General features: G+C 67.6%; 58 protein-coding genes. 18 read left to right on the forward strand and 40 right to left on the reverse strand.

Annotated elements, in window-relative coordinates; genetic code table 11:
* The coding region (locus H587_RS18225; protein ID WP_034609239.1) for a DUF3426 domain-containing protein at positions 1-327 on the forward strand (327 nt) is incomplete at its 5' end.
* Positions 328-409: 82 nt separating this feature from the next.
* Here the strand turns inward: H587_RS18225 and H587_RS0110590 are convergent.
* From H587_RS0110590 to H587_RS0110615, 6 genes are all read right to left on the reverse strand, one after another.
* Positions 410-856 (reverse strand): thioredoxin family protein, encoded by a 447-nt coding sequence (locus H587_RS0110590; protein ID WP_245560865.1) that lies wholly within the window; start codon positions 854-856, stop codon positions 410-412.
* Positions 857-977: 121 nt separating this feature from the next.
* Positions 978-1,685 (reverse strand): cytochrome c biogenesis CcdA family protein, encoded by a 708-nt coding sequence (locus H587_RS0110595; protein WP_027176246.1) that lies wholly within the window; start codon positions 1,683-1,685, stop codon positions 978-980.
* An 82-nt stretch (positions 1,686-1,767) separates the two neighbouring features.
* Positions 1,768-2,001, reverse strand: coding sequence for a thioredoxin family protein (locus tag H587_RS0110600; protein WP_027176247.1), 234 nt, complete (start codon positions 1,999-2,001; stop codon positions 1,768-1,770).
* A gap of 22 nt (positions 2,002-2,023) precedes the next feature.
* Entirely contained in the window at positions 2,024-2,647 is a 624-nt protein-coding gene (locus H587_RS18230; RefSeq protein WP_051202671.1) for a tetratricopeptide repeat protein, read from the reverse strand.
* 169 nt (positions 2,648-2,816) lie between these two features.
* Positions 2,817-3,902, reverse strand: coding sequence for a permease (locus H587_RS0110610; RefSeq protein ID WP_027176248.1), 1,086 nt, complete (start codon positions 3,900-3,902; stop codon positions 2,817-2,819).
* 8 nt (positions 3,903-3,910) lie between these two features.
* Positions 3,911-4,228: an ArsR/SmtB family transcription factor gene (locus H587_RS0110615; RefSeq protein WP_027176249.1), complete on the reverse strand. Its 318-nt coding sequence runs from the start codon at positions 4,226-4,228 to the stop codon at positions 3,911-3,913.
* Between the two features lie 123 nt (positions 4,229-4,351).
* Between H587_RS0110615 and radA the strand changes: the two genes are divergently transcribed.
* Entirely contained in the window at positions 4,352-5,668 is a 1,317-nt protein-coding gene (gene radA, locus H587_RS0110620) for a DNA repair protein RadA (protein ID WP_027176250.1), read from the forward strand.
* 61 nt (positions 5,669-5,729) lie between these two features.
* Positions 5,730-6,389, forward strand: coding sequence for a 16S rRNA (guanine(527)-N(7))-methyltransferase RsmG (gene rsmG, locus H587_RS0110625; RefSeq protein ID WP_051202673.1), 660 nt, complete (start codon positions 5,730-5,732; stop codon positions 6,387-6,389).
* On the opposite strand, the gene H587_RS0110630 is transcribed toward rsmG, so the two are convergent.
* From H587_RS0110630 to argS, 7 genes are all read right to left on the reverse strand, one after another.
* A complete protein-coding gene (locus tag H587_RS0110630; RefSeq protein WP_324351877.1) occupies positions 6,350-6,571 on the reverse strand; it encodes a hypothetical protein in 222 nt (73 codons plus the stop codon). The two genes, rsmG and H587_RS0110630, sit on opposite strands and share 40 nt — an antisense overlap.
* A 28-nt stretch (positions 6,572-6,599) precedes the next feature.
* Positions 6,600-7,073, reverse strand: a complete 474-nt coding sequence (locus H587_RS0110635) for a 23S rRNA (pseudouridine(1915)-N(3))-methyltransferase RlmH (RefSeq protein ID WP_027176253.1) — start codon at positions 7,071-7,073, stop codon at positions 6,600-6,602.
* Between the two features lie 2 nt (positions 7,074-7,075).
* Positions 7,076-7,735: a metallophosphoesterase gene (locus H587_RS0110640; protein ID WP_027176254.1), complete on the reverse strand. Its 660-nt coding sequence runs from the start codon at positions 7,733-7,735 to the stop codon at positions 7,076-7,078.
* A gap of 46 nt (positions 7,736-7,781) precedes the next feature.
* Positions 7,782-8,237 carry an Hsp20/alpha crystallin family protein gene (locus H587_RS0110645; protein WP_027176255.1) on the reverse strand — a complete coding sequence of 152 codons (456 nt, stop codon included), beginning with the start codon at positions 8,235-8,237 and terminating at the stop codon, positions 7,782-7,784.
* A 78-nt stretch (positions 8,238-8,315) separates the two neighbouring features.
* Entirely contained in the window at positions 8,316-9,698 is a 1,383-nt protein-coding gene (locus H587_RS19710; RefSeq protein ID WP_169432773.1) for a sensor histidine kinase, read from the reverse strand.
* A gap of 169 nt (positions 9,699-9,867) precedes the next feature.
* A complete protein-coding gene (locus H587_RS19715) occupies positions 9,868-10,644 on the reverse strand; it encodes an SPOR domain-containing protein (RefSeq protein ID WP_027176256.1) in 777 nt (258 codons plus the stop codon).
* 13 nt (positions 10,645-10,657) lie between these two features.
* Positions 10,658-12,301, reverse strand: coding sequence for an arginine--tRNA ligase (gene argS / locus H587_RS0110660; protein ID WP_027176257.1), 1,644 nt, complete (start codon positions 12,299-12,301; stop codon positions 10,658-10,660).
* A 119-nt stretch (positions 12,302-12,420) separates the two neighbouring features.
* Between argS and H587_RS0110665 the strand changes: the two genes are divergently transcribed.
* A complete protein-coding gene (locus H587_RS0110665) occupies positions 12,421-13,605 on the forward strand; it encodes an MFS transporter (protein WP_027176258.1) in 1,185 nt (394 codons plus the stop codon).
* On the opposite strand, the gene H587_RS0110670 is transcribed toward H587_RS0110665, so the two are convergent.
* The 7 genes from H587_RS0110670 to H587_RS0110700 all read right to left on the reverse strand — a co-directional run bounded on the left by H587_RS0110670 (position 13,602) and on the right by H587_RS0110700 (position 20,353).
* A complete protein-coding gene (locus tag H587_RS0110670) occupies positions 13,602-14,435 on the reverse strand; it encodes an FAD binding domain-containing protein (RefSeq protein WP_027176259.1) in 834 nt (277 codons plus the stop codon). The two genes, H587_RS0110665 and H587_RS0110670, sit on opposite strands and share 4 nt — an antisense overlap.
* Complete coding sequence (locus H587_RS0110675) at positions 14,432-14,911, reverse strand: (2Fe-2S)-binding protein (RefSeq protein ID WP_027176260.1); 480 nt, start codon at positions 14,909-14,911, stop codon at positions 14,432-14,434. The genes H587_RS0110670 and H587_RS0110675 overlap by 4 nt, the downstream gene beginning before the upstream one ends.
* On the reverse strand, positions 14,908-17,187 hold the full coding sequence (locus H587_RS0110680; RefSeq protein ID WP_027176261.1) for a xanthine dehydrogenase family protein molybdopterin-binding subunit: 2,280 nt from the start codon (positions 17,185-17,187) through the stop codon (positions 14,908-14,910). The genes H587_RS0110675 and H587_RS0110680 overlap by 4 nt, the downstream gene beginning before the upstream one ends.
* On the reverse strand, positions 17,184-18,221 hold the full coding sequence (locus H587_RS0110685) for a hypothetical protein (protein ID WP_027176262.1): 1,038 nt from the start codon (positions 18,219-18,221) through the stop codon (positions 17,184-17,186). The genes H587_RS0110680 and H587_RS0110685 overlap by 4 nt, the downstream gene beginning before the upstream one ends.
* Before the next feature lies 1 nt (position 18,222).
* Positions 18,223-18,462 carry an acyl carrier protein gene (locus H587_RS18250; protein ID WP_027176263.1) on the reverse strand — a complete coding sequence of 80 codons (240 nt, stop codon included), beginning with the start codon at positions 18,460-18,462 and terminating at the stop codon, positions 18,223-18,225.
* A gap of 15 nt (positions 18,463-18,477) precedes the next feature.
* Positions 18,478-19,980: a benzoate-CoA ligase family protein gene (locus H587_RS0110695; RefSeq protein WP_027176264.1), complete on the reverse strand. Its 1,503-nt coding sequence runs from the start codon at positions 19,978-19,980 to the stop codon at positions 18,478-18,480.
* Between the two features lie 166 nt (positions 19,981-20,146).
* Entirely contained in the window at positions 20,147-20,353 is a 207-nt protein-coding gene (locus tag H587_RS0110700) for a hypothetical protein (RefSeq protein ID WP_027176265.1), read from the reverse strand.
* A gap of 304 nt (positions 20,354-20,657) precedes the next feature.
* On the opposite strand from H587_RS0110700, the gene H587_RS0110705 reads away from it, so the two are divergent.
* Both H587_RS0110705 and H587_RS18255 read left to right on the forward strand, forming a co-directional pair.
* Positions 20,658-21,344 carry a response regulator gene (locus tag H587_RS0110705; RefSeq protein WP_027176266.1) on the forward strand — a complete coding sequence of 229 codons (687 nt, stop codon included), beginning with the start codon at positions 20,658-20,660 and terminating at the stop codon, positions 21,342-21,344.
* Between the two features lie 5 nt (positions 21,345-21,349).
* Entirely contained in the window at positions 21,350-22,714 is a 1,365-nt protein-coding gene (locus H587_RS18255) for a sensor histidine kinase (protein WP_051202676.1), read from the forward strand.
* A gap of 66 nt (positions 22,715-22,780) precedes the next feature.
* Here H587_RS18255 and H587_RS0110715 read toward each other — a convergent pair whose 3' ends face one another.
* The 10 genes from H587_RS0110715 to H587_RS0110760 all read right to left on the reverse strand — a co-directional run bounded on the left by H587_RS0110715 (position 22,781) and on the right by H587_RS0110760 (position 28,717).
* Positions 22,781-23,413 (reverse strand): redox-sensing transcriptional repressor Rex, encoded by a 633-nt coding sequence (locus H587_RS0110715; protein ID WP_027176267.1) that lies wholly within the window; start codon positions 23,411-23,413, stop codon positions 22,781-22,783.
* A 91-nt stretch (positions 23,414-23,504) separates the two neighbouring features.
* Positions 23,505-23,828 carry an ATP synthase F0 subunit C gene (locus H587_RS0110720; protein ID WP_027176268.1) on the reverse strand — a complete coding sequence of 108 codons (324 nt, stop codon included), beginning with the start codon at positions 23,826-23,828 and terminating at the stop codon, positions 23,505-23,507.
* Positions 23,829-23,881: 53 nt separating this feature from the next.
* Entirely contained in the window at positions 23,882-24,571 is a 690-nt protein-coding gene (gene atpB, locus H587_RS0110725) for a F0F1 ATP synthase subunit A (protein ID WP_027176269.1), read from the reverse strand.
* 5 nt (positions 24,572-24,576) lie between these two features.
* Positions 24,577-24,990 (reverse strand): ATP synthase subunit I, encoded by a 414-nt coding sequence (locus H587_RS0110730; RefSeq protein ID WP_051202679.1) that lies wholly within the window; start codon positions 24,988-24,990, stop codon positions 24,577-24,579.
* Positions 24,987-25,247: an AtpZ/AtpI family protein gene (locus H587_RS0110735; RefSeq protein ID WP_034609242.1), complete on the reverse strand. Its 261-nt coding sequence runs from the start codon at positions 25,245-25,247 to the stop codon at positions 24,987-24,989. Before H587_RS0110735 ends, H587_RS0110730 begins: the two co-directional genes overlap by 4 nt.
* 281 nt (positions 25,248-25,528) lie before the next feature.
* Positions 25,529-26,332, reverse strand: a complete 804-nt coding sequence (locus tag H587_RS19720; RefSeq protein ID WP_156904524.1) for a hypothetical protein — start codon at positions 26,330-26,332, stop codon at positions 25,529-25,531.
* Positions 26,329-26,562 carry a hypothetical protein gene (locus H587_RS0110745; RefSeq protein ID WP_027176273.1) on the reverse strand — a complete coding sequence of 78 codons (234 nt, stop codon included), beginning with the start codon at positions 26,560-26,562 and terminating at the stop codon, positions 26,329-26,331. The genes H587_RS19720 and H587_RS0110745 overlap by 4 nt, the downstream gene beginning before the upstream one ends.
* A 116-nt stretch (positions 26,563-26,678) precedes the next feature.
* Positions 26,679-27,278, reverse strand: a complete 600-nt coding sequence (locus H587_RS0110750; protein WP_027176274.1) for a DUF4881 domain-containing protein — start codon at positions 27,276-27,278, stop codon at positions 26,679-26,681.
* 35 nt (positions 27,279-27,313) lie between these two features.
* The gene (locus H587_RS0110755; protein WP_027176275.1) at positions 27,314-28,369 is read right to left on the reverse strand and encodes a sulfite exporter TauE/SafE family protein; all 1,056 of its coding nucleotides are present in this window, start codon (positions 28,367-28,369) and stop codon (positions 27,314-27,316) included.
* Between the two features lie 54 nt (positions 28,370-28,423).
* Positions 28,424-28,717 (reverse strand): DVU0150 family protein, encoded by a 294-nt coding sequence (locus H587_RS0110760; RefSeq protein ID WP_027176276.1) that lies wholly within the window; start codon positions 28,715-28,717, stop codon positions 28,424-28,426.
* Between the two features lie 236 nt (positions 28,718-28,953).
* Between H587_RS0110760 and H587_RS0110765 the strand changes: the two genes are divergently transcribed.
* The 8 genes from H587_RS0110765 to H587_RS0110800 all read left to right on the forward strand — a co-directional run bounded on the left by H587_RS0110765 (position 28,954) and on the right by H587_RS0110800 (position 39,014).
* Positions 28,954-31,488 (forward strand): sigma 54-interacting transcriptional regulator, encoded by a 2,535-nt coding sequence (locus tag H587_RS0110765; protein WP_156904525.1) that lies wholly within the window; start codon positions 28,954-28,956, stop codon positions 31,486-31,488.
* A 210-nt stretch (positions 31,489-31,698) separates the two neighbouring features.
* A complete protein-coding gene (locus H587_RS0110770) occupies positions 31,699-34,137 on the forward strand; it encodes a Lon protease family protein (RefSeq protein WP_027176278.1) in 2,439 nt (812 codons plus the stop codon).
* Positions 34,138-34,139: 2 nt separating this feature from the next.
* A complete protein-coding gene (locus H587_RS0110775; RefSeq protein WP_027176279.1) occupies positions 34,140-34,892 on the forward strand; it encodes a hypothetical protein in 753 nt (250 codons plus the stop codon).
* Positions 34,893-34,965: 73 nt separating this feature from the next.
* Positions 34,966-35,412, forward strand: coding sequence for a LysM peptidoglycan-binding domain-containing protein (locus H587_RS0110780; protein WP_027176280.1), 447 nt, complete (start codon positions 34,966-34,968; stop codon positions 35,410-35,412).
* Positions 35,413-35,559: 147 nt separating this feature from the next.
* A complete protein-coding gene (locus H587_RS18265; protein ID WP_051202681.1) occupies positions 35,560-36,696 on the forward strand; it encodes a potassium channel family protein in 1,137 nt (378 codons plus the stop codon).
* Positions 36,693-37,211 (forward strand): cyclic nucleotide-binding domain-containing protein, encoded by a 519-nt coding sequence (locus H587_RS0110790; protein WP_027176281.1) that lies wholly within the window; start codon positions 36,693-36,695, stop codon positions 37,209-37,211. The genes H587_RS18265 and H587_RS0110790 overlap by 4 nt, the downstream gene beginning before the upstream one ends.
* Positions 37,212-37,281: 70 nt before the next feature.
* A complete protein-coding gene (locus H587_RS0110795; RefSeq protein WP_027176282.1) occupies positions 37,282-38,427 on the forward strand; it encodes a glycosyltransferase family 4 protein in 1,146 nt (381 codons plus the stop codon).
* Positions 38,424-39,014 carry a sugar transferase gene (locus tag H587_RS0110800; RefSeq protein ID WP_027176283.1) on the forward strand — a complete coding sequence of 197 codons (591 nt, stop codon included), beginning with the start codon at positions 38,424-38,426 and terminating at the stop codon, positions 39,012-39,014. The genes H587_RS0110795 and H587_RS0110800 overlap by 4 nt, the downstream gene beginning before the upstream one ends.
* Positions 39,015-39,017: 3 nt before the next feature.
* Here the strand turns inward: H587_RS0110800 and H587_RS0110805 are convergent, their stop codons facing one another.
* Positions 39,018-40,355: a WD40 repeat domain-containing protein gene (locus H587_RS0110805; protein ID WP_027176284.1), complete on the reverse strand. Its 1,338-nt coding sequence runs from the start codon at positions 40,353-40,355 to the stop codon at positions 39,018-39,020.
* 264 nt (positions 40,356-40,619) lie between these two features.
* Here H587_RS0110805 and H587_RS0110810 point away from each other — a divergent pair, with 264 nt between their 5' ends.
* Together H587_RS0110810 and H587_RS19725 are read left to right on the forward strand one after the other, a co-directional pair.
* The gene (locus tag H587_RS0110810) at positions 40,620-40,808 is read left to right on the forward strand and encodes a ferredoxin (protein WP_027176285.1); all 189 of its coding nucleotides are present in this window, start codon (positions 40,620-40,622) and stop codon (positions 40,806-40,808) included.
* Between the two features lie 190 nt (positions 40,809-40,998).
* A complete protein-coding gene (locus tag H587_RS19725) occupies positions 40,999-42,051 on the forward strand; it encodes an SPOR domain-containing protein (protein ID WP_027176286.1) in 1,053 nt (350 codons plus the stop codon).
* Here the strand turns inward: H587_RS19725 and H587_RS0110820 are convergent.
* The 8 genes from H587_RS0110820 to H587_RS0110855 form a co-directional block, all read right to left on the reverse strand.
* On the reverse strand, positions 42,048-42,338 hold the full coding sequence (locus tag H587_RS0110820; RefSeq protein WP_027176287.1) for an integration host factor subunit alpha: 291 nt from the start codon (positions 42,336-42,338) through the stop codon (positions 42,048-42,050). The two genes, H587_RS19725 and H587_RS0110820, sit on opposite strands and share 4 nt — an antisense overlap.
* A gap of 30 nt (positions 42,339-42,368) precedes the next feature.
* Positions 42,369-42,782 (reverse strand): HIT family protein, encoded by a 414-nt coding sequence (locus H587_RS0110825; protein WP_027176288.1) that lies wholly within the window; start codon positions 42,780-42,782, stop codon positions 42,369-42,371.
* A gap of 101 nt (positions 42,783-42,883) precedes the next feature.
* The gene (locus tag H587_RS21260) at positions 42,884-44,779 is read right to left on the reverse strand and encodes a polysaccharide biosynthesis protein (RefSeq protein ID WP_051202682.1); all 1,896 of its coding nucleotides are present in this window, start codon (positions 44,777-44,779) and stop codon (positions 42,884-42,886) included.
* Positions 44,779-45,909 carry a DegT/DnrJ/EryC1/StrS family aminotransferase gene (locus H587_RS0110835; RefSeq protein WP_027176289.1) on the reverse strand — a complete coding sequence of 377 codons (1,131 nt, stop codon included), beginning with the start codon at positions 45,907-45,909 and terminating at the stop codon, positions 44,779-44,781. The genes H587_RS21260 and H587_RS0110835 overlap by 1 nt, the downstream gene beginning before the upstream one ends.
* Positions 45,910-45,990: 81 nt before the next feature.
* Positions 45,991-46,620 carry an acetyltransferase gene (locus H587_RS0110840; protein WP_027176290.1) on the reverse strand — a complete coding sequence of 210 codons (630 nt, stop codon included), beginning with the start codon at positions 46,618-46,620 and terminating at the stop codon, positions 45,991-45,993.
* Positions 46,621-46,623: 3 nt separating this feature from the next.
* Positions 46,624-47,790, reverse strand: coding sequence for a DegT/DnrJ/EryC1/StrS family aminotransferase (locus tag H587_RS0110845; RefSeq protein WP_027176291.1), 1,167 nt, complete (start codon positions 47,788-47,790; stop codon positions 46,624-46,626).
* Positions 47,791-47,794: 4 nt separating this feature from the next.
* Positions 47,795-48,646, reverse strand: coding sequence for a diaminopimelate epimerase (dapF, locus tag H587_RS0110850; protein WP_027176292.1), 852 nt, complete (start codon positions 48,644-48,646; stop codon positions 47,795-47,797).
* A 43-nt stretch (positions 48,647-48,689) separates the two neighbouring features.
* Complete coding sequence (locus H587_RS0110855; RefSeq protein WP_027176293.1) at positions 48,690-49,568, reverse strand: DMT family transporter; 879 nt, start codon at positions 49,566-49,568, stop codon at positions 48,690-48,692.
* 148 nt (positions 49,569-49,716) lie between these two features.
* On the opposite strand from H587_RS0110855, the gene H587_RS20275 reads away from it, so the two are divergent.
* Together H587_RS20275 and H587_RS20280 are read left to right on the forward strand one after the other, a co-directional pair.
* The gene (locus H587_RS20275) at positions 49,717-50,907 is read left to right on the forward strand and encodes an AAA family ATPase (RefSeq protein ID WP_084630630.1); all 1,191 of its coding nucleotides are present in this window, start codon (positions 49,717-49,719) and stop codon (positions 50,905-50,907) included.
* Complete coding sequence (locus tag H587_RS20280) at positions 50,904-51,485, forward strand: DUF4276 family protein (RefSeq protein ID WP_084630632.1); 582 nt, start codon at positions 50,904-50,906, stop codon at positions 51,483-51,485. The genes H587_RS20275 and H587_RS20280 overlap by 4 nt, the downstream gene beginning before the upstream one ends.
* A 9-nt stretch (positions 51,486-51,494) precedes the next feature.
* On the opposite strand, the gene H587_RS0110870 is transcribed toward H587_RS20280, so the two are convergent.
* Positions 51,495-54,359 (reverse strand): DEAD/DEAH box helicase, encoded by a 2,865-nt coding sequence (locus H587_RS0110870; RefSeq protein WP_034609245.1) that lies wholly within the window; start codon positions 54,357-54,359, stop codon positions 51,495-51,497.
* Positions 54,360-54,364: the final 5 nt, after the last annotated feature.

Genomic DNA, 54,364 nt, shown 5'->3' on the forward strand with positions numbered 1-54,364 from the left:
GTGTTCGTCATCGAGGGCAAGGCCGTGAACACCTTCGACTCCCCCAAGGAGCACATCCGCGTGGAGGCGGCCCTCTACGACGCGAACGGCAACGTCCTGGGCAGCAAGCAGATGCTCTGCGGCAACACGCTCTCGCAGCTCCAGCTCCAGGTTCAGACCGAGGAGGAGATCAACACCGGCCTGACCTCCGAGGTGGGCGTGCTCTCCAACAACACCTTCCTCAAGCCGGGCATGGACACGCCGTTCATGATCGTGTTCTTCAACCCGCCCAAGAACATCAAGGAGTTCGGGGTCAAGGTCATCGACGCCCGCGACCCGGCCCAATAGGCATTCCGTCCGATGAAAAGAAGAGCCGGCCCGCCGGAAGTTCCGGCGGCCCGCCTGTTTTTTTTCATCGGAGCCTTCAGGTTCAGCGCACGCCGAGCTTGGCGAACGTGTCCCGGATGCTCTCCTTGTCCAGAAAGCCGACGTGGCGGCCCACCTCCCGCCCCCCGGCGTCGTAGAATATCTGGGTGGGAATGCCCTGGACGCCAAAGCGAGCGCCCTGTTCAGGGTGTTTCCAGACGTCAATGAACAGCACGGCGGCCCGGCCCTCATACTCCACCCTCAGCTCCTCGATGATCGGAGCCATCATCTTGCAGGGGATGCATTCCGTGGCCCCGACGTCCAGCATGGTGACCATGCCCGGCGCGGGGACCGTCGGAACGCCGGCGGCCTGAACGGCGGATCGCGGCGGCGTCTGGGCCGAGGCCGGAGCCTCCGCCCGTTTCCCGAACGCGTATACCCCCACCAGCACCGCGACCAGGAGGACCGCGAAGGCCCCGCCCATGAGACCATTTCCCTTGCCCGTGTTCACTGTGGCGCTCCCTTTCATGTTGGCGTCGTTGGAAAAATCATCATGTGGACGAGTGCCCGGGGTGCGTCATGGCATGACGGGGACCAGACCCCCCGAAAGCCTCCCGCGCACGTCCGACCCTCTATGTCTGAAAAAACGGCCGGATCACGAAATAGATCCCCATGCCCGCCACCAGGGCCCCAGCCGCGCGGCGGAACCAGCGGCCGCCCTCCCGCATGGACGCGTTCTCCAGAAGCCTGCGCGTCGTGGCCGCGGAACTCCCGGCAAGGGCGATGGGCAGGCAGTGGCCGAGGCCGAAGAGCAGGATGAGCAGGACGCCGTCCGCGACTCGCCGCTGCACCGTGATCACGGCCAGGATGGGGGCGATGAAACCGAAGGTGCAGGACCCCGAGAGCACGCCGTAGGCCAAGCCTAGGACGAGGGCTCCGAAGCGTCCGCGCAGTCGGAAGCGGCCCATGAGGCCGCCGCCGAGCCCACATCTGACGACTCCGAGCATGTCCAGGGCCACCCAGATGAGGATGCCGCCCACAAGGACGGTCCACCACGGCCCCACGGCCCCGAGCATCCGGCCCAGCAAGGCGCAGACGAGCCCAACGGCCGCGATGGTCACAAACAGGCCGCAGGTGAACAGCACGGCGTATTGCGCGGCCTGACGGCCCCCGAGAAGGCGATCCTGGCCGCCCACGTAACCCACGATGAGCGGAATGGAGGCCAGGTGGCAGGGACTGAACAGGACGCTCGCCACGCCCCAGAGGAAACAGCCCAGGGCGGCCCACAGCAGGCCGCCGCTCATCCAGCCGTTGACGGCCAGAAAGAAGTCCTGAAGCACGCCGCTCACCTCGCTAGGGAAGTATCCACGCCCCCGGCGTCAGGCCGTCCAGCAGGCACGCGCCCTCCCGGGCCGCATCCAGTCACTTTCCGATCCAGCCCAGAACCTCGTCACGGGAAGGCGCCCGGCCCGTCACCTTGACCACGCCGTCCACGACCACGGCCGGAGTGCTCATGACCCCGTAGCGCATCATCTGCTGGAAGTCGGTGATCTTCTCCACGTCGGCATCGATTCCGGCGGCGGCCACGGCCTCACGGACCACCTTTTCGGCCTCCGCGCATTTGGGACAACCCGGCCCCAGAACCTTGATCTCCATTTTTCCCTCCGATGTTCGCGCCTCAGCGCGCCTTGCGGGTTTCCGCGATCACGTCGACCAGCGGACGGCCGTCCGGGGTTTGGGCCAGGGGATTCACCCGCACCAGCCCTTCCCAGGCCTCCAGGGCCCCGTCGCGGTCCTTGAGATCGTGCAACAGCACCACGCCCTTGTTGAAACGGGCGTTGTCGTGCCCCGGGTCCAGGGCCACAGCCTTGTCGAAGGCCGTCACCGCATCCCGGAACCGGCCGAGATCGCGGTACATGATGCCCAGGTCGGTCCAGACGTCCGGGTTCCTGGGGTCCAGCTTCAGGGCGGCCTCGTAGGCGGGCGCGGCCTTGTTCGGCTGATGGGTGTCGAAGGCCAGGTTGCCCAGCTCGATCCAGGCCGCCAGGTCGTCCGGCTTGGCCGCGACCTGCCGCTCCAGGATCGTGATCCGGGCCCGCTCCGCCTCGTGGCTCTCGTCCTCGGCCCGGGCCGCCGGAGTCTGGGTCTGGGCCGTGGGCGCGCTCCCGGCCTTGTCCGCGCGGTAGGCGTCCACGAACACCGTCCCGGCGTAGAAGCCCACCAGCAGGGCTGCCAAAGCGGTGAGCAGCAGTTCCGGCCACCCGAACCGCTTGGCCTGTTTCGTCTGCGTCGGCTGTTTCATCCTCATGCTCCTCGTCGATGTGCGGAAATGTGCGCGGAACAGACCGCGCCGCCCCGCCCAAGCAAAACCCGTACCCCAGAAAAAACACCATCTTTCCAGCGTGTTGGTCTGAATGACGGGGAGTTGTGCAAAACTTTTTCGTGCAGCATGCGCAAGTTCCCGCACATCCTCAGAGCACGAGGTTGAAGAGCCAGCCCACCAGCAGGACGCCACCGCCGACCACGCCCAGGAAGGCGGCGATGAGCCGGGGCTTGAGCACCTTGCGCAGGATGACCACCTCCGGCAGGGACAGGGCGATCACCGACATCATGAAGGCCAGCACCGTGCCCAGGGCCGCGCCCTTGCCCAGCAGGGCCTCCACCACGGGCACGATGCCCGCCGCGTTGGAATACATGGGGATGCCCACGGCCACGGCGGCCGGAACGCTCCACCAGGCGGCCTTGCCCATGATCCCGGCCATGAAGCCCTCGGGCACGTAGCCGTGGATGCCCGCGCCGACCGCGATGCCCGCCACCACGTAGATCCAGACCCGGCCCAGGATGTCGCGCACGGCCATGAGGCCGTAGGCCACCCGCTGGCGGAAGGTCTTCTCCTCCTCGGCGGGGCCCTCTCCGGCGCGGATCGTCCGCACCCAGTCCTCCACGTGATTCTCCAGCCCGAGCCTGCCGATGACCCAGCCCGCGACCACGGCCACGGCCAGGCCCGTGCCCATGTACAGGGCGGCCACCTTCCAGCCCAGCAGGCCGTAAAGCAGGACCACCGCGATCTCGTTGATCATGGGCGCGGAGATGAGGAAGGAGAAGGTCACGCCCAGGGGCACCCCGGCGGTGACGAAGCCGATGAACAGCGGCACGGCCGAGCAGGAGCAAAAGGGGGTGACGATGCCCAGACAGGCTGCCAGGACGTTGCCCACGGACTCTCGCCGCCCGGCCAAAAGCTTGCGGGTGCGTTCCGGGGTGAAGAAGGAGCGGACGATGCCCACGCCGAAGACCACCAGGGTCAGCAACAGGAGCACCTTGGGCGTGTCGTAGAGGAAGAACTCCACGGACGAGAAGAGACGCGTCCCCGGCTCCACTCCGGGTATCCGGGACGTGAGCCAGGAGGCCGCCCCCTGCAGGTTGCGGTAGACCAGGAACCAGAGCGCCAGCGCCGCCAGGCCCAGCAGCCATTCGACCGGGCTCAGGCCGCTCCTGTCCGCCTTCTTCGTCATCTTGGAGCCCGCGCAGCAGGCCCCGCTCATGGGCAGATCCTTCATCGTCGTCCTCAGGCCAGTTGGGTGATGCGTTCCAGGGCGCCCTGGCGCAGGTGGGCGTCCACGCAGGAAATGAACCCCGGCACGCAGGCCAGGGCCAGCCGATAGAACACGTTCGCGCCTTCCTTGCGCGACTCCACCACCCCGGCCTCGCGCAGCACGGCCAGATGCTTGGACACCGTGGACACGTCCGCGCCCACCAGGGCGGTCAGGTCGCAGACGCATCGTTCGCCCTTGGCCAGGGCGTCCACCATGAGCAGCCGGGCCGGGTGGCCCAGGGCCTTGAACACGGCCGCGCGGGCCTCGTAGCGTTGCATTTCGTCAGGCATGGGGCTCCTCGTTTGTCTATTTGGCAAAATAGCCAAAAATATCCCGTTGTCAAGGCCCGGGTTCTGGGGCATGGTTTTTCCCGCGCATGCCCGCGCCCCAACGTCCCGCGCCCGAGGAACCCGATGAAGACCAAGGAAATATTCCGCTGTTCGGCCTGCGGCGGCCAGTCCCCGCGCTGGCAGGGCCAATGCCCGTCCTGCGGGGAATGGAACACCCTCGCCGCGGTGGAGGTGGCCAAAAAGACCGGCCGCGCCGCCGGGCGTTCCGCCTCCGCCCCCCTGCTCCTGGAGGAGGTCGACGCGATCGACCTCACGGCCCGGGGCACGGGCTTCGCGGCCCTGGACGCCGTGCTCGGCAAGGGGCTCGTTCCCGGCGGGGCCGTGCTCCTGGGCGGCGAGCCGGGCATCGGCAAGTCCACCCTGCTGCTCCAACTGGCCGGACGACAGGCCGCCCTGGGCCGCAAGGCCGTCTATCTCTCCGGCGAGGAGAGTCTGCCCCAGCTCAAGGCCCGCGCCGAGCGCCTGGGTCTGCTCGGCCCCGGCCTCCTGGCCCTCTCCTCCACCCGCACCGAGGACGCCCTGGCCGTGCTGGCCGACCCCGAGCCGCCGGATCTGCTCATCGTGGATTCGGTGCAGACCCTGGCCTCGCCCCAGGCCGACGGCATCCCCGGCAGCGTCTCCCAGGTCCGGGCCGTGTCCGGCGAACTGGTGGAGGCTGTGAAGAAGACCGGCGCGACCCTCGTGCTCGTGGGCCACGTGACCAAGGATGGCCAGATCGCCGGCCCCAAGCTTCTGGAGCACATGGTGGACACCGTGCTCTACCTGGAGGGCGACCGCCAGCTGGCCGCCCGGCTCCTGCGCGTGCTCAAGAACCGCTTCGGCCCCAGCGACGAGCTGGTGGTCTTCACCATGCGCGAACAGGGCCTGGAGATCGTGGACGATCCCTCGACCTTCTTCCTCTCGGCCCGCGACGCCTCCCTGCCCGGCACGGCGGTCGCCCTGGCCGTGGACGGCCAGCGGCCCTTCGCCGTGGAGCTCCAGGCCCTGGCGTCGAAAACCTACCTGGCCATTCCCCGGCGGGTGGCCCTGGGCTTCGACACGAACCGCCTGAACCTGCTCCTGGCCGTGGTCGAGCGGCGGCTGCGGCTCAATCTGGCCCAGTCCGACATCTACGCCAAGACCGGCGCGGGCCTGGCCCTGCGCGACCCGGGCATGGACCTGGCCCTGGTGGCGGCGGTCCTCTCCTCGTTCTACGACCGGCCCCTGCCCGAGGCGGCCGTGTTCTGGGGCGAGGTGGACCTCAACGGCCAGGTGCGCCCGGCCCCGGGCCACGAGGTCCGGCTGCGCCAGGCCCAGCGCCTGGGCTATGAGCCCGTGCATCCCGGAGTCTGCAAGACCCTCGTGGACGTGCAGCGGAAGCTGTTCGGAAGAGGGGAGTAGGAGGGATGCGGGGGCTCCGGCCCCGGCCCCCCGCCAGGGTCCGGCGGACCCTGGACCCGGCATGAAAAGAGAGAAGAAAGTGGGAATAGAAACCGAGGCGGTGCTGGAGGAGGCCGGGAAGCTGGGACTGGTCCTGGATGGGGACCAAGCCGGGAAGCTGGCGGCCTATCTGGAGTTGCTGGAAAAGTGGAACCGGCTCACCAACCTGGTGGGCCCCCGGGAATGGCGCGCCATGTTCGCCACCCTGGTGGTGGACAGCATCCACCTGGCGGGATTCCTGGAAGGGCTGGCGCTGCCCGAGGCCCCGCGATGCCTGGACCTGGGCGCGGGCGCGGGCCTGCCTGGGATTCCGCTGCGAGTGTTGTGGGAACGGGGGGAGTACCATCTGGTGGAGGTGCGCGAGAAGCGCATCACCTTCCTGCGCCTCGCCCTGGGCACGCTCAAGCTGCCAGGAACCTTCGTGTTTGGAGGCAGGGCCGAGGACGCGGCCCAAAAGCTGGGTCCGGCCGACCTCGTGCTGAGCCGGGCCTTCATGCCCTGGACCGAGCTCCTGCCCCTGGCCCGGCCCATGCTCGCCCCGGGCGGCCGGGTGGCGATCCTGGCCAACGAGCCCGCGCCGGAGCTGCCGGAGGCATGGCGGCTGGAAGCGGAGCGGGAGTACGACGTGGCCGGAAAATCGCGCTACTTCTGGTCCGTGCTCCCGGCCAGCAGCTCCATGTAGCCGTCACGGAAGATGAGCTTCGTGGCCAGGGCGTCCGCCTTCTCGGCCACGTCCATGAACTTCTCCAGGAACTCCAGGATGAGCAGGCGCTTGTCCTCGTCGCCGTTCTCGAACTCGAAGGCGAGGTCGCCGGAGTCCATGAAGGACTCGATCTTGTTCAGATACTCCAGGTCCAGCAGCATGTTTCCTTCCTAGTCGTGATGATGGGGCCTAGTCGTGATGGTAGGGCAGGCCCCTGATGATGGTCGCCGCCCGGTAGACCTGCTCCAGGAGCACCACCCGGGCCAACTCGTGGGGCAGGGTCATGCGCCCCAGGCTCCAAAGGAAGCGGGCGCGGGCGCGCAGTTCGTCGGTCAGGCCGTAGGCCCCGCCCACCACGAAGCAGGGTTTCGAGTTCGGGTCTTCGGTCCACTGTCGCAGCTTGCCCGCCAGTTCGCGGGAGGACAGCTCGCTCCCGCGCTCGTCCAGGCAGATCACGAAATCCTTGGGGCCCAGGGCGTCCAGCAAGGCCTTGGCCTCGCGGGCGCTCTTCTCCGCCGGGGGCAGCTTGCCCGGGGCGTCCTTGGCCACGGTCTCCTCCCAGGCCAGCAGGGGCTTGAGCCGGGTCAGGTAGTGGGCGGCCGCGTCGCGGAAAAAGGGCTCCTTGAGACGCCCCACCCAGAGAAAACGCGCGCCGACCGCCACGCTCAGTCCACCGAAAGCAGCCGGGCCGAGAGGCGTCCGTCCTCGTAGTCCAGGCGGACGTAGCCGCCGTGGGCCAACATGCCGGGATTGAGGATCAGGGTCCGGCCGAGGCGGTCCTCGGCGCGGGACTCGTGGATATGCCCGGTAAGGCAGACCTCGGGCTGGGCTCGCTCCAGAAAGCGGCGCACCGCCGGACTGCCCACCGACACGCCCGAGCCCAGGCGGTCGGCCTTGGTGTTCAGCGGCGGGGTATGGATCACGGCCACCACGCGCTCGAAGGCCCGGGCGCGCTCGAAGGTCTGGTCCAGCCAGGCCTCGAGCTGCTCCTCGCCGGCCTCGCTGGGCGTGCCGAAGGGCGTGGGGTTGGAGAAGCCGACCCCCATGAGGCCCAGGCCGGGCGCGAGTTCGCGCGTCTCCAGATGGATGTTGAGGCCCTCGGCCACGAGGTAGTCGTGGGCCGCGGCCGTGTCCATGTTGCCGATCTGGGCCAGGACGCTGGAATTCGCGGCCCGGACGGCCTCGATGACGCGGCGAGCCTCGGCCGCGCCGCCCTTGTTGGTCATGTCGCCGGTGACGATGACGCCCCGGGCCTCCGACAGGCCCGGAATGCGGGGGAGAGCGCTCAGGTCTTCGTGAACGTCTCCGAAAGCGATCCAGTACATGAAGCCCTCTCCTCGGCCCCGAGCCCTCGGAGGGGGCCCGGGAGCGCTACTCGATGGCGATGGTTCGGGTCGTGGTCTTTTCGGCCTTGGGCAGGCTCACGGTGAGCACGCCCTTGTCGAACTTGGCCTTGACCTTCTCCGATTTCACCTCGCGAGGCAAGGGCACGGAGCGCACGAAACTGCCGTAGCTGCGCTCGATGCGGTGGTAGTTCTCCTTCTTCTCCTCGCCCTCGAACTTCTTCTCGCCCTTGATGAACAACACGTTGTTCTCCAGGGAGAGTTCCACGTCCTTGGCCTCCAGGCCGGGCAGCTCGGCCTTGACCGTGATCTCCTTCTCGTCCTCGCTCACGTCCACGGCCGGATAGGCCATGTCGCGCAGGGGCATACCCGGAAAGCCCTCGAAGGGCGATTTCCAGAAGTCCTCCATGAGGTCGAACAGGCTGGCCGGACGGCGGGTGGTCATGGAACGATCCCGCAACTCAGGAAGAAAACGCTTGAACATATGCTCTCCTCCTTTTTGGGGGTATTTTGATGTGAGAGGGAAATAAGGCGGGCTGTTGAAAAGTCAACCGACTCCTGTTTAAAACGAGGAAGGACAGGCCGCTGGAGCGTCGGCCAGACGGGCGGGCTCAATGGGCGTCAGATCGAAGACCAGTTCGAAGCCCGTGCCCCGCTCCCGATCCCAGCGCGGCCGCCCGCCGAGTTGCTCGGACAAGGCCTGCACGAGCACCAGGCCCAGGCTGTCCGACTGTTCCGGATCCAGCCGCGCGGGCAGGCCCACGCCGTCGTCGCGCACGCCGAACACGGCCCGGTCGCCCTCCCGCCGGAAATCCACCCGCAGGGTTCCGCTCCGGTCGCCCGGGAAGGCGTGGCGCAGGGCGTTGGCGATGAGTTCGCCCGCCAGCAGGCCGCACGGCACGGCCTGATCCAGGCCGAGCACCGCGTCGTCCTGGAAGATCTCCAGCCGCACCCGCCCCTCGGGGTCGTGCCGCCGGGACAGGGCCTGGGCCAGTTCGCGAATGTAGGTCCGCAGGCACACGCGGGTCACGTCCCCGGAGCGGGAGAGCACGTCGTGGGCCCGGCCCATGGTCTGCACCCGCTCCAGGCTTTCGGAAAGCATGGTCCGGTCGGCCGCGTTCTCGTAGCGCAGGCCCTGGAGATTGAGCAGGCTCTGCACGAGCTGGAGATTGTTCTTGACCCGGTGATGCACCTCCCGCAGGAGGACGTCCTTCTGGCGCAGGGAGGCGCGCAGGGCCTCCTCGGCCCGGACGTGCAGTTCGCGGCGTTCCATGGCCTCCAGGGCGAAACCCACGTCCAGGGCGATCTCACGCACCAGCGACGCCTCCTGTTCGCGGAAGAAGTCCGGCTCCCCGGAGCAGAAGGCGATGGCCACGGCGGCGCTGTCGCGGACCATGACCGGAACGGCGGCCAGGGAGCGGCAGCCTTGGGCCAGGGCCGCATCGATCCAGGGCGCGGAGGACGCGAGGCGCAGGTCGCGGATGATCCAGGGCTCCCCCGAGGCCACGACCTCGGCCGCCGGGCAGCCGTCCCCAGGCGCAAGCGAGGGGGCCGCCGCGCCGGTTCCCGCCCAGGCCAGGAGCCGCAGCCCGCCCGACTCCCCGGCGGCCTCGGCCACGAAGGCCAGGCGAAAGGCCCCGAACTCCACGGCAATGCGACAGATGTCCTGAAACAGACGTTCGCGATCCTTTTCGCGCACGATGGCCTGATTCACTTGGCTGAGCACCGCGTAGAGCCGGGTCAGCCGCTCCAACTCGCGCTGGTGGGCCATGAGCCTGCCGTATTCCCGCCAGAGCAGGCCCGCCAGGAGCAGGGCCGTGCAGACCACGAAGAACCAGCCCTTCCAGGTCTGCATGCGCGAAAGCATGGCCGGACCGCCCGCCAGCATCTCCACGGCGGCGTCGGAAAAGACGATCCACAAGGCGGCCAGGGCCGCGTAGATCAAGGGAATTTTCCAGACCGCCCGAAACACGGACAAACGATTTCCACCCATAACACGATAATAGCCCGGAAGAAGCGGGCTGTCCATGCGGAGCGGAACATCCGGCGGAACAAAAAGGGCCGCCCCGCGCGCGGCGGAAGCGGCCCCGGAATGGTTCTTGGCGGCCGGGGCCCTAGCGGGCGGGCTTCTTGCTCTTCATGATCGGGCGGCCCAGGCCCACGGAACGGAGCTTCTCGCGCATGTCGTCCGTGCTGCTGGGCGTGCCGCGGTAGATGACCATCACGCGGTACCATGTGCCGCTGCTCTCGTTGGCCGTCTCCAGGGCGGTCTTCAGCCCCGTGCCCTCGATGCGGCGGCGCAACGCCTCGGCCGGGTCGCGGTCCTTGAAGGCCGCGGCCTGGTAGACGTAATCGAAGACCCCCTCGCCGTTCTGATCCCTGGCCGGGGCCTTGGCCTCGGGCTTGGGCTTCTGGGCTTCGGCCTTCTGGACCTTGGCCTTTTCCGAGGCGCGCACGGCTTCCACGGCCTTGGCCTTGGCCTCGGCGTCGGCCTTGGCCTTGGCGTCGGCTTCCGCCTTGGTCTTCTTGTCGTCCTTTGCCGGAGTCTTGGCCTCGGGCTTGGGTTCGGGTTTGGGAGCCTCGGCCTTCTGGCCCTTGGCCGCGCCCGAGGTCTGGGTCAGCTGCTCCATGTAGTGCAGCTCCTCGGGCTTGAGCACCTGGGGCTCCGGGGCCGTGGCGTTGGCCGGGACCGGCACGGGCATGATGCGCGCCAGCTCCGGCACCTCGGCCTCGGGCCGGTAGCCCCGGCCGATGAGGATGCCGAGCACGAAGAACACGGTCAGGGCCACGGCCAGCCCCGCGCCCAGGCCCACCAGCTGCGGCAGGGCGAAGGTATAGGAGTAGGTCTTGGGTTCGCCCTTGCGGGCCGGAACTTTCTTCATCTGGTTCATGCGCGGCGTCTTCCTACATGGATTCCGGCGCCGAGACGCCCAACAGGTCCAACCCGTTCCTCAACACCCGCGCCACGCAGTCCAGGAGCAGGAGACGGGCCCGGCACAACGGCGCCCCGGCGGAAAGCACATGATGCAAGGTATAGTATTTGTGGAGACTTGAAGCAAGTTCCTGGAGATAATAGCTGATCAGGTGCGGGCTGAAGCTCTGGGCCGCCGATTCCACGGTGTCCCTCAGCCGGGACATGAGCCGCATGAGCTCCAGGTCCTCGGCCATGTCCAGCAGTTCCAGCGCCCCGGGGTCGGCCCCGGCCGGGGCCAGATCCTGCTCGGCGGCCTTGCGCATGAGCGAACGGATGCGCGCGTGGGCGTACTGCACGTAGTACACCGGATTGTCCATGCTCTTCTGCTTGACCAGGTCCAGATCGAAGTCCAGCTTGCTGTCGCTCTTGCGCGAAAGGAACATGAAGCGGGCCGCGTCCGCGCCCACCTCGTCGATCACGTCGCGCAGGGTTTCGAACTGTCCGGCGCGGGTGCTCATGGCGATCTGCTCACCGCCGCGCAGGAGGTTCACCAGCTGGACCAGGATCACGGCCAGCTTGCCCTTGTGGCCCAAGGCCTCCACGGCGGCCTGCATGCGCGGCACGTAGCCGTGGTGATCCGCGCCCCAGATGTCCACCACGATGTCGAAGCCCCGGCGGTACTTGTGGTAGTGATAGGCGATGTCCGAGGCGAAATAGGTCAGCTCGCCCGTGGACTTGCGCAGCACGCGGTCCTTGTCGTCGCCGAGCATCGTGGTCTTGAACCAGAAGGCCCCGTCCCGCTCGTAGGCCAGGCCGCGCTCCTTGAGGAAGGCGAAGGCCATGTCCACCAGGCCTTCGGCCAGCAGGCTCTTCTCCGAGAACCAGACGTCGTGGCCCACGCGGAAGTCGTTCAAGTCCTGCTTGATCCCGTCCAGGATGCTGTTCATGCCGTAGTCGTAGCAGAGGTCCACGGCCTCGGCCTCGGGACGGGAAAGGATGTCCGGGTGTTTGGCCAGGACCTCGGCGGCGATGTCCTTGATGTAGTCGCCGCGATAGAAGTCCTCGGGGTCCGGCACGGGCCGCCCCTGGGCCTGTTGCAGACGGACCCAGATGGACTCGCCCAGGATGCGCATCTGGCGGCCCGCGTCGTTGATGTAGTATTCGCGCTCCACCTCGAAGCCGGCCTTGGCCAGGATGCGCGACAGGGAGTCGCCCAGGGCCGCGCCCCGGCCGTGGCCGATGTGCAGCGGGCCCGTGGGGTTGGCCGAGACGTACTCCACCTGGATCTTGCGGCCCTTGCCCAGCTCCGAGACGCCGAAGGCGTCGCCCGCCTCCAAAACCTCCACCAGAACCTTGCGCCAGAAGCTCGGGGCCAGGGTCACGTTGAGGAAGCCGGGACCGGCCACCTCCACGGAGGCCACGTCCGGAACCTGGGCCAGCTCGGCCCGGATCTCCTCGGCCACCTGGCGGGGGTTCTTCTTGGCCTGGGCGGCCAGCATCATGGCCACGTTGGCCGAAAGGTCGCCGAACCTGCGGTCCTTGGGCGGCTCGATCACGGCCTTGTCCGGCCAGCTCCAGCCCTTGCCCTCCAGGATGCCCCGCAGCCGCTCCTCGATGTACTGTTTCGCGTTCATCAAAAGGCTCCTTGCTCGCAAACGGTCCGGGCCGTGTACCATCTTTCGACCCGGCTGGAAATCCCCGCCCCGGAAGCCCGCTTGACCGGGCCTCGGGCATGGTGCATGCCCGAGCCATGATGGACGATTCCCGCCCCCTGCCGCCGCTGTGCACCTACGACTTCGTGGTCCTCTGCCTGGTGACCCTGTTCGGCTTCGCCAACATCGCCATGTTCTACAGCTTCCACGTCTACATGCAGCGCCTGGGCCTGCCCCCGGACTGGCGCGGCCCGCTGCTGGCCCTGGAGCCCATGGCGGCGCTCGTCCTGCGGCCGTTCCTGGGCCCCCGCCTGACGCCCTGGAACTCCACCCGCGCGGCCCTGGCCGGGCTGGCGGCCGTGGCCCTGGCCCTGCTCTCCTATCCCCTGGCCCGGAGCGTCTGGCCCCTGGCCCTGGTGCGGCTCCTGCACGGCGCGGGCTTCGTGGTCCTGGTCTCCTCGGTGACGGTGCTCCTGGCCCACGTCCTGCCCCGGGAGCGCAGCGGCCAGGGTTTCGGGGTCTACACCGTGGCCACGCTCCTGCCCTTCGCCCTGGTGCCTCCGCTGGTGGAGGCGCTTTTGCGCGTCCTGGGCGACGAGGCCCTGGTCTACGCCTGGGCCGCGATCCTCTGCCTGCCCTCGGCCCTGTTCCTTCTGCCCCTGGGACGACGGCTGGCCCGGCAGGCCCCGGCCGCGCCGCCCGCGGCGACGGGCTCCAAGACCCTGGCCGGATTGCGCCTGCCCGGCGTGCCCCGGCTCCTGACCGCCGCGCTCTTCCTCTTCCTGGCCACCACGCCGGTGACTTTCTTCATCAAACGACTGGCCCTGGACGCGGGCCTGGACGATCCCGGCCTGTTCTTCAGCGTGTCCATGGCCGCGACCATCGCCGCGCGTCTGTTCTTCGGCCGACTCTTCGACCGCCTGCCCAAGGGCCCGGTGACGGCCCTGGCCCTGGCCGGGCTGGCCCTCTGCCTCTGGTCCCTGGGCCTGGCCCGGGGCGGGGCCTCCCTGCTGGCCCTGGCCGCGCTCTACGGCCTCTGCCTGGGCGTGGCCATGCCCATGCTGAACGCCTCGCTCTTCCTGGCCACGCCGCCGGACCTGCGCGGGGTGGTCCTGAACCTCTTCCTCTTCGCCATGGACGCGGGCACGGCCCTCGGTCCGCTGCTGGGCGGCCTGCTCCTGGCCCGGGGAGTGTCCCTGGAAGGAGTCTATCAGGTCTGCGGCCTGACGGCGGCCGTGGGCCTGTGCTGGGTTCTGGCCGCGCGGACCAGGGAATCGGCGGGCTAGAGGTCGGCCAGACGCAGGAGCAGGTTCCCGGCCACCTGACGGCGGTACCCGGCCGAGGCGCGGGCGTCGTCGATGGGCCGCACGGCCGCGCGCACGGCCTTGGCGGCGCGCTCCAGGGCCGAGAGCGTCAGGCGGCCGCCGCGCAGCAGTTCCTCTGCCTCGGGGCAGCGCAGCACAGTGGGCGCGGCCGAGCCCACGGCCAGCCGGGCCTCGGCCACCACGCCCTTCTCCAGCCGGGCCAGAACGGCCAGACTGACCACCGCGATGGCCAGGGCCGCGCGGCGGCCCACCTTCTCGAAATGCTGCACCTGAAAATCGGCGGCCAGGGGAACCCGGACCGCGCCGACGATCTCGCCCGGGGCCAGAGCCGTGCGACCGGGGCCGAGCAGGAATCCGGACAGCGGCAGAAGGCGCGTTCCCCCGGCGGAAAGCAGCTCCACCCGGGCCTCCAGCACGGCCAGGGCTGGCAGGCTGTCCCCGGCTGGCGAGGCGGTGCAGAGGTTGCCGCCCAGGGTGCCCATGTTGCGGATGGCCGGGCCGCCCACCTCGGACACGGCCCGAGCCAGGACCGGGGCGTGGCGCAGCACCAGGGGGTGCCCGGCGATCATGGCGTGGGTGGCCAGGGCCCCGATGCGCAGGCTGCGGCCCTGGCGGCGAATGGTCCGCAGTTCCGCCAGCCGTTCCAGCCCGACGAGGGCCTCGGGCCGTTGCCGCCGCGCCCGCAGGCGCACGAGCAGGTCCGTGCCCCCGGCCAGAAGCGGGGCCCCGGGGCAGGCCGCCAGGGCCTCCCAGAGCTCGGGCAGGGTCGCGGGCAGGAGCACCCGGGTCATTTCTTCCTCCGTCCGCCGCGCCGCTCCCTGGCGGCGGCCTGGACCGCGTCCACGATCTTCACGTAGCCCGTGCAGCGGCAGAGGTTGCCGGACAGTCCCCGGCGCACGTCCTCGCGGTCCGGCTCCGGATTTTCGCGCAGCAGGGCCTCGGCGGCCAGGACCATGCCCGGGGTGCAGAACCCGCACTGCACGGCCCCGTGCTCGGCGAAGGCCGCCTGGAGCGGATGCGGCGCGGCCTGGTCGCCCAGGCCCTCGCAGGTGACCACCTCCCGGCCTTCCAACTGGGCCGCCAGAAGCAGGCAGGACAGTTTCAGTTCACCGTCCAGGAGCACGGAGCAGGCCCCGCACTCGCCCGTGCCGCAGCCCTCCTTGACCGAGAGCGCGCCCAGGTCCTCGCGCAGGATATCCACGGCGCGGCGGCCGGGGTCGGTGTCCAGGGCCACGGGGCGGCCGTTGAGCGTGAAACGGATGGTCATGTGTTCTTCCTCGCCCGGCGCAGGGCGGCCAGCACGCGCTCCGGGGTGAGCGGGGCCGCGTCCAGGCGGATTCCGGCGGCCTGCTCCACGGCCGAGGCCACGGCGGGCAGGGGCGCGTCCATGGCCACCTCGCCCACGCCCTTGAGCCCTCCGGGGCCGCTCGATTCATGGGACGGCACGGCCAGGGAGCCGATCTCCGGCAGGTCCAGGGCCGTGGGCACGAGATAGGTGGAGAGGTCCGGGGTGAGCAGACGGCCGTCGCGGGAGGCGCAGTCCTCCATGAGGGCCAGGCCCAGGCCCTGGGCCGCGCCGCCCTGGATCTGCTGTTCGAAGCCCTGGGCCAGGACCACCCCGCCGCCGTCGGTGACCGCGAAATAGTCCGTCACGCGCACCCGGCCGGTGAGCTCGTCCAACTCCACCCGGGCCAGATGGGCCGAATAGGCGAAAAGCAGATGCGGGAAACCCAGCACGAAACCCCGGCTCGAGGCGGAGACTTCGCGGGCCACGGGCATGACGAACTCGGCCACGCATATCCGGTCGTCCCGGGGCAGGAAGCGGGCCATGAAGACCAGGGGCACGGACTTGCCCGCGCCGGGCCAGACCACCCGCCCGGGCTCCAGGGCCAGGCTCGCGGGATCGTCGCAAAGCAGGAACAGAGCCGCGCGGGTCCGCAGCTTGTCGGTCATGGCGGCGCAGGCCTTGAGCAGGGCGTTGCCGAACGTATAGGTGGTCCGCCCGGCCGAAGACGAGCCCGAGGGGTGGCAGCGTTCCGTGTCCGGGAGCACCATGTCCAGCTCCCCGGGTGGCTGGTTCAGGGCCTGGGCCGCCAGGACCGCGTGGCCGCCGACGTTGCCCTGGCCCATGTCGCTCACCGCGCAGTAGACCCGAAAACGGCCCTCCTCGGTGAGCTCCACCTTGGCCGCGGCCATGTCCGGCAGGCCGCCGCCGTAGCCCATGGCGTTGTGCGCCAGGGCCACGGCCACGCCCCTCCGCGTCCGGGCCGGAGCCTGGGCCGCCCACTCCCGGCGGGTGGTCCAGAAGGGATGCCCGCGCAGGGCGGTCAGGCAGGCCCGGGCCTCGGTGGAGCCGGTGAGGCGCACGCCGCAGGCGTTCTCCTCGCCGGGGCCCAGGACGTTCTTCAGCCGCAGTTCCAGGGGGTCCAGGCCCAGCTTGGCGGCCAGGCGGTCCATCATGCGCTCGGCGCAGAAGGTGGCCTGGGCCACGCCGAAGCCGCGCATGGCCCCGGACACGGGATTGTTCGTGTAGACGCAGAAGCCGCGCACGAGCACGTGCGGCACGCGGTAGGGTCCGGCCATGTGCTCCATGCCCAGTTCCAGGACCTCGCCGCCCAGGTGGGCGTAGGCCCCGGTGTCCAGGACCATGCGGCAGCGCAGCGCGCGCAACGTTCCGTCGCGGTCCGCGCCCAGCTCGCAACGCAAAAGAGAGGGATGGCGCTTGTACCCGGCGGTGAAGCTCTCCTCCCGGCTCCAGGCCATGCGCACCGGCCGGCCGTCGGCGTGAAGCGCGGCCAGGGCCAGGAGGCACTGCACCGTGGCGCCGTCCTTGCCGCCGAAGCCGCCGCCCAGGTAAGGCGCGCGAACGCGGACGGACAGCGGGTCCAGGCCCAACGCCTGGGCGACCTCGAAGCGGTCGCGGAACGGGGACTGGGTGGACACGGTCAGGTCCAGCGTGCCGTCGGGCAGGCGGCGGGCCACCCCGCACTCGGTCTCCAGGAAGGCCGGGGCCTGCCGGGGCGTCTCGAAGGTTCCGCGCACCACCACCGGGCAGGCGGCCAGGGCCCGAGCCGCGTCGCCCTTGCGGATCTCGGCGGCCATGAGCACGTTGCCGCCCTCGCGGCCCGCATGCACCCGAGGCGCGCCCGGCCGCATGGCCTCGCGCGGATCGAAGACCGCGGGCAGGGGCTCCAGGTCCGCGCGCAGCAGTCCCAGGGCCCGCTCCAGGGCCTCCCTGGACTCGGCCAGGACCAGGGCCACGGGGTCGCCCGCGTGGCGCACCACGTCCCCGCAGAGCACGGGCTGGTCCTTGTGCACGATGCCCTGAAGGTTCGTTCCAGGCACGTCGGCCGCCGTGAGCACCTGGAGCACCCCGGGCAGGGCCAGGGCCTCTGCCGTGTGCACGGCCAGAACCCGAGCGTGGGCCGCGCCGGGGCGGAAGGCCCCGGCCCAAAGGCAGCCCTCCGGATAGTGGTCGGCGGCGAAGCGCTCCGCGCCGCAGGCCTTGGACAGGGCGTCCACGCGCGGGAAACGTCCGCTCACGCGGCTCCCCCGGCGGGGCGGCGGTAGTCCGCGCGGACCATGTCCACCACGGCCCTGGCGCGGTCGTTGAAGAGCTGAAGGCGGTCGAAGTCCGGCGGCGCGGCGAGCTTCTGCATGAGCAGGCCGTCGGAAACGAACCAGGCCGGGCAGAGCCCGCCCAGGAACCAGCCGCGTCCGCGCAGCAGCTCCACGGCCCACGGGCAGCCCGGATCGGCCAGGTTCACATAGACCTGAACCACGGCCGGATTCCCGGCCTCGACGCTATCCAGCCGCTCAGCCAGGTCGGCGCCCGCCAGCGACAGATGAGCGCGCACCACCCCGGCCCCGGCGAAGTGCTCCACCTTCATGGAGCTGGCGCAGTCCTCCGTGGGTTCCTGGGGCTGTCCGGCCGCGCGGTCCAGGTTCAGGCCCTGGTACAGGACGGCCAACTCCCCGGAGTAGCACGGCGGCGTATGCACCAGGGAATGCCGGTCGCGGTTCACCCGGCCGAAAAAGAGACAGCTGGCCCGGCCCACGGCGCCCTCGCCTGCGTAGGCCGCCTCGGGCATGAGCGAACACTCCAGGCCCGTGGGCAGCGCGCCCACGCGCAGGGAGAACTTCTGGGTCACGACGTGGTGGCAGACCGCCTCGCCGAAGACCGCTTTCACGCGGGGGTCCGGGAGCACGTTGCGGATCTTGAAGTCATAGAGCCGGAACACGATGCGGCCCATGCGGTAGGCCCGCAGGATGAGCGTCTGGCCGATCTCGTAGCAGCCGGGGTTGGGCGAGGAGCTGCGGTAGACGCTGGACGCGCCCAGGATGTCCCCGGAAGGCGTCCGGGCCACCACGCAGAGGATGTGGCCCTTGGCCGTCTCCTCGACGAACCGCTCCGGGATGTAGGGCGTGTCCACGGGATAGGCGTCGCCGTAAATCTCATAGTAGAGCCGCCCGACCCCCAGGGCGTCCTCGGGCCGGAAGTGGTCGATGGCGTATTCCTGGTCCGGCTCCACCGGCGGCAGGGCCGCCAGTCGGGCGAGGGCTTCCTTCCGGTCCATGTCAGCCCGCCTTGCCGTCGAGGAAGGCCGCGAAGTCGTTCAGGGTCCGCAGGCGCATCATTTCCGCGTCGGAGATGGACACCTTGAAGCGGTCTTCCAGCAGGGCGATGAAGGCCGGAAAGTCGATGGAGTCCAGGCCCTGGCGCAGCAAAGGAACGTCCGCCAGCCACTCGTCGCCGTTCGCGGGGGCGATTCCAGCGTCCTTCAGGGCCTGTTGCAAGGCCTTGATGTCGACCGACATGCGATCCTCCTTTCGTCAGTTCGTTTTTCCGGCGGCCTCGGCCCGCAGCCGGAAGCGCTGAATCTTGCCGGTGGGAGTCTTGGGCAGATCCCGGCGGAACTCCACGCGCACCGGGCACATGTAGCCGGGGAGGAGTTTCGCCGCGTGGGCCCGCAGCTCCCGGACCAGGGCCGGCCCCGGCTCGGTCCCGGCGACCGGCACCACGAAGGCGCACGGCCGGTCCAGACCCTCCACCTTGCAGGCAGCCACGGCGCACTCGTGCACGGCCGGGTGCCGTCGCAGGGCGTCCTCCACGCGCATGGGGGCCACCCAGTGGGCCCCGGCCTTGATCATGTCGTCGCTGCGGCCCTGGTGCGAATAATAGCCGTCCGCGTCGCGGACATAGACGTCGCCGGTGTGCAGCCAGCCGTCCGGGAGCATGGTCTCCCGGGTCTTGTCCGGCCGGTTCCAGTAGTACGGCGCGATGCCCGGGCCGCGCACGAGCAGGTCTCCGGCCTGGCCCGGAGGGAGATCCCGGCCATCCTGATCCACTATGCGCGCCTCGTAGCCCGGCACGGGCAGACCCGAGGTGCCCGGCCGCGCGCTCCCCGGCCGATTGGAAAGGAACACGTTGCAGGCCTCGGTGGAGCCGATGCCGTCCACAAGGTCCAGCCCGGCGGCCCGACGCCACTCCTCGAAGAGCGCCGCCGGCAAGGCCTCGCCCGCCGAGAAGCAGACCTTGAGCGAGGAAAGGTCCATGCCCGGCTCCAGGGCCCGGAGCATGAGGTTGTAGAGCGTGGGCACGCAAAAGAAATGCGTGGGCCGGAAGGAGCCTATGGCCTCGAACAGTTCGTAGGGTCCGGGCTTGTCCGGAAAGAGCAGGGCCGTGGCGCCCACGGAGAGGTTGATGAGCAGGGAGCTTTCCAGGCCGTAGGCGAAATAGAGTTTGCTGGCCGAGAAGATGCGGCTGTTCTCGTCCAACCCGAGGATGGGGCGGCCCCAGGTCTCGGCGGGCACGAAGCAGTCGCCCTGGCGGTGGGGGACTCCCTTGGGACGCCCCGTGGAGCCGGAGCTGAAGAGCATGAAGGCCAGGTCGTCGGCGGCCCGGGGCACGGCCTGGAAGCTGTCCGGCAGTCCGGCCAGATCCGGACCGGTGCGGGCGCAGGGGATCAGACGGTCCCCGGCGGCGGAGGCGGCCGGGTGTTCCGGGTCGGCGCAGACAAGCCGCGCGCCGCAGTCCTCCAGGATCGGGACGTACTCCTCGGCGGTCAGGGTCGTGTTCATGGCCGTGGCCACGCCGCCCGCCAGGATCGTGCCCAGGAAGGCCGTGACGAAGGCCGGGGAGTCCTCCAGGGCCAGGGCCACCCGGTCGCCGGGAACGACCCCGCGCGTCGTCAGGAGATGGGCCATGCGCGCCGCATCGCGGGCCAGGCTGCGGTAGGACGGTTCTTTCGCGCCGAAGACATAGGCCGTCTTGTCCGGGCGGACCTCCAGGTTGCGGGCCAGCAGAGCGGCCGCCGCGTTGCCGTCGTGGGTCATGCTTCCCCCTGGGCCTCGGATGTGCTCCGAAGCGCTTCGATTTTTTATCAGGAGGGCCGGAGCAAGTCCATGCCGAAGGCGGAACGACGAAACGGATTCGGCCCCGGGGTTCCCGCAAACCCCGGGGCCGAATCTGGAATTGCAGCCCGGAAGGAGGCCGGGCCGGTCAGCAGTCGTGGAAATCCTTGTTGATGTAGAAACAAAGGTCGAACAGGTTGTTCACCATGTCGTCCACGGGATCGTCCTGACGCATGAGCCCGTAGAGCGATTTGTTGATGATCTTCGAAAAAAGCAGCCCGATGAGCTGTTCATCGTACATGGTCCAGTATTTGCTCCCCGAGGGGAACTTCTTGACGAATCCCTGGTAGTACACGGCACCTCTCCCTGGTTCCAGGCTTCCGATCCATGTGAAGCCGCACGCTGTTGCCCATCTTATCGACCGTTCACCAGGGCACTTTATACGGGTGGGCGCAATTTCCGGGACTCCTCGGCCGTATTGCCTTCCCGGCCGGACGACCGTATCAGGGGGATGGCGCTCCCGCCCCCCATGTCACGAATCGGTGACGGGAAGACGGCGGATCTCACGCGAATGTCACACCGGCGGCTTTATCCGGCCCGTGTTTCGGGATAATGACGTTTGTCAGGCGGCCCTGGCGGCCGCAAGAAGGAGATCGCCCGTGTCGGACGCCACAATCCTCATCATCGAAGACAACGAGGACACACGCGAGCTGTTGAAGTACAACCTCGCCGCCGCCGGCTACAAGACGGTTTCGGCGGCGGACGGCCACGAAGGCCTGGAGTCGGCCCGCGCCACCCTGCCCGACCTCGTTCTCCTGGACCTCATGCTGCCCGGAATGGACGGCCTGGAGGTCTGCCGTCGACTCAAGCAGAATCAGGAAACCGCGCGCATCCCGGTGATCATGCTCACGGCCCGGGGCGAGGAGGTGGACCGCATCGTCGGCCTGGAACTGGGGGCCGACGACTATGTGGTCAAGCCCTTCAGCCCGCGCGAACTGTCCCTGCGCATCAAGGCCGTGCTGCGACGCACCCCGGGCGAGGACGGCGGCTCCGACGAACTCTGGGAGGAGGACGGCCTGCGCGTGGACTTCGGCGCGCACACCGTGGACATCCGCGACGACCGCGTGCCGCTCACGGCCACGGAGTTCAAGCTCCTCTCCGAGCTCATCCGAGGCAGGGGCAAGGTCCAGACCCGCGACCATCTCCTGGACATGGTCTGGGATACCCACTTCGAGGGCTACTCGCGCACCGTGGACACCCACATCCGCCGCCTGCGCCAGAAGCTCGGCGACTTCGCGGACTGGATCGAGACCGTTCGCGGCGTGGGCTATCGCTTCAAGAGCTGACCGCCATGAGCGCCGCCCGGCCCACGCTCGCCCTGCGCCTCGGCGCGGCCCTCTGGACCGCCATGCTGGCCGGGGCGGTCGCCGGAATTCTGCTTCCGCACCCACCACTCCTGCCGTCGGCGATCCTCGTCGCCCTGCTGTTTCCCGCCGCCCTGTTCCTGGCCGGACTGCTCCTGCGCCCCCTGCGCGCCCAGGTCGCGATCCTGGCACGCGGCCTTGACCGTCTCGGAACCGGGGGCCCGGAACCGGAACTCCCCGTGCTGCCCGAGTTGCGGGAAATGGCCGCGGCCCTGCCACGGGCCGAAAGACGGATGGCGGACGATCTGCGCGCGGCCGAGGCCCGCCGTGAACGGCTGCAAGCCGTGCTCAACGGCATGCCCGGGGGGGTTCTGGTCCTGGACGGCGAGGGCCGGGTGCGGAGCATGAACCGCGTACTGGAGGCCATGTTGCCCGGAGCCAAGGAACGGCCGGGGCGAAGTCTGTTGGAGATACTGCCCCAACCCGAGTTGTCCGACGCCTGCGCTGAACTCCTTCGCGCCGCGGGGCCGATCTCGACCAGCCTGACCATGACACAGGACGACGGACGCGTCCTGACGGTGAACATGGTCCGCCCGCCGGAGGCCGGACCGGGGCTCGGCGCGGTCCTGGTCTTCCACGACGTGAGCGAGATCAAGCGGCTGGAGGCCGTGCGCCGGGACTTCGCGGCCAACGTCAGCCATGAGTTGCGTACGCCGCTCACGGCCATCAAGGGCTATGCCGAGACGCTCCTCACCGGGGATCCCCCACCGGACGTCGCGCGACGCTTCCTGGAGGTCGTCCTGCGCAACGCCGACCACATGGCCAAGATGGTCGAGGATCTGCTCTCGCTTTCGCGCATCGAGGCGGGCAAGGACGCCGGTCGGCGCGACTCCTTGCACGCCCGGGATTCGTTGCGCCGGGCCTGGGATGCGGTGGAACCTCTGGCTCGGCGCAAGGGCTTGGACCTGACCGACGCCCTGCCTGACGACCTGCCGCCCGTGCTGGGTGACCCCGAGCACGTCACGCGAATCTTCCGCAACCTGCTGGAAAACGCCGTGAAATTCGGACCGGAGTACCGGCCCGTGACCGTCTCGGCCCGCGAGGCGGGGGAATTCGTGGAGTTCGAGGTGCGCGACGAGGGCCCGGGCATCCCCAAGAAGGATCTGTCCCGGGTTTTCGAACGCTTCTACAGCGTACAGAAACACCGCCGCAACGAGCACGGCAGCACCGGGCTCGGGCTGGCCATCTGCCGCCACACCCTGAAGAGCATGGGCGGCGACATCCGGGTGGAGAGCCCTCCCCCGGGCGCGGCGGGCGGCACGTCCTTCTTCTTCACCCTGCCCCGGGCCTGAAAAAACGAAAACGCGCCGGAAACCACCACGGTTCCCGGACGCGACGATCCGCGAGGCCCGAAAGGGCTACTTTTCGTTCAGCTTGATTTCGAAGGCCACGGCGTAGAGATGGTGGAAGAAATCCACGTACTCCACGGGAATGTGGTCCGGCACCTGAATGCGCGAAGGCGCGTAGTTGATGATGCCCTTGATGCCGCCGTCCACCAAGTAGTTGGCGGCGCGCTGGGCCCGCTCCGGTGGAGTGGTGATGATGCCGATCTCCAGGCCGTATTCGCGGATTTTCTCCTTGGTCTTGCGGGTGCAGATGACTTCCAGTCCCTCCACCAGCTCACCGATCTTGTAGGGGTCGCAGTCGAAGGCCACCTTGATGGCGAAGCCCTTGCGGCTGAATTCGCGGTGGCGCAGCAGCGCTCGGCCCAGATTGCCCACCCCCACCAGGGCGCAGTTCCAGATGCGGTCGATGCCCAGGGACTGCTTGATGGAGGTGATGAGTTCCTGCACGTAGTAGCCCACGCCGCGCACCCCGAACTCGCCGAAGTAAGCAAGATCCTTGCGGATCTGTGACGAGTTCACGGAGCAGGCCTGAGCCAGGGCCTCGGACGAGATGATTTCCACGCCGTCGTGCTTCAGGTTTTCCAGCACCTGAATGTAAACGGCTAGGCGGCCAATGGTGGCCTTGGGGATGTGTTCGCTTTTCACGTGCCGCGGATGTCCGGAGTTATGTGAATTTTAGGACAAGGCCTGGGGCGAAAGGGGGGAGGCGCGAACCTCCCCCCTTGAGATGCGGATACTAGGCGCCCAGGGGCTTCACGAAGAGCAGGATCAGGTTCACGACCAGGGCGTAAATGGCCAGGGACTCGATGAAGGCCAGACCGAGGATGAGCATGACCTGGATCTTGCCGCTGGCCTCGGGGTTGCGGGCGGTGCCTTCGCAGGCGCCCTTCAGGCCCAGGCCCTGACCGATGCCGCAGAGACCGGCGGCGAAGCCCATGCCGCAGGCAGTGGCCCAAGCGGCCACGGGGCCGACGGCGGGAGCGCCGTCAGCGGCGAAGGCCAGACCGGCGGACAGAACCATGGCCAGGGTGCTCAGAACGATGGTCGTCACTTTACGCATGAGAGTTTCCTCCAAACAGTTATTGTTTCGGCCGAAAGGCCATTTCCCCCAATCTAGTGCGCGTGATCCATGGATCCCTTCAGGTAGATGGTCGCCAGCATGAAGAAGATGAAAGCCTGAATGGTCTTGCCCAGGATGAACAGGAAGTACATGGGCAGGGTGCCGACCACCGGAGCCAGGGTGAAGAGAAGCACGAGCACGATTTCCTCACCGCGGATGTTGCCGAAGAGTCGCAGAGTGAGCGACAGCGGCCGGGCGAGGTGGCTGACGATCTCGAGCACGAGCATGAGCGGGGCCAGGAAGGCCACCGGGCCCATGAAGTGTTTGATGTAGCCGAAGCCCCATTTCTTGATGCCGATATAGTGGTAGTAAAGGAAGACGAAAATGGCCATGGCGGCGTTGGTGTTGACGTTCGCCGTGGGAGCGTCGCACCCCGGAATGAGGCCGAGGTAGTTCATGGTCAGGATGAAGACGAAGATCGTGATGAGCACGGGGAAGACCTTGCGGCCGCCCTCGCCGAGGTTGGCGACCACGAAGTCCTCCAACCCTCCGACGATGACCTCGAAGAGGTTCTGCAACCCCCCCGGCACTAGGCTCACCCGGCTGCGGATGAGCAGACCGCAGGTGAAGAGGATGGCCATGGCCAACCACGTGTACCAGACGTGAAGCGGAATGGTCGTGCCCAGAGCCTTGTTCAGGATCTCCATGTACAAAAGCGGATGTGCCAATCCACCAGCAGCCATACTCCCTACGCCTCCTTCGCTTTCTGCCCCATGCCCGTGACGCCCCAGATGACGGCGCCCGCGATCACGGTGGATAGTCCCGTCAAAAGCCCGCCCACAGGCGCCTCAAGCCAGCCCACCAGGACCGCCAGACACACGCCCGTCAGGATGAACCGTCCGTAAAACCGCAGCACAAGGGCAGTCGCCCCCCCCTTGCGCACAAACATCAACGCCTTCGCCGCCTTGGCCAGATGCCAGAAGTTGAAAAGCATCAGGCCCGCTCCGGCGGCGCAGGAAAACCCCCAAGCTGAAAACCCCGTGACCACCAGCGCCGCGACCGAAACGGCCAGGGCCGTGAGGATCACGATTCGCACGAGCCGCCGAGTGCCGGGGTTGTCGAACCCCCGGGCGGCCAGGGCGCGGTCAAGACGCCGGATCATGGCTTGCGCTCCCCGCCGCCCTCGCGCTCGCGTCTCTCATTCTCCTGCATCCTCTGGGCATCCCGGTACACGTTCATGAACCCGGCGACAATACCCAAGATGAGAAAGATGAGCAGAAGCCACGGGTCGGTGCCCAGCCACCTGTCGAGGAGCCAACCGATGGCGAACCCGACGAAGGTGCCCGATACGAGGTGCAGCCCCATCGTGCCCGCCGTGGACAAGAGCCCCCCGGCGTCTTTCAGAAAATCAAGCTTCAAAAGATCCCACCGTTCCTCGCGCCTTGGCCCGACGCTGGGCGGACCGTAACGCAAAACAACGGTTCGTGCAATCGTTCACAAGTGCGGGCTTCGTACCACAGCCTCGCTTTTGCCGTCAAGGCGGTTGGCGAAAAAACCCCGTTTTCTCGGCTCATCGGCATGAGGTCCGCTCAGGGGGGCATGGACGCGCTCAGGCCGGCCGGGCTCACGCCCGGCCGGCCCTCGTGATGGAACGCCGCGTTCCAGGGCTCCCTCTTCCCCGAAACCCGGCTACGGAGAATTCAGCAATGCGCGCCCCCCACGCTCACGAAGCAGTCCGGGCTCGCGCCTTCCAGCAGGCCCGCCTTGGCCACGGCGGCGGTTGCGCGCACCTCGGTGACCGTGGCCGGGCCAAGGGTCCGCATGTCCGCCCCCAGAAGCTCCACTTCGGCACCGGGCGCCAGTCCGTGCCTGCTTCCCAGTCCGAATTCAAACTCCAGCCCCTCGGGCAGGCGCTTGAACTTGAAGACCTCGGCCATGCCCTCCTCCGCCAACCGTCGTTCCAGGGAAATGGAGAGCAGAAAGACCAGACCGAAGCAGGCCAGACCGAGGACGACCATGCCCCCGGCGAGAGGATAGGCCGTGACTCCGAGCAGACGTTCGGTGAAATAGGGCGAACCGGCCCGCAGGGCGGCCGCGTCCGAGTAGACCCGCACGGTGTAGCTCAGGGTGTTGATCTTGCCCGTGTCGTCGGGAGGAAAACTCAGAACCAGGGCATGATCTCCGGCGGCGAGGCCCGGTTCGGTCTCCACGGCCCCGGCGAAGAGTCGCCCGCCCATCATGTAGCCGGGCATGACCTGGTCCACGCGCAGCCGCACCCCGGGAGGGGCCGACTGCACGTAGACCTTGTCGGGCGAGTCCACGTACATGGGTACGTTGGCGGAGATGGGCAGGCTCTGCCCCGCGAGGCAGGGAAACACGCCCCTTTCCATCCGCAGTCCCGAAGTCAGGCCGTCCAGGGCGAAGAGCAGGGCCAGGGCCATGAGCAGGCCGCCGGCCAGCCCCACCCGCTTGCGCAACGCAAGCGTCCGAGCGGCCCGGCTCATTGTTCCGCCTGAGCCGGCTGCTTGCGGTCGCGCAGGACGCGTATGAGGATGATCGCCCCGACGATGGTCGGCAGAGCCAGAGGCAGGAACGCCTTCATGAACACCGGGGTCAGATCCCCGGGGTTCTTCGCGGCCACGGACATGGCGTAGCAGATTTCCGCGAGAACCAGGATGTCGGCCAGGATGACGATGATCTTTTGGCTCAACTTGAGGGAGTTGCGCTGTTCCATCGTTCTTCTCCGTTTTTTTTCCGGGGCTCCATCGACCCGTTTGGGACCGGCCCGCCTTGAGGGCGCGGGCCGATCCCGTGGGGGCGATGGGCCTGATGAACAGGCCCGGTAGGGGCTTACTTCTTGAAGATGTTCGTCTTGCTCACGTTCATGAACCGCAGGGCCTTGCCCTCTTCCTTATAGTAGATGCGCACGATGTCGCCCGAGTCCCAGGTGGACGCCGGCAGGGCCATGTACTCGTCCGGCAGGGCCAGGGTCACCAGGGTCTTCCAGCGGCTGGAGTAGACCGTGAGGGTCTTCTTGTCCTTGTCGATGATCGGGAACTTCTTGTCCACGACCCGGGCGTCGTCCTTGGACACGCCCTTCTGCTTGTCCAGGACCTGGAACTGCACGGTCTTCAGGGAGCCGGAAGCCTCATCGAAGTAGATGATCTTGTCGGTCTCCGGGTCCATGAGCATCCGCATGCCGGCCTTGGGCTCGGGCCCCATCTCCATGGGGTCCGCGGGCAGCGTGTAGACCACGGGCGGCAGCTTGTCGAAGACCTGGTTTTCCGTGCCATAGTGGTGCGCGCTCTCCAGCACCAGCGTCACGGACTTCTTTTCCTTGTCATACTTGATGACTTTGCCCTGGGCCACCTTGCCGTATTCGCTGTTGCAGCCTGCCACGGCGAAGGCCATCAGGGCCAGGATGGCGAGCCACGTTCTCTTCATGTTCATGTCATGTTCTCCTTGCTTCGTTGGCGCTACGCGACTTAGGCCTTGGCCTTCTTTTCCGCGATTTCCTTGGCCGCTCCCTTGACCATGCCGGTGGCGATGTAGAGAGCCATGACCGTGACCACGCCGAGCACCACCACGGTGGCCGCGCCGTTGCAGAGGGCCTTCAGGTTGGGCACCCAGCCGCCGATGAGCTTCAGCACGATGGAGGTGAGGCAGCCGATGACGGCCCAGCCGAAGGCGATGCGGATGCCGTAACCCTTGATGTACTTGGTCGCAACGGTGCCAATCTGAGCGCCGATGGCCGCGCCGCAGAGCATGATGACGGCGGCCACCAGCTCGGTGCGTCCCTTGTAGGTGAAGGTCGCCGCGCCGTAGAGGCCGGAGATCATGACTTCGAAGAGGTCGGTGCCGACGGCCACGTGGGTCGGGCAGCCCATGAGGTAGATGAGCGAGGGCATGCGGATAAGGCCGCCGCCGATGCCCAGGATGCCCGCCAGGAAGCCGGTGGCGAAGCTGATGAAGATCGGCAGCCACATGGAGCAGTAGATGCCGGAGACGTTCAGGTGGACCATGGGCGGAATCTTGATCTTGTGCAGGGTCTTGTGCCACTCGAGGCCCACGGCCTTATGGTCGATCTCCTTGCCCGCGGCCAGGGCGGCGCGGTCCTTGGCCTTGCGCTTGGCAACATCGCTGAAGACCATCCAGGTGATGAACAGCAGCAAGACCACGTAGAGCAGGCGCACGACCAGGTCGATGTTGCCGATGCGCTCCAGGCTCATGAGGATCTGGGCGCCCATTTCCATGCCCACGACCGTGCCGATGAGCATGATGAGGCCGAGCTTGTAGTCCACGTTGCCGAACTTGCCGTGCCGCATGGTCGAAATGAGGGACTTGCCGGCCATGTGGGCGATGTCGGTGCCCACGGCGAAGGCCATGGGAAAGCCCAGGATGTTCAGGCCGGGCGTGATCATCCACGCGCCGCCCATGCCGAAGAAGCCGCCGATGACGCCCATGCCGAGACCCAGGATGATGAGGCCCGGCCAAAAAAGTTTCACGCCCGCGATGGGCATGAGCATATACATCCATTCCATGACGATCCTCCGCGTTGAGTATCCGTTCCCGCTGTTCGTCGGCGCGGGACGCGATTAATGCTCCGCCACGTCGCGCTTGGTCAGGTCGATGCCGATGTGGTTCATGACCAGGTCCGTGAGCAGGCCCAGGATCATGCCCAAAACCGGGATGAGGACAATCGTCAGAATCGTGAACTGCAGGTGGCTTTCATTGTAGAGGTTGGACCACCAAGCCAGGATGCCGGTCAGATCCCGGGTGTCCGAGACGATGACGATCTGCGCGGCCTTTCCGCCGGCGGCCATCGCCGTGCCGCACAGGGCCAGCAACGCGGCCGGTACGGCCAGAAGGCTCTTCCATAATTTCCGCATACCGTTTCCTCCTTTCCATTCCGCCAAACAGTTTCGTGTGCCTCTGTCACTCTCCACAGCCGTTTCCGGCGCAGGCCGTCGGCCCTTCCGATGCGGCCCATGTGATCTGCGCGTCTTTTTACTAGCAACCCTTGTGCCAAATGGAACAATCTCGGTTGTACGACTTAATGCAATGTTTTAATTGAATAAAAATCGCGCATGCGGCTTTTGTCAGCCCTTGCGCGAACACCCCGGGCATGCTAATTGCGCAGAACGACCTCTGTTCAACCCCGCTGGGCTTGGCCCGGCGCATCGCGCGGGAGGCTTCCATGGCGGCCTTCGATCCCCTGCCCCAGGGCAACACGCTTTCCAGGTTCCGGCTCGGCCCCCTGCGGACCTGGCACCTCCAGCGCAAGCTCATGCTGGCCGTCATCCCCACGGTTGCCCTTCTGCTCATCATCTCGGGATATCTCGTGAACCTGGTGGCCGTGCGCTACATCAACACGGCCCTGGAACGGACCGTGAAGATCCAGGTTCTGCACATGGCCCACATCATGGAAATCGTTCTGAACCGGGCCAAGGAGGATCTCCTGGTCCTTTCCCGCGACCCCCTGGACGGGCCGAGCCTGCGGCGCTTTCTCCAGTCCAAGCGCGACTTCGGGGGCGGCCGCTACCGTGAACTGATCTTCTCCCCCGATGGCGGCGAGGAGATCGGTTTCGCGGACAATGACGCGGAGATCGTCCCCCTGCCCTCGAGCGCGGTCGAAAACGCCCGGCCGGTGCTGGCCGGGGTGGTGGAGAAGGCCCGAGAGATGGAGCCTGGGGCCGTCACCCTGTCGGACTTCGTGAGCATCACCTATCCGCGCATCGCCGGTCGGGAGGTCTTCGCCCCGAACACCGTGGTCCTGCGCATGGCCGCGCCGGTCTATGGACCAGACGGCAAGCGCCGGGGGGTGCTCGTCCTGTCCCTGGACGCCCGGCGCCTGCGCGACGTGCTCTCGCTCATCACCTCGCCCGCCTCGCCGCTGTTCGCCTTCCCGCGCACCTCGGAACGCCGCCTGGCCTATTTCTTCGACGAACGAGGCTGGATTCTCTTCCAATCCGAGAACATGGAGAGCGCGGACAAGTCCCTGACCACGGACAACGCCCGGGTGGGCTTCGAGGGAGACCACGGGAAATTCGGGCTGGACCAAGCCTTCCGGCCCTTCCCCGAGCACTCGGTCTACTGGGAGGCCGTGGCAGCCGTACAGAAGGGCGAGCGCGGCCTGTTCAACGTGGACGCCCGCTACGAGTCGACCCTGGACCTCACGGACCAGACCTTCATGGGCTTCGCCCCGCTGCGCTTCACAGAGCGCCCCGGCGGTCCCGCGCGCATCCTCGGCGGGGTCATCTTCGCCGACCGCAGCCGTCTGATCCTCAACGCCGAGATCCGCCAGTTCAACACCGTGGCCGCCATCGTGGTGATCTCCATGCTTCTGGTCACGGCGGTGATCTACGTTTTCGGCCGGGGAATCATGCAGCCCGTGCGCAAGCTGGCCAAGGCCGTCGACGAGGCCTTGGGCAAGCCCGAACTGCGCGAGATCCAGCTCCCGGACACCGACCGGGAGACCACGGCCCTGCGCCTGGCCGTGAACCGGCTCATCATGTCGCTCAAGACCCAGCACAACGAGTTGCGGCTCAAGGACGAGTTCCTCAAGAGCGTGCGCCAGAGGGAGAAGGTGGCCCTGGATTACGACGTGCAGGGAGACGACGAGCACGAGAAGTTCGTGGACATCCTCGGCCTGTCTCCGGCCATGAAGGCTCTCAAGACCCAGATCGTCAAGGCGGCCGCCGTGGACGCCGACGTTCTCGTGGTCGGGGAGACGGGCACGGGCAAGGAGCTCACGGCCAACGCCATCCACCACCAGAGCATGCGCCGCACCGGCCCCTTCGTGTCCATCAACTGCGGCTCCCTGGACGAGAACCTGCTCATGGACTCCCTTTTCGGCCACGTGAAGGGCGCGTTCACCGAGGCCAAGACCGACCGCAAGGGGGCCTTCCTGGCCGCGGACGGCGGAACGCTCTTCCTGGACGAGATCGGCACGGCCTCGCCCAAGGTCCAGCTGGCTCTGCTGCGCTCCCTTTCCTCCCGCGTCATCCAGCCCCTGGGCTGCGACCTGGAGATCCCCTTCAACACCCGGATCATCGCGGCCACCAACGCCGACCTGGAGGGGGCCGTGCGCGAGGGCTCGTTCCGCGAGGATCTGCTCTACCGGCTCAAGGTCATCACCATCCACACCCCGGCCCTGCGCAACCGGCCCATCGACATCCCGCTCCTGGCCAACTATTTCATGAACGAGGCGGCCGAGGCCATGAACAAGCCGGGGACCGGCCTTTCCCGGGGGGCGCTGGAGAAGCTCAAGTCCCATGCCTGGCCCGGCAACGTCCGTGAACTCAAGAACTGCATCACCCGGGCCGTGGCCATGACCGAGGACCAAGTGCTCCAGGCCGAGGAGCTGCTCTTCGAGATGCAGTCCTCCGAGCACCCCCTGGCCCAGCTCCGCGATTTCCGGGTCACTCCCGCACCCGGCGCGCCGCCCCCTCAGCCGCCGGCCGATGACGGACTCAACCCCCGCCAGGCCAAGGCCCTGCCGCGCATCCGGGAGCTGGGCCGCATCAGCCGGGCGGATTATGAGGAACTGGTCGGCGGCGTGGCCTCGCGCACGGCCCAGGGGGATCTGCAGGATCTCGTGACCAAGGGACTCCTGCGCAAAGAGGGCAAGGGCCCCGCAACGCGCTATCGTCCCGCATGACGCATGCAGCCTGCGCGATTTTTCGCGCGCGATGCGCGAATAAGCCGCCTTCTGCGCGACATTTCCATCGCGGAGCCGCCCCTCCCGGCCCAATAGGGGATCTCCGCCGGGCGAGCCTCTGACCAGGACTAGTGACAAGCTGCGGCAAACGCCGTATGATTGAAATCTCGGGACCGATCCCGGAAATCAGCACGGGGTTCGATCCACCGTATGTCGAAAAAATCCCATAATCCCATATCGTTGAAGCCAGAGAAGCTGCGCGCGCGGCTGACCCCCGAGCGTGTGCCCTGGGAAGACAGCCGGGCCATCCCCCGGCGCAACGGCCACGCCCTGTTCCAGCCCCGGGCGATCCAAGCCCTCGGCATGGCTCTGCGCATCCCCGCCCGGGAGTACAACGTCTACGTCTGCGGCGACGCCAACATGGGCCGGACGTACTTCATCCAGCATTTCCTGGCGCCGGAGGCGGCCAAGGCCCCGACCCCGCGTGACTGGGTCTATCTCTACAACTTCGACGACCCCGACCGGCCCGTGGCCGTGGGCCTGCCGGCCGGACGCGGCCGGGCCTTCAAGACGGCCATGACCAAGGCCATGAGCGCGGTGCGCGGGGACATCCCCAACCACTTCGACCAGGAGTCCTTCCACAAGCAGCGCGAAGGACTGGTCAAGTCCTACAACGAGAAACGCGAGGCCCTGTTCACCGAGATGGAGAACGAGGCCGGCCGCCAGAACTTCAGCCTGGCCATGGACGAGTCCGGGGCCCTGACCCTGACACCGGTGATCAACGGCAAGCCCATCGCGGACGACGAATACGAAGCCCTGGAGGCCGGGACGCGCAAGCGCCTCAAATCCCGGGGCGACGAGTTGCTCATCCGCATCAGCCGCTATCTCCGGCGCATGAGCCAGAACGAGCAGAATCTGCGCCGCGAGGAGACGGAACTGCAACGGGCCACGGCCAAGGCCGTGATCGAGGAGCACCTCGCGCCTGCGCGCGCGGGTTTCGGCGACGACCCGAAGCTGGCGCGCTATCTCGACGCCGTGGAGGCGGACATCCTCCAGAACGTGGACCTGTTCCTGCCGCGCGAACCGCAGACCCAACAGCAGAGCGCCCAGCTCCACGCCCACGCCCACGGCCAGGAGCCGCAGCCCGCGGACGACGTCTTCTACCGCTACGAGGTCAACCTCTTCGTGGACAACAGCCGGCAGCAGGGCGCGCCGGTGGTCATCGAAAACCACCCCACCCCCTTCAACCTGCTGGGCAGCATCGAGCGCGAGGCCGAGATGGGCGCGCTCTACACCGACTTCACCCTCATCCGCGCCGGGGCCGTGCACCGCGCCAACCAGGGATTCCTGATCCTGAACATGGAAGACCTGCTGGCCTATCCCGCCTCCTGGGAAGGGCTGCTGCGGGCCCTGCGCCTGGGCGTCTCGCGCATCGAGGATCCCGTGGACCCCGAGCAGGTCCGGGCGCGGACCATCGAGCCCGAGCCCATCCCCCTGAACCTGAAGATCCTCCTGGTGGGCACGGACGAGACCTACGAGCAACTGCTCTACAGCGACGACCGCTTCCAGAAGTACTTCAAGCTGAAGGCCCATCTCCAGCCCACCGCGCCGCGCACGGCCCAGAACATCCGTAATTATCTCTACACCCTGGGCCGCATCGTGCGCGAGGCGGACCTGCCGCCGTTCTCCCGCGACGCCCTGGCCGGGCTGGTGGACCAGGCCGGACGCCTGGCCGAGGACCAGAAGAAACTCTCCCTGGCCTTCCCCCTGGTGCGCGAGCGGATGATCGAGGCCGCGGCCATCGCCCGCATGCGCGGCGACGAGGTGGTTTCGGCCGGGCACTTGGCCGAGGCCGTGGCGGCCCGCGACTTCCGCGCCAACCTCTTCGAAGAGGAGTTCATGGCCGACTACGACCGGGAGGTCATCAAGGTGGCCACCGGCGGCTCGGCCGTGGGCCGGGCCAACGGCCTTTCCGTGACCCTCTTCGGCGACTATGAATTCGGGCTGCCGCACCAGATTTCCTGCACCGTGGGCGTGGGCCACGGCGGCATCCTGGACCTGGAGCGCGAGGCCCAGCTCGGCGGCCCCATCCACACCAAGGGCATGATGATCATCAAGAGCTACCTGCTCGGGCTCTTCGCCGTGGACAAGCCCCTCGTGCTCAGCGGCAACCTCTGCTTCGAGCAGAGCTACGCGGGCATCGAGGGCGACTCGGCCTCGGGCGCGGAGCTGGCGGCCCTGCTCTCGGCCCTTTCGGGAGCGCCCATCGACCTGTCCTACGCCTTCACCGGCGCGGTGAGCCAGTCCGGCGCGATCATGGCCGTCGGCGGAGTCAACCGCAAAATCGAAGGATTCTTCGAGGTCTGCCGCCGCCGGGGCCTCACCGGCAGACAGGGCGTGATCCTGCCCGCGGACAACGTGGTCAATCTCATGCTCAAGGACGAGATCCTGGACGCCGTGGGCAATGGCCTGTTCCACATCCATCCCGTGCGTTCCATCGAGGAGGCCCTCCACCTGCTCACCGGCGTGCCCGCCGGACGACGCGGCAAGGGCGGCCGCTTCCCCAAGGGTTCGCTCTACGACATGGTGGACCGGCGGCTGGCGGAGCTGTGCCGCCTGGCGCGCAAGGCCGACAGGCCCGGGAGGTAGACGTGTCCAAGACCTGGATCAGGACCAAGCTGCCGGAATTCGTGCGCGACGTGTTCCGCGGCTTCTGCCTGGCCAGCCGCCAGCTCTCCGGCCAGTTCCAACGCTTCGACGAGGAGCGCGAGGTGAGCTACGAGGTCCTGCGCGACCTGCTCGGCTCGGAGATGAGCAAAGGCCTGCTCTGGCGCCTCAAGGACACCGCCCACCACGTCTTCCGCAACGACCCCGAGTGTCCGGTGGAAGGCCGCTTCCTGGACTGGGGCCTGGGCTACATCTTTCACGAGACCATCAAGCTTCTGGAAGACACCTACCAGAAGACGAACTACGCGCCCTGGTTCCGGGAAATGCGCGACAGTTCCGATCTGCATCAGGCGGCCAAGGACATCGCCGGGGAGCTTTTCCAGGTTCTGCACCAGACCGAGGAAAGCATGGACCGGGAGATCGGCCGCATCCGATTCATCATGGCCAAGTGCCGGCAGCTGCTCCCCATATACCTTGCAAGGCACAGGGGAAACATGCTACTGGCCCGTCTCCTCGTCGCCCAGAACGAGCTGGTGCGCGAGGTTTTTGCGGAAGAGTATCGGGATCTCATTGCGGGCATATATGGCAATCAACCGGAATTGATGTACATTCTGGCAAGCCAGAGCCTGCGGCAGGGGGGCTGGATGGAGGAGGCCGAGGCGGCCGTGGCCGAGGCGCTCCACCTGAATCCCGCCGAGAGATTGGTATTGCAGGAGAAAAAAATTATTGATAACTAGAGAGCCCGGTACAAATCTTGACTTTGCAACGGAGAGGTATACCCTGGGTTTTCAAATGAGGAGGCATGTTGGTATGAAAAAGCTCGTTTTGCTGGCCGTTATCGTCAGCCTGACCTTCGCTTGGGGCTGCGCCAAAAAGGTGAAGTCCCAGCCGGAGCCGGCTCCCGTCAAGCAGGAAAAGGTTCTCTCGCCCATGGAACTCTATGAGCAGGAGTACCGGAAACTGCCCACTTCCCACACCGTCGTGAAGGGCGAGTGCCTGTGGTGGATCTCCGAGTACAAGCAGATCTACAACGACCCCTTCATGTGGCCCCTGATCTACAAGGCCAACCGCGCCCAGATCAAGAAGAGCCCGAACCTCATCTACCCCGGCCAGAATTTCGCCATTCCGCGCGACTTCTCGCTGGACGATGCGAAGGCTGCCCGCCACATGGCCGGCAAGTCCAAGAAGCGCTCTGATCCCGCCGCCACCGCCGTGCTGCCCCCGGCTCTCCGCAGCCAGCTCGGTTACGGCTTCTAAGACAGACGCCTGACGATCCGATAAGAAAAGGCGCCCTGCCGGCAACGGCAAGGCGCCTTTTTGATTGCCCGCCCCGCGCGTTCCGCCGGACGCGTTGACTCTCCCGCGCGCTCTGCTATGTTGTCACATAACCACCCTGGAGCGCTCATGAAACTTCCAGCCTGGCTCTCCTCCACCACGTCCAAGCTCGTCCTGCTCATCGCCCTGGTCCTGCTGGCGGGCTCTCTGGGCTTCACCTATTTCGAGCGCGAGGGCCGGGGCGAGGACGTCTTCACCGCCCTCTGGTGGACGGTGGTGACCCTGACCACTGTGGGCTACGGCGACGTGGTCCCGCTGACCACCGGCGGACGCGTCACCGGTTTCCTGGTCATGGTCTGCGGCATCGGACTGGTCTCCACCCTGACCGGCAATCTCGCCTCCCTCCTGGTGGACCGCAAGGTCCGCAAACGCAAAGGACTGCTCGCGGTGAAAAAGGTCGGCCACATCGTCGTCATGGGCTGGAACGGCTTCGCCCTGAACCTGGTCAAGAACCTCGGCGAGGCCGGGCTGCTCAAGGAGCGCGGCCTGGTGCTGGTCAACGCCCTGCCCCAGGACGCCCGCGACCAGATCGCCTACCAGCTCGACCTGGGCGACAACCTCGAATTCGTCTTCGGCAACATCATCCAGGAGAGCGTGGTCCATCGGGCCCGTCCCGAAGCCGCCAAGGTCATCTATCTCCTCTCCCAGGAGAACATGGAGGCCAAGGACGCCGATCAGCAGACCCTCTACGCCGCCCTGGCCGTGCGGGAACAGACCAAGGACGTGCCGCTCTACTGCGAGGTGGTCCTGCCCGAAAACCGCAAGCATCTCCTGCGCGCCGGGGCCACCGAGACGCTCATCCGGGGCGAAATCGCCAGTCGCGTCCTGGGCCTCATGGGCAGCAACCAGTCGGTCTGGGCCTTTCTCCAGACCCTGCTGGGGATGCGCGGGGACAACGTTCTGGACTTCCGCCCCCTCAACGCCGAGGAGAAGGCCGGTTCCTGGCGCGGGCTTGCCGACTCCATGCGCCGCGCCGACGGCTGCCTGCCCCTGGCACTGTGCCAGTTCTCACGCGCCCTGTCCTTGGGCGACATCCTGGACGAGGGACAGGCCCTGGACAAGTTCATCCTGGAGCTGTTCCAGAACTCCGGCCGCGACACCCGCCTGGGCAGCCAAGGTCCGGGCGTGCGCGTGAACCCGCCGGACGACGAACCCCTGGCCGCCTATGACGCGGTCCTCTTCCTCAAGCCCGGAGCCGCGCAATGACAGACAGCCTGGACTGGAGCAAGATCGCACTGTTCGATGGTTTTTCCGAGGAATGGCTCACGCGGGCGCGGGGCATCTTCGACCGCCTGGACGTCCCGGCGGGAACCCTGCTCATCGAGGAGGGCCAGAGCGGAGACGAGATGTACATCCTCGTCCAGGGCCGGGTGCGGGTGACCAAGTCCATGCTTCTCAAGGACATGTCCCTGCCCCTGGCGGTGGTTGAGAACCCCCGCAAGGTTCTGGCCACCCTGGACGGCAGCCGCTTCCCCCTGTTCGGGGAGATCGCCCTCATCGACCGCGACACCCGCTCGGCCACGGTGACGGTGCTGGAGGACTCCCAGTTCCTGCGCACCGACCGTGAGCGCTTCTTCGATCTCATGGAGAGCGAGCCGGCACTGGCCGCACGCCTGTTGCTCATCCTGGCCAAGCGCTTCGCGGCCACAATCCGCAAGGGCAACACCGAACTGGTCAAGCTCTCCACGGCCCTGGCTCTGGCTCTCTCGCGCGGTTCCTGATTTCCGCGCGGACTTTGCCTTTTGCCCTCCTCCGGGCTAGGATCAAGCCGGAGCATCACGGAGACCCGCCATGAGGATCGCCGTCATCGCCGGGTATTCGCCCGCCCTGACCAATTTCCACGGGCCGCTGCTGGCGGCCATGCGTGCGCGCGGCCACGAGGTCACGGCCCTGGCCCCGGACGACAGCCCCGCCGCGCGCGGCGCCCTGCGGCGAATGGGCGTGGCCTTCGTGCCCGTGTCCCTGAGCCGGGCCGGGCTCAATCCCCTGGCCGACCTGGCCTTCCTGCGCGAACTCACGGGCTGGCTGCGCCGTCTGGCCCCGGACGTGGTCCTCTCGCTCATGGTCAAGCCCGTGATCTGGGGCTCCCTGGCGGCGCGGCTGGCCCGCGTGCCCGCGATCCACGCCCTCATCCCCGGCCTGGGCCGGGCCTTCGGCCTGGAGGGCGAACACCTTCCGCCGGGCCGCAAACTCCTGAACCTGCTCGTGCGCGGGCTCTACCGTCTGGCCCTGCCGCGTTGCCGCGGCGTGCTCTTCCTCAATCCCGACGACCGCGACCTGTTCCGCGCCCTAGGCCTGCTGCGGCCGGAGCAGGCCTCCATCGTGGTGCCCGGCGCGGGGGTGGACCTGACGCGCTTCTCCCCGGCCGACCCAGTGCTGCCCGATCCCGTCGAGGGCGGGCCGGTGTTCCTGACCATGACCCGCCTGCTCCTGGACAAGGGCCTGCCGGAATTCGTCGAGGCCGCCCGGCTCCTCAAGACCCGCTACCCGGCCGCCGAGTTCCGGGTGCTCGGCGCGCCCGAGCCCGGCCCGGGCGGAGTGCCCGCCGAACGGCTGCGGGCCTGGGCCGAGGAAGGCGCGGTGCGTGTGCTGGAGCCGGTGGCCGACGTGCGGCCGGAGCTGCGCCGGGCCTCGGTCTGCGTCCTGGCCTCGGCCTATCGCGAGGGCCTGCCGCGCTCCCTGCTGGAGGCCATGAGCATGAGCCGACCGATCATCGCCAGCGACACCCCCGGCTGTCGTGAGACCGTGATTCCCGGCCGCAACGGCTTCCTCGTGCCGCCACGCGATCCCCAGGCCCTGGCCCAGGCCATGGAGCGTTTCATCCTCGACCCGGAACTCATCGCGGAGATGGGGGCGGAGAGCCGCCTCCTGGCCGAGCGGCGTTTCGGCTCCGAAGAGGTCAATGCCCGTATCCTCGACTTCCTGGGGCTTGCGTGAAGCGTCTTCTGGACGTGATCCTCTCGGCCCTGCTCCTGGCGATACTCTCGCCGTTCCTGGCCGCCACGGCCCTGGCCGTGCGTCTGAATCTCGGGCCGGGCGTGCTCTTCCGCCAGAAGCGGCCGGGGCTCGGCGGCAGGCCCTTCACCCTGCTCAAGTTCCGCACCATGCGCCCCGGCCACGGCCCGGACGCCGAACGTCTGACCCGCCTGGGCCGTTTTCTGCGGCGCGCCTCCCTGGACGAGCTGCCCGAACTCTGGAACGTGCTGCGCGGGGACATGAGCATGGTGGGCCCCCGCCCTCTGCTCATGCGCTACCTGCCGCTCTACACCCCGCGTCAGGCCCGGCGCATGGAGGTTCCGCCCGGGATCACGGGCTGGGCCCAAATCAACGGCCGCAACGCCCAGACCTGGGAGGAACGCTTCGAACTGGACCTCTGGTACGTGGAACACCGCTCCACGGCGCTGGACCTGCGCATCCTGGCCCGCACGGTCTGGACCGTGCTCTCGGGCCGGGGCGTGAGCGCGCCGGGAGAGGCCACCATGCCGGAGTTCAGGGGCTCGGCCCGGCACGATGAAAACAGCTAGGCCTTAGGGGAGTTCCTTGGGCGGGTTGAGCGGCACCCAGCGCACGGTCTCGCCAGGGTCCAGGGTTTCGCGGATGGGCAGGTGCCCCTGCAGGGGATTGGCGCTGTTGGGCCGTTCGGCCTGAATCCACCAGAGATGGAAGCCCTGGCCGGGCACGAAGCGGCAGAGCAGCCGGGCGTGCTCCACCTGAAACACGCGGTCGGCGACGGCGTACTCGTGGTCCTTGTGGCGGAAACGGCCGTCCTGGTCCAGAACCTTGGGCTCCCAGTCCCCGGCCTCGGCGCAAGGCGCGGGCGCGCCGCCGTCGGCCGCGTAGCAGCGCAGGGAGCCGTCGGGCTCGTGGACGCGCACCAGGGCGGCCGTGCGGGAGACCTCGGCGGAGAGGCGTATAGGGCCGGGCAGCAGGCGCTGCTGGGGCACGTTGTACCAGGTGCGGTAGGTCAGCACGCCGCCCTCGAGACCGAAGCCGCTCTCTCCACGCCCCAGGCCCGAGGACCTGCCGTCACTCAGGTCGAAGGACTCCACCCGGCCGCCGGACAGGCCGAACTCCACCCGGCCGTCGATGAGGCGGGCCGTCTCGTAGGGCCCGCCGCGGGCGCGGAAGCTGTCCAGGAGCTTGTCCTGGGCGGGCGAAAAGAGAAACACCGAACCATCGGAACAGGCCGCCAGGAGCACCCCGTCGCCCTGGCTGAAACCCAGGGCCAGGCAAGGCGACGGCAGCTTCAGCGACACGGCCCGGGGCGCGCCCGCGCCCTGCTCCGCGCACCATACGGAACCCGAGACGTCGGCGGCGGCCAGCCAGGCCCCGGAGGGCGACACGGCCAGGGCCGTGACCGCTCCGGACAGGGCGTGGCGTCCATCCAGGCGGCAGGATTCGGTGTCCACGATGAGCAGGGTGCCGTCCGCGTCGGCGGCGGCCAAACGCCGAGCCCCCGGCAGCCAGGAGAGCAGACGGGCCGGTCCGCTTTCCAGGCGCAAACCCGAGCAGGGGCGGTCGCCGAAGAGGCGGATCGTGCCGTCGGCCAGGGCCACGGCCAAGCTCGCATCCGTGGCCTGATAGGCCGTGGCCTGGTCAAAAAGGTAAAGCGTGGCGGGCCGACGGGTCAGTTGGAAGACGTATTGTCCCAGGGCGCTCTCGGGCGGCGGGCTGTAGAGCTGGTCCTCGTCGAAGGACTGCCCGCGCCGGGCCCGAAAGAGCAGATCCGGCAAGGACTCCGAGGGGACCGACAGGTCCGGCTCCAGAACCACGGGCTCGGGCCTGGGCTGAACCTCCGGCCGCCCGGCTCCGCAGGCCAGCGGCAGGAGGAGGCAGGCAAGGAGAAGCAGGCGCCAGACGAGCATGGAACACAGTCTATGTCAAAGCCCGCTTCCGGGCAAGGCTTGCGGTCGACGTCGGAGGTCTAACCGGCTGAACTTTCAGGCGGCTTGCGGCGCCCATTGAAACGGCCCCTTGCCCATTGCCTCGGGCGATGTTTTTCTGTTAAGTGGTCCCCGGGGGGAGACAGTCCGTCGCGGGCCGCGCCCCTCATCGACGGGTATCAATCCGGGGTCTGTCCCGGATGCATTGCGTTCAATCTCTAAAATCATTTTTTCGAGGAGTCCGCCATGGGTTACAAGATCACCGTTGACGAGGACAAGTGCATCGGCTGCGGCAGCTGCGTGGACATCTGCCCCTCCGAGGTTTACGAGCTGCAGAACGAGAAGGCCGCCGTGGTCAACCTCGAGGAATGCGTGGGCTGCGAGTCCTGCGTGGAGTCCTGCGAGCAGGGCGCCATCACCGTCGAGGAAGAGTAGAACTTCCACTGCCGCGCGGGCAGTCCCTCCCGCGCCTTGACCCCCGGCCCGCCCGCCGGGGGTCTTTTTTTTCGCCGCAGGCACGAAGGCCTCCCCGCCCACCAAGCCGGGCTTGCGGGTTCCCCGGTTTTCCGCTAGGTTTGAAAAAATCTAGAAAAACTGAATAACGCAAAGGAACCAAGGGGTTGTCATGAAAACCCTGAAACTCGCGCCCATCGCGTTCCTGATCCTGTACCTGCTTGCCGGCTGCGCCGCCCGGCAGCAGACCAGCCTGCCGGGCGAGGTCGAACAGGCCGAGGAAACCGAGGCGGTTCTCGGGGCCGACCAGCCGCGCCACGCCGGGCAGGAGGATCGGGCCAGGCCCCAGGCCAAGGCCCTGGCGCGCGAGTCCGACCTCTCCGACCATCAGATCGCGGCGCTCAAGCAGTCCCTGGGCAAGGACGCCTTCGACCAGACCGGCGCGGGTTCCTGGTCCGAGCTGCCCGGGCTCACGGCGGCCCACGCCACCCTGCCCGTGGGCTCCAAGGTCGAGGTCACCAACCTGGACAACAGCCGCCGGTCGGTGGTCATGATCACCGACCGCAACCCCAAGGACGGGCGGCTCATCGAGGTGTCCCGCTCGGCCGCCGAGCAGTTGGGCATGACCGGCTCGGACACGGCCCAGGTCGGCCTGCGGGTGCTGGACCGGCCCCGGGGCAAGGCCGCCAAGGCGGCGGCCAAGGCGGCGGCCGCTGCCGCGAAAAAGCCCAAGGCCGCCCCCGCGCGCAAGCCCACCCGGGTCGAGGAGGACGAGAACGCGGTGAGCCCGGAGGACCGGATCACCGCCGACGAGGCCGAGGGCCGCGTGAGCGCCCCGAAAGCCGCCTCCAAGTCCAAGTCCTCGAAGACCAAGGCGGCGCAGGCCAAGGCGCAGCCCGCCCCTGCCAAGGCGCAGGCCAAGGCCAAGGCTGAACCGGCTGCGGCCAAGACGCCCGCCCCTGCCAAGGCGCAGGCCGCTCCGGCGGCCGCGGGAGGCCGCTACTACGTGCAGGTGGGATCGTTTTCCAGCAAGGCCAACGCCGAGGCGCTGGTCAAGCGCCTCAAGGCCCAAGGCTACGGGAACTCGCGCATGACGGAGAGCCGCAAGGACGGCAAAACGCTCTACCGGGTCCAGGCGGGCGCCTTCGCGGACAAGGCCCGCGCGGGCGCGGCCCAGGGCGCGCTCAAGGGGGAGTTCCCCTCGAGCTACGTCGTGGGCGACTAGGGGTTCAGCTCGGCCCTGAACTTGCGGGACAGGCGGAAGACCACGACCTTGCGCGGAGGCAGGGTGATGGTCTGGCTGGTCTGCGGGTTGCGGCCCTTGCGGGCCTTCTTGGGATAGGCCTCGAACTTGCCGAAGCCGCTCACGAGCAGGGCGTGGTCCTTCTTGATGGACTGTTTCATGAGATCCAGCACCACCTCGACCAGCTCCTTGATCTCGGCCCGATTCTTGTCCGTCTTCTCGTAGATGTAATCCACGATGCCGGCCTTGGTCAGGGTCTGCCCACTCATGTTCGCCTCCTTGAGGGCCGACGGCCCGTCTCAGATCCTGGCGCGGATGGCTTCGGCCAACCGGACCATTTCCTCCTGCCCGGCATAGGACGACTGGGGCCAGAGGGCCAGCCCGTCGCCCGCGTTCCGGGGAATCAGGTGGAAGTGGGCGTGGGGCACCACCTGCCCCGCCGCCGCGCGATTGTTCATGCCCACGTTGAGTCCTTCCGCGCCGGTGGCCTCGACCACGGCCCGTCCCACGGCCTGCATGGCCGCCAGGAGGTCGCCGCCCAGGTCGGCGGGCAGGCTCCAGAGGTCGGGATAGTGCGCCTTGACCACCACCAGGGCGTGTCCCTTGCGCACCGGGGCGATGTCCAGAAAAGCCAGGATCGTTTCGCTCTCGTACAGCTTGGCGCAGGGAATCTCCCCGGCCGCGATCCGGCAGAAAATGCATTCACTGGACATTCCCAAGCCTCCCAACCAGTTGCAAAAAACGGCTTGAAACCTCGATCACCGGGGCCAAGCTCCACGTATACAATTGTATTTATCTCAACCGCATTGGTATATCAAGGAATATCCTCGGGCCGACGCGGGGAGGCCGCCGGGGCCGAAGAATCGTCGGAAGCGGCCGCGTACTCCGGGGCCAAGGCCTGGAAAGCCGCCCGGATGGCCTCGGCGTCGTGGATTTCCGCCGCCCGGGCCAGCCGCTCCACGCCCCGCGCCACGACCAAGGGGTCCGGCGGCGCGGAGCCCAGGACGAGAATCTTCTCGTGTTCCGTGCGCAAAATGCCCTCGCCCCCGGTGATCAGCTCCTCGCGCAGCTTCTCCCCGGGCCGCAGGCCGGTGAAGACGACGCGCACGTCCCGGTCCGGCTCCTTGCCTGAAAGCCGGATGAGATCCCGGGCCATGTCCGCGATCTTCACCGGCACTCCCATGTCCAGGACGAAGACCTCCCCGCCCCGGCCCATGGCTCCGGCCTGGAGGATGAGCTGGGCCGCCTCGGTGATGCTCATGAAGTAGCGCGCGGCCTCGGGGTGGGTCACGGTCACGGGCCCGCCGCGCTCGATCTGGCGGCGGAAGAGCGGGACCACCGAGCCGCTGGAGCCGAGCACGTTGCCGAAGCGCACGGCCATGAAACGCGTCGGCCCGCCCGCGAAGCAGGCCATGAGCAATTCCGTGACCCGCTTGGACGCGCCCATGACGTTGGCCGGGCGCACGGCCTTGTCCGTGGACACGAGCACGAAGCGTTCCACTCCGGCGGAGACGGCCGCGGCCATGAGCTCCCGTGTGCCGAGCACGTTGTTGCGCACGGCCTGCCAGGGGTTCTCCTCCATCATGGGCACGTGCTTGTAGGCCGCCGCGTGAAAGATCACGGCCGGACGGTGTTCGGCCAGAACTCGGTCCAGGAGCTCCCGGTCGGTGACGCTGCCGAGCACCGCAGCCAGATCACGGAAGCCCATCTCCCGCTCCAGCTCGTCGCGCACGGCGTAGAGATTGTACTCGCCCTGGTCCAGGAGCACGAGCCGCGCGGGGCCGAAGCCGATGATCCGGCGGGCCAGCTCCGAGCCGATGGAGCCGCCGCAGCCCGTGACCAGAACCACCCGCCCGGCCAGCATGGAACGGATGCCCGCCTCGTCCAGGCGCACTTCCTCCCGGCCCAGCAGGTCGGGGTAATCCACCTCGCGCAGGGCCGCCGCCACTCCGGAGCCGTCCAGCAGCCGGTCCAGGGCGGGCAGGATCTTGTGCGGCAGCCCCGTGGCCCGGCAGGTCTCCAGCATGGCCCGCATCTCTTCCGGCGTGGCCCGCGAGACCGCGATGATCACCTCGTCCACGGACTCGCGCGCGGCCACGGCCGCCAGTTCGGACACGGGCCCGAGCACGGGCAGGTCGTGGATGGTCCGGCCGCGCTTGGCCGCGTCGTCATCCAGGAAGCCGACGGGCCGCAGCCCCAGCCCCGGATCGGCGGCCATTTCGCGCAGAAGCATCTCCCCGGCCCGGCCCGCGCCCACGATGAGCGCGCGGCGGCCGGGACCGGCGGCCGCGCCGAAGCGCCGGGCGAAGAACGTCCGCACCCCGAGGCGCAGTCCCGAGGTCAGCAGCAGGGCCAGCAACCCGTCCAGGACGAAGACGCTGCGGGAAAAACCCACGAAACCGTGCCGGTAGAGGATGACCACCACCAGAAGCACCTCGGCCAGGGCCACGGCCCGCACCAGGCGCTTCAGGTCGGCCAGACCGGTGTAGCGCCACATGCCCCGGTAGAGGCCGAAAATCAGGAACAACACGGCCTTGAGCGGCACGGCCAGGATCAGGACGCCGGGAAGCTGCTCCATGAAGGCGGGCGGCGGGGCGAAGTCGAAACGCAGTTGGTAGGCCAGCCAGAGCGAAAGGCCGAAGAGCGCGGCGTCGGCCCCGGCCATGATCCAGAAACGCGGGTTGCGCGCGTTGGCCAGGGGCGCGCGCATCAGCCCTTCCCCGCCGCCTCCAGGAGGACGCGGGACACGGCCCGCACGTCCTCCCGGGTCATGGCCGTGCCCGAGGGCAGGCAGAGCCCGCGCGCGAAAAGCTCCTCGCTCACGGCCCCGCCGAAGACCCGCGCGTCCCGGAACACGGGCTGGAGGTGCATGGGCTTCCACAGGGGCCGGGATTCGATGTCCCGGGCCTCCAGGGCCAGGCGGGCCTCCTCGGGCCCCAGGCCGAAGGCCTCCCGGTCCAGGAGGACCACCGAGAGCCAGCGGTTGCCCCGGCACCACTCCGCCTCGGGCATGGACGTGACGCCCGGGGCCCGGCCCAGGAACTCACGGTATTCGTCGAAGATCTCCCGCCGCCGCTCCACCCGGCCGGGCAGGGCCCGCAGCTGGCCCAGGCCGATGGCGGCCAGCACGTTGCTCAGGCGGTAGTTGTAGCCGAGGGTGCTGTGCTCATAGTGCGGGGCCGGGTCGCGGGCCTGCTGCGAGAGCCGCCGGGCCTCGGCGATGAGGGCCCCGTCGTCCGAGGCCAGCAGGCCGCCGCCCCCGGCGGTGATGATCTTGTTGCCGTTGAAGGAGAAGGCCGCCGCGCGCGCGCCCTGGCCCGCGTGCCGTCCCTTGTAGCGGGAGCCCACGGATTCGGCCGCGTCCACCAGCAGGGACACGCCGCGGCGGTCGCAGATTTCCTGAAGCCTGTCATAGTCCGCGCAGTGGCCGTAGAGGTCCGTGGGCATCACGGCGCGCACCACGCGGCCCTCGCGGGCGTAGGTCTCCAGGGCCTCCTCCAGGAGCGCGGGGTCCATGGTCCAGGTGGCCCGATCGCAGTCCACAAAGGCGAGTTCCGCGCCGAGCTGCGCGGCCGGGGCCACGCCGCCCACGAAGGTCAGGGTGGAGGCCAGGACCACGTCTCCGGGGCCGACCCCGAGCATGCGCAAGCCCAGATGCAGGGCCGCCGTGCCGCTGGACAGGGCCAGGCAATGGCGGATGCCGGACATCTCCGCGAAGGCCCGCTCGAAGGCCTCGAGCATGGGGCCCAGGGGCGCGATCCAGCCCGAGTCGAAGGCCTCCCGGACCAGCTCGAACTCCTCCCCGCTCAGGTGCGGCGGTGAAAGAAACATGCGCGGCATGCGGTTCTCCCGGGCCGGAGGGGCACGCCACGGGCTCCCGGCCGGTTTGCGATCGTGGACGCCGTTCCGGCGTTGGAAAGATCAGCGGGGGCGGGCGGGCACGCCCACCACGGTGATTCCGGGGGCCACGTCGCGCACGGCCACGGCCCCGGCCCCGACCACGCACCCGTCGCCCAGACGCACACGCGGCAGGATCGTGGCCCCGATGCCCACCAGGGCATCCTCGCCCACGACGCATTCGCCGCCCAGGACCGCGCCCGGGGCCACGTGGGCGTGGGGCCCGACGCGGTTGTGGTGCTCCACGACGCAGCCGGTGTTCAGGATGGTGTCCGCCAGGATCACGGCCCCGGTGTTGACCACGGCCCGGGCGCAGACCATGCAGCCGGGCTCCAGGATCACGCCCGGGGCCAGCACGGCCGAGGGATGCACGGCGTTGGCGAAGACTTCGCCCGCGCGCAGGAGATGTTCGTACAGACGGCGGCGGCGGGCGTTGTCCCCGATGGCCACGATGACCGCGTCGTGGGGCACGGCGTTCAGGTCCTGGTCCTGGCCGAGCACCGGCAGGCCCAGGAAGACACGGCCCTGGAGATTCGGGTTGCCGTCCAGGAAGCCGACGGGGTTCACGTCCGCGTCACCCGCAGCCCGCATGGCCAGGAGGATGTCGGCCACCACCTGTCCGTGGCCCCCGACGCCGATGACGAGAACGTCCATGGGTCAACCCTCCGAGAGAATGAGACGCACGGCCTCGATCACGTCGGCCACGTCCGCGTCCGAGAGCTTGGGCGAGAGCGGCAGGCTCACGGTGCGCCGCCCGATGGTCATGGCCTCGGGCCAGTCCTCGGGCCGCCAGCCGTAGCGCTGCTGATAATAGGGATGCTCGGGCACGGACAGATAATGCACGCCCACGCCGATGCCCTCGCGGGTCATGCGGGTGAGGAAGTCGTCGCGGGACACGCCGCAGCGGGCCTCGTCCACCAGGATGGTGTAGAGGTGCCGGGCGTGGCGGGTGTTCGGCTCTTCGGGCGCGGGCAGGCCCAAGGGCAAATCCGCGAAGGCCCGGTCGTACATCTCCCAGACCGCCCGGCGGCGGACGTGGTTCTCCTCCACGCGGGCCAACTGGTGGATGCCGATGGCGGCCTGGAGGTCCATCATGTTGTACTTGAACCCGGCCTCGACCACGAAATAGTGCTTGTAGCCCTCATCCCCGAAACGCTTCCAGGCGTCGGCGGACATGCCGTGCAGGCCCAGGATCTTGATCCGGGCCATGCGCTCGGCGTCCGAGGACACGACCATGCCGCCCTCGCCCGTGGCCACGTTCTTGGTGGCGTAGAAGCTGAAGCAGCCGAGATCGCCGAAGGTGCCCGCGTGGCGGCCGCGCCAGGTGGTCTCGATGGCGTGGGCGCAGTCCTCCACCAGGAACAGGCCGTGCTCCCGGGCCAGGGAGGTGAGCGCGTCCATGTCGCAGGACCGGCCCGCGAAGTGCACGGGCAGGATGGCCTTGGTGCGCGGAGTGATCTTCTCGCGCACGCGCTCGGGGTCGATGTTCATGGTCCGGGGGTCCACGTCGGCCAGGACCGGCGTGCCTCCGGCGTGGATGATGGCGTTCACCGAGGCGCAGAAGGTCAGCGGCGTGGTGATGACCTCGTCGCCGGGCTTGAGATCCAAGGCCACCAGGGCCAGGTGCAGGGCCGCGGTGCAGGAGTTCAGGGCCGCGGCGTGGGGCGCGCCCACGTAGGCCGCGAAGTCGCTCTGGAAACGGGCCACCTTGGGCCCGGTGCCGAGCCAGCCGGAACGCATGCTGGCCACGACCTCGTCCACCTCCTCCTGGAGGATGAGCGGCGAACCGAAGACGAGAAAGCGCTCCTTGGGGCGTACGGGCATGGGATCATTCTCCGAGCAGGCCCAGGGCGCGGGGGTAGAGTTCGCCCTGGAAGGTGAGTTCGGCCGCGCCCTGGAGGAAGACCTTGCCGTCCTCCAGGCTCACGCCGAGGGTTTCGCCGCCGGTGGTGGTCAGGGCGGCCGAGGGGCCGGTGAGGCCCAGGCCGGCGGCAACGATCTGGGAGGCGGCCGCGCCGGTGCCGCAGGCGTAGGTTTCGTCCTCCACCCCGCGCTCGTAGGTGCGCAGGAGCATCCGGCCCTTGTCCAGGACCTGGACGAAATTCACGTTGGTCCCGGCCGGGGCGAAGCGGCCGTGGAAGCGGATGTCGTGGCCGAGCTTACGCACGTTCACGGCCGCGACGTCCTCCACGAAGAGCACCGCGTGGGGCACGCCCATGATCACGAAGTGCAGACGCAGGATGTCCGAGCCCAGGCTCAGGTCGATGTCCAGGGTCAGGTCGCGGGGCGGGGTGAGCTGGACCTTGACCAGCCCGGACTCCGGAAAGACCTCGGCGGCGATGGGACCGGCGTCCGTGCCGAAGGAGTGGCGCTCCGGGGCCAGGCCGATGGCGTGGGCCAGCCTGCCCGCGCAGCGCGAGGCGTTGCCGCACATCTCGGCCCGCGAGCCGTCGGAATTGTAGAAATGCCAGCGATAGGCCAGGCCGGAGCCCGCCGGGGCGGCGTCCAGGAAGCAGAGGCCGTCCGCGCTCACGCCGAAGGCCCTGCGGCAGACCTTGCGGGCCCAGCCGGCCATGTCCGCCTCGGGCACCTTGGCCGAACGGTTGTCGATGAACACGAAGTCGTTGCCGCAACCCTGCATCTTGTAGAAGGGCACGCCGTTGTCGAAGATGGTGCTCATGAAGCCTCCCAAACGGCCATCCTTGGAGAAAAACCCCCGGCCGTCAAGGCTTGAATTGCGAGACGAGCATCCCCGAGAGCATCAGGCCGCAGCCCAGGACGCCGCGCAGGTCCATGCCCTCGCCCAGGAGCAGGACTCCGGCCAGGGCCGCGAACACGGTCTCCAGGTTGAGGATGATGGCCGCGTGGGCGGGTTTGGCGTCGCGCTGGGCCACCACCTGAAGGGTGTAGGCCACGCCCACGGACATGAAGCCGCCGTAGAGGATGGGCCAGAGTCCGCCCCGGAGTCCGGCCAGGGTGATCTCCTCGCCCGCCAGGGCCACGCCCAGGCTGAGCACGGCGCAGACCGCGAACTGGATGCTCGAGAGGCGCACGGCCTGCCCGGCGGTCATGCCCGGGGTCAGCCAGCCGATGAGCAGCACGTGTCCGGCCCAGAAGAACGCGCCGATGAAGATGAGCACGTCGCCGAAATTGACGCTCAGACTCTCGCCCACGGAGAGAAAGTAGAGCCCGGCCAGGGCCAGGCCCGCGCCGATCCACGTGCCCAGTCCGATGCGTTGGCCCAGGAAGCGGCCCAGGAGGGGCACCAGGACCACGTACATGCCGGTGATGAAACCGGCCTTGCCCGCCGTGGTGTGGATGATGCCCTGCTGCTGGAGCGTGGCCCCGGCGAAGAGCACCAGGCCCAGGAGCAGGCCGCCCCGGACCATGCCCAGGGGCGGGCGGCGCAGGGTCCGGCCGCTCTCGCCGCGCTCCAGGCGCAGGAACAGCGGCGCCAGGGCCAGGGAGCCCAGGGCGAAACGCACGCCGTTGAAGGTGAAGGGGCCCATGTGCTCCATGCCCAGGCGCTGGGCCACGAAGGCGCAACCCCAGATGAGGGCGGTGATCAGGAGCAGGATGTTGGCGACGGCGCTGCGGTTCATGGATTCTCCGGGTGACAGGCGGCTGTTCTGCCCGTTTCGAAGGGAGAATTCAAGCGGGGTGGCTACCGCAAGGATGATGACTCACACCCCCGGATGATGCTACAGGCTTGTTGAACCAAGCCACTTTTCAAATCGCAGGTACAGCCGCATGAAAATCGAATCCATCCGACTCAAAAATTTTAAAATCTTTCGGGATGTTTTCATTCAAGATATCCCAAAATTCTGCGTGATCGTAGGGGCTAATGGCTCAGGAAAGTCCACCTTCTTCGATGTATTTGGTTTTCTGCATGACGCGCTGAAAGGAAACGTCCGGCAAGCCTTGGACAGCCGTGGGCGTTTTCGTGAAGTGATCAGCCGGGACGCGGGGGAAGACACCATACTCATCGAAATTCAATACCGCATGGAGATCCTCGGCATTGATCGACTGGTCACCTATTCTTTGGAAATCGGTGAACGGCAAGGCGCTCCGGTCATTAAGCGGGAAATACTCCGCTACAAACGGGGACGACATGGCGCCCCCTTCCATTTCTTGAATTTTTCTGAAGGAGAAGGGTTTGCCATCAGCAATGAAGAAGATTTCAACAAACCGGATGAGGAGTTAGAGCGGGAGCAGCAAAAACTTGATGCGCCAGACATTCTGGCAATCAAAGGTCTTGGACAGTTTGAGAGGTTCAAGGCCGCCAACGCGTTCCGCCGTCTGATTGAAGCGTGGCACGTATCCGATTTTCATATTGGGGCGGCACGCGGCCGTAAAGAGGCCTCAGGTGAGTCTGAACACCTCTCCGAGACAGGTGACAATCTGCCACGAGTTGCCCTGTATCTCTATGAACACCATCAAGCAGTATTTAACAACATCCTCAAGAGTATGGTGCGCCGAGTTCCTGGCGTAAAAAATGTTAAACCATTATTGATGGAAGATGGATATCTAACCCTTCAATTTCAGGATGGATCATTTAAAACACCATTTCTTGACCGCTATGTATCTGATGGAACAATCAAGATGTTCGCATATCTTGTCCTATTAAATGATCCAAAGCCCCATCCGCTTCTTTGCGTAGAGGAACCGGAAAACCAATTATATCCAACATTACTCGCTGAATTGGCTGAAGAATTTCGACTGTACTCCATTCGCGGAGGGCAAGTTGTTGTTTCCACTCACTCACCAGACTTCTTAAATGCTTGTGAACTCGATGAAGTGTTATGGATCGTCAAGAAAGACGGCTATGCCGAAATTCATAGGGCCAAAGATGATCCCCAAATCACCAGCTATATGTCTGAAGGCGATAAGATGGGTTACCTTTGGAAGCAGGGCTTTTTCGCAGGAGTCGATCCTCGATGAAAGAGTTGGTCTTTCTTCTAGAGGAGCTGTCGGCGCAAGCCATGCTTGAGGGGCTACTTCCAAAATTACTCCCCCAAGATATCAATCCACGCTTTATTCCTTTTGAGGGAAAACAAGATTTAGAAAAACAACTCGCAAAAAAAATCAAAGGATATAATAATCGATACGCTTCTTTTATCATATTAAGAGATCAGGATTCGCATCCTGATTGCATCGCCCTTAAAACACGATATGTTGAATTATGTAATGAAGCAGGAAGGCCTGATGCGTTAGTCCGTCTAGCGTGTCGCGAGTTAGAAAGTTACTATCTTGCAGATTTAGCAGCTGTGGAGAAGGGCCTCAACCTTCATGGACTCGTAAAAAAACAAGGACGGGAAAAGTATCGCAACCCGGACAACCTTGGTTCCCCTTCAGAAGAACTGAAGCGATTGACACGGGGTCGATATCAAAAGCTTAGTGGGTCGCGCGCAATTGGCCCACATCTTGATTTGGAAAATCGCCGCTCTGCCAGTTTTCGCAATCTGATTGATGCGATCCGGCGTATGGTTACTCAACTATCTGCTTATCAGCCCGAATAATATCCTATCTTACCACTCCACGGGCAGGCGGACCTTCTGCTTGGCCTTGTTCTGGAACAGCACGAAGCCGTTGTCACGGCCATGGACGTAGAGGTCGCGGGTCACGGCCACGTCCTGGCGGCAGTATTCGGTGATGAGGTCCAGGCGGCCCTCCTTCCACCACTTGAGCGCCATGAGTCCGTCGGCGGACTTGCCCGCGCCAAGGGTGGCCTGGGCCAGGTTGTCCAGCTTGAGCCGGTAGCCCAACCGCTGGTGGACCTTCTCCAGCATGTCCAGGGTGGGCAGGCTGTGGAAGGGGAAGGGCGTCACGCCCTGGAGCACGGAGTAGTCGAAGCGGCGCACGTTGAAGCCCACCACGAGGTCGAAGCCACGCAGGAATTCGGCCATGGCGGGCACCTCCTCCTGCGGAAAGTCCCGGAACTCCTCGCGCGCGGAGTCCCAGACCACGGCGATGCTCACGCCCATCCGGTCGGCGCGGTTCCAGCCGCCCACCTCGTCGGCCCCGTAACGCGTCTCCACGTCGAGCACGGCGAAATTCCGGGGCGCGGCTTTCCGCAAAAGCAAGGACTGCTGAGGCTGCGGCGTCTGGGACATGGGCGTTTCCTCCCGGGCCGCGATTTCCGGCGGCCGACCTTCGCGGATGCTCCGCAGTACGAAGCGCGCCGCGTCCTTGTCAATGGGGCGGTTGCCGGAGCCGCACTTGGGTGAGTGCACGCAGGAGGGGCAGCCGGTTTCGCAGGGGCACTCCTCGATGGTCCGCAGGGTGGCGACGATGAGTTCCCCGGCCCGGCCGAACGCCTCGCGGGTCAGGCCCGCTCCGCCGGGCAGGCCGTCGTAGATGAACACCGCCGCCGAACCCACCTGGGGGTGGAAGGGTGTGGAGATGCCGCCCAGGTCGTTGCGGTCGGCCAGCACGAGCAGAGGCAGGATGCCGATGGCCGCGTGCTCCATGGCGTGGATGCCGCCCATGAAGTGCAGATAGCCCTGCTCGGCGGCCCGGCGGATCTCGTCGGCAATCTCGAACCAGAGACCCTCGGTCTCGAAGACCAGGGGCGGGAAGTCCAGGGGCACCATGCCCAGGAGCTTGCCCCCGCGCACGGCCCGCTTTTCGTAGCCGGTGATCTCTTCGGTGACGCGCAGGCGGCCGAAGCTCACCCGCGCGCCGAAGGCCGCGCCGCGATCATGAACTTCCAGTATTTCCGTTGACTTGTGCCCGCGCACGCGGGTGTAATAGGCCACCCGCCGGGGCTCGGCCAGCACCCGGTTCGTCTCCAGGTCCATGTCCGCGATGACGTAGCTCTGGCCCCGGTGCAGGTAGACCGCGCCGGGGTGGGTCTCGCGGAAGGCCCGGAAGGCGTCGATGGTCCCGATCTCCCGGCCTTCGCGATCCTCGATGTGCAGGCTCCGGCCCGCGCCGCGCAGATCCAGGTCGCGGTGGGGCCGCCTTCGTCCGGCCACCACCTCCTTGCCGTCCTCGGTGAAGAACAGCCCGCCCTCGGCGAGGAGATGCTCCACCCGCGCCCGCACCGGCTCCTCGGCCAGGTAGGGCTCGTCCAGGCGCAGGGACAGTTCGGCCGTGGCGCAGACCAGGTGCCGGTCCAGGATCACCGGGTTGTGGGGGTTGAGCACCGCGCACTCCGGCGGCCGGGCGAAGAAGTCCTCGGGGTGGCGCATGAAGTACTGGTCCAGGGCGTCCTCCCCGGCCACCAGGGCCACGGCCGAGTCGCGCAGGGAGCGGCCCACCCGGCCGCCGCGCTGGAGCGTGGCCATGACCGTGCCCGGGTAGCCCACCAGGATGCAGAGGTCCAGGCCGCCGATGTCGATGCCCAGCTCCAGGGCGCTGGTGGAGATCACCGCCAGCAGTTCGCCCGAGGACATGCGGGCCTCGATCTCCCGGCGCTCCTCGGGCAGGAAGCCCGCGCGGTAGGCGCTGATGCGCTCCCGGTACGGCCCGGAACGCTCCGAGGCCCAGAGGGCCACCAACTCGGTGAGCTTGCGCGACTGGCAGTAGAGGATGGTTCTGAGCCCCCGAGCCAGGGCCGCCTGGAGAAGCAGGATCGCGGCCTGGGCCGGGCCGTCCGCCGGATTGAGAAAGACCATGTGCCGCCCGCCCTGGGCCGCGCCGGACTCCGTGACCCCCTCCACGGGCAGCCCCGTGAGCTGGGTGCAGAGCTGTTCCGGATTGCCCACCGTGGCCGAGCAGAAGATGAAGGTCGGGGTGGAGCCGTACAGGGCGCAGATCCGCAGGAGCCGCCGGAACAGGCAGGCCATGTGCGAACCGAACACGCCCCGGTAGGTATGCACCTCGTCCACGACCACGAAGGACAGGCCCGCGAACAGCTCGGCCCAGATTCCGTGGTGCGGCAGGAGCGAGAGATGCAGCATCTCCGGGTTGGTCAGCAGGACGTTCGGCGGGGACTGGCGGAGCTTCTTGCGGCGGTAGGGGCTCGTGTCGCCGTCGTAGATCGCGGCCGTGGGAGCGCTCTTGCCCAGCGGCGCCGCCAACTCCTCGAAGGCCCGCAGCTGGTCCTGGGCCAGGGCCTTGAGCGGGAAGAGATAGAGCGCCTTGGAGTCGGGGTTGCGCAGGGCCTCCTCGATCACCGGCAGGTTGTAGCAGAGGGTCTTGCCGCTGGCCGTGGGCGTGGCCACCACCACGTTGCGGCCCGCGCGGGCCAGGTTCACGGCCTGGGCCTGGTGGACGTACAGCTCCGAAAGCCCCCGGGTCTCCAGCAGGCCGCGCATCGAGGCCCCCCAAGGCCGGGCGGGCTCCGCGAAGGCCGCCTCGCGGCCGGGCAGCAGGCGGTGATGCACCACCTGCCCTCCCAGGCGGGGGGAGTCCAGCAGGGCGGTGACGTATTCCAGGACAGGGTTCATCGGGG

The sequence above is a fragment of the Desulfovibrio aminophilus DSM 12254 genome, from assembly GCF_000422565.1.
Lineage (GTDB): Bacteria > Desulfobacterota > Desulfovibrionia > Desulfovibrionales > Desulfovibrionaceae > Aminidesulfovibrio > Aminidesulfovibrio aminophilus.

Bases quoted from the DNA above. Each gene is read 5' to 3' on its own strand.
- H587_RS0110730 (WP_051202679.1), bottom strand. From the start codon at position 24,990: ATGATCCGGCGTCTTGACCGCGCCCTGGCCGCCCGGGGGTTCGACAAC.
- H587_RS0110640 (WP_027176254.1), bottom strand. From the start codon at position 7,735: ATGTACTGGATCGCTTTCGGAGACGTTCACGAAGACCTGAGCGCTCTC.
- H587_RS0110630 (WP_324351877.1), bottom strand. From the start codon at position 6,571: ATGCTGCTGGACCTGGAGTATCTGAACAAGATCGAGTCCTTCATGGAC.
- H587_RS0110665 (WP_027176258.1), top strand. From the start codon at position 12,421: ATGGACGATTCCCGCCCCCTGCCGCCGCTGTGCACCTACGACTTCGTG.
- H587_RS0110755 (WP_027176275.1), bottom strand. From the start codon at position 28,369: ATGGAATGGATGTATATGCTCATGCCCATCGCGGGCGTGAAACTTTTT.
- H587_RS21260 (WP_051202682.1), bottom strand. From the start codon at position 44,779: ATGCGCGCGCCCCTGGCCAACGCGCGCAACCCGCGTTTCTGGATCATG.
- H587_RS18255 (WP_051202676.1), top strand. From the start codon at position 21,350: ATGAGCGCCGCCCGGCCCACGCTCGCCCTGCGCCTCGGCGCGGCCCTC.
- H587_RS0110805 (WP_027176284.1), bottom strand. From the start codon at position 40,355: ATGCTCGTCTGGCGCCTGCTTCTCCTTGCCTGCCTCCTCCTGCCGCTG.
- H587_RS0110600 (WP_027176247.1), bottom strand. From the start codon at position 2,001: ATGGAGATCAAGGTTCTGGGGCCGGGTTGTCCCAAATGCGCGGAGGCC.
- H587_RS0110685 (WP_027176262.1), bottom strand. From the start codon at position 18,221: ATGGACCGGAAGGAAGCCCTCGCCCGACTGGCGGCCCTGCCGCCGGTG.
- H587_RS0110610 (WP_027176248.1), bottom strand. From the start codon at position 3,902: ATGAAGGATCTGCCCATGAGCGGGGCCTGCTGCGCGGGCTCCAAGATG.
- H587_RS0110845 (WP_027176291.1), bottom strand. From the start codon at position 47,790: ATGCCCGTACGCCCCAAGGAGCGCTTTCTCGTCTTCGGTTCGCCGCTC.
- argS (WP_027176257.1), bottom strand. From the start codon at position 12,301: ATGAACGCGAAACAGTACATCGAGGAGCGGCTGCGGGGCATCCTGGAG.
- H587_RS0110780 (WP_027176280.1), top strand. From the start codon at position 34,966: ATGAAAAAGCTCGTTTTGCTGGCCGTTATCGTCAGCCTGACCTTCGCT.
- H587_RS0110840 (WP_027176290.1), bottom strand. From the start codon at position 46,620: ATGGACGTTCTCGTCATCGGCGTCGGGGGCCACGGACAGGTGGTGGCC.
- H587_RS0110795 (WP_027176282.1), top strand. From the start codon at position 37,282: ATGAGGATCGCCGTCATCGCCGGGTATTCGCCCGCCCTGACCAATTTC.
- H587_RS20275 (WP_084630630.1), top strand. From the start codon at position 49,717: ATGAAAATCGAATCCATCCGACTCAAAAATTTTAAAATCTTTCGGGAT.
- H587_RS0110870 (WP_034609245.1), bottom strand. From the start codon at position 54,359: ATGAACCCTGTCCTGGAATACGTCACCGCCCTGCTGGACTCCCCCCGC.
- H587_RS0110695 (WP_027176264.1), bottom strand. From the start codon at position 19,980: ATGACCCACGACGGCAACGCGGCGGCCGCTCTGCTGGCCCGCAACCTG.
- radA (WP_027176250.1), top strand. From the start codon at position 4,352: ATGAAGACCAAGGAAATATTCCGCTGTTCGGCCTGCGGCGGCCAGTCC.
- H587_RS18265 (WP_051202681.1), top strand. From the start codon at position 35,560: ATGAAACTTCCAGCCTGGCTCTCCTCCACCACGTCCAAGCTCGTCCTG.
- H587_RS19725 (WP_027176286.1), top strand. From the start codon at position 40,999: ATGAAAACCCTGAAACTCGCGCCCATCGCGTTCCTGATCCTGTACCTG.
- H587_RS0110855 (WP_027176293.1), bottom strand. From the start codon at position 49,568: ATGAACCGCAGCGCCGTCGCCAACATCCTGCTCCTGATCACCGCCCTC.
- dapF (WP_027176292.1), bottom strand. From the start codon at position 48,646: ATGAGCACCATCTTCGACAACGGCGTGCCCTTCTACAAGATGCAGGGT.
- H587_RS20280 (WP_084630632.1), top strand. From the start codon at position 50,904: ATGAAAGAGTTGGTCTTTCTTCTAGAGGAGCTGTCGGCGCAAGCCATG.
- H587_RS0110615 (WP_027176249.1), bottom strand. From the start codon at position 4,228: ATGCCTGACGAAATGCAACGCTACGAGGCCCGCGCGGCCGTGTTCAAG.
- H587_RS0110675 (WP_027176260.1), bottom strand. From the start codon at position 14,911: ATGACCATCCGTTTCACGCTCAACGGCCGCCCCGTGGCCCTGGACACC.
- H587_RS0110750 (WP_027176274.1), bottom strand. From the start codon at position 27,278: ATGAACATGAAGAGAACGTGGCTCGCCATCCTGGCCCTGATGGCCTTC.
- H587_RS0110745 (WP_027176273.1), bottom strand. From the start codon at position 26,562: ATGGAACAGCGCAACTCCCTCAAGTTGAGCCAAAAGATCATCGTCATC.
- H587_RS0110760 (WP_027176276.1), bottom strand. From the start codon at position 28,717: ATGCGGAAATTATGGAAGAGCCTTCTGGCCGTACCGGCCGCGTTGCTG.
- H587_RS0110820 (WP_027176287.1), bottom strand. From the start codon at position 42,338: ATGAGTGGGCAGACCCTGACCAAGGCCGGCATCGTGGATTACATCTAC.
- rsmG (WP_051202673.1), top strand. From the start codon at position 5,730: ATGAAAAGAGAGAAGAAAGTGGGAATAGAAACCGAGGCGGTGCTGGAG.
- H587_RS19715 (WP_027176256.1), bottom strand. From the start codon at position 10,644: ATGAACCAGATGAAGAAAGTTCCGGCCCGCAAGGGCGAACCCAAGACC.
- H587_RS0110720 (WP_027176268.1), bottom strand. From the start codon at position 23,828: ATGCGTAAAGTGACGACCATCGTTCTGAGCACCCTGGCCATGGTTCTG.
- H587_RS18230 (WP_051202671.1), bottom strand. From the start codon at position 2,647: ATGAAACAGCCGACGCAGACGAAACAGGCCAAGCGGTTCGGGTGGCCG.
- H587_RS0110770 (WP_027176278.1), top strand. From the start codon at position 31,699: ATGTCGAAAAAATCCCATAATCCCATATCGTTGAAGCCAGAGAAGCTG.
- H587_RS0110765 (WP_156904525.1), top strand. From the start codon at position 28,954: ATGCTAATTGCGCAGAACGACCTCTGTTCAACCCCGCTGGGCTTGGCC.
- H587_RS0110645 (WP_027176255.1), bottom strand. From the start codon at position 8,237: ATGTTCAAGCGTTTTCTTCCTGAGTTGCGGGATCGTTCCATGACCACC.
- H587_RS19720 (WP_156904524.1), bottom strand. From the start codon at position 26,332: ATGAGCCGGGCCGCTCGGACGCTTGCGTTGCGCAAGCGGGTGGGGCTG.
- H587_RS18250 (WP_027176263.1), bottom strand. From the start codon at position 18,462: ATGTCGGTCGACATCAAGGCCTTGCAACAGGCCCTGAAGGACGCTGGA.
- H587_RS0110810 (WP_027176285.1), top strand. From the start codon at position 40,620: ATGGGTTACAAGATCACCGTTGACGAGGACAAGTGCATCGGCTGCGGC.
- H587_RS0110825 (WP_027176288.1), bottom strand. From the start codon at position 42,782: ATGTCCAGTGAATGCATTTTCTGCCGGATCGCGGCCGGGGAGATTCCC.
- H587_RS0110790 (WP_027176281.1), top strand. From the start codon at position 36,693: ATGACAGACAGCCTGGACTGGAGCAAGATCGCACTGTTCGATGGTTTT.
- H587_RS0110835 (WP_027176289.1), bottom strand. From the start codon at position 45,909: ATGCCGCGCATGTTTCTTTCACCGCCGCACCTGAGCGGGGAGGAGTTC.
- atpB (WP_027176269.1), bottom strand. From the start codon at position 24,571: ATGGCTGCTGGTGGATTGGCACATCCGCTTTTGTACATGGAGATCCTG.
- H587_RS0110670 (WP_027176259.1), bottom strand. From the start codon at position 14,435: ATGACCCGGGTGCTCCTGCCCGCGACCCTGCCCGAGCTCTGGGAGGCC.